Annotated in this window: 48 protein-coding genes and 2 pseudogenes; 28 read left to right on the top strand and 22 right to left on the bottom strand. The window is 65.5% G+C overall.

Features of this window, described 5'->3' with window-relative positions; translation table 11 throughout:
• Positions 1–97: 97 nt before the first annotated feature.
• Positions 98–1,753 (bottom strand): sensor histidine kinase, encoded by a 1,656-nt coding sequence (locus NG696_RS01725; protein WP_252573690.1) that lies wholly within the window; start codon positions 1,751–1,753, stop codon positions 98–100.
• A 100-nt stretch (positions 1,754–1,853) separates the two neighbouring features.
• Here NG696_RS01725 and NG696_RS01720 point away from each other — a divergent pair, with 100 nt between their 5' ends.
• Entirely contained in the window at positions 1,854–2,624 is a 771-nt protein-coding gene (locus NG696_RS01720; protein WP_252573688.1) for a response regulator transcription factor, read from the top strand.
• Here the strand turns inward: NG696_RS01720 and NG696_RS01715 are convergent.
• From NG696_RS01715 to NG696_RS01705, 3 genes are all read right to left on the bottom strand, one after another.
• Positions 2,597–3,007: an Hpt domain-containing protein gene (locus NG696_RS01715; RefSeq protein ID WP_252563873.1), complete on the bottom strand. Its 411-nt coding sequence runs from the start codon at positions 3,005–3,007 to the stop codon at positions 2,597–2,599. The genes NG696_RS01720 and NG696_RS01715 overlap by 28 nt on opposite strands.
• A gap of 205 nt (positions 3,008–3,212) precedes the next feature.
• Positions 3,213–3,704, bottom strand: coding sequence for a very short patch repair endonuclease (locus NG696_RS01710; protein ID WP_252563869.1), 492 nt, complete (start codon positions 3,702–3,704; stop codon positions 3,213–3,215).
• Positions 3,705–3,723: 19 nt separating this feature from the next.
• Positions 3,724–4,158, bottom strand: coding sequence for a pyridoxamine 5'-phosphate oxidase family protein (locus tag NG696_RS01705; protein ID WP_252563866.1), 435 nt, complete (start codon positions 4,156–4,158; stop codon positions 3,724–3,726).
• A gap of 233 nt (positions 4,159–4,391) precedes the next feature.
• On the opposite strand from NG696_RS01705, the gene NG696_RS01700 reads away from it, so the two are divergent.
• From NG696_RS01700 to NG696_RS01690, 3 genes are all read left to right on the top strand, one after another.
• Complete coding sequence (locus NG696_RS01700; RefSeq protein WP_308291926.1) at positions 4,392–5,042, top strand: DUF6318 family protein; 651 nt, start codon at positions 4,392–4,394, stop codon at positions 5,040–5,042.
• A 158-nt stretch (positions 5,043–5,200) separates the two neighbouring features.
• On the top strand, positions 5,201–5,965 hold the full coding sequence (locus tag NG696_RS01695; protein ID WP_252573683.1) for a PKD domain-containing protein: 765 nt from the start codon (positions 5,201–5,203) through the stop codon (positions 5,963–5,965).
• Positions 5,966–6,129: 164 nt separating this feature from the next.
• Positions 6,130–7,200 (top strand): alkene reductase, encoded by a 1,071-nt coding sequence (locus tag NG696_RS01690; RefSeq protein WP_252563858.1) that lies wholly within the window; start codon positions 6,130–6,132, stop codon positions 7,198–7,200.
• A gap of 218 nt (positions 7,201–7,418) precedes the next feature.
• Here NG696_RS01690 and NG696_RS01685 read toward each other — a convergent pair whose 3' ends face one another.
• Complete coding sequence (locus NG696_RS01685) at positions 7,419–7,715, bottom strand: hypothetical protein (RefSeq protein ID WP_104062760.1); 297 nt, start codon at positions 7,713–7,715, stop codon at positions 7,419–7,421.
• Between the two features lie 137 nt (positions 7,716–7,852).
• Between NG696_RS01685 and NG696_RS01680 the strand changes: the two genes are divergently transcribed.
• The gene (locus NG696_RS01680) at positions 7,853–10,357 is read left to right on the top strand and encodes a Tex family protein (protein WP_252573681.1); all 2,505 of its coding nucleotides are present in this window, start codon (positions 7,853–7,855) and stop codon (positions 10,355–10,357) included.
• A gap of 354 nt (positions 10,358–10,711) precedes the next feature.
• Here NG696_RS01680 and NG696_RS01675 read toward each other — a convergent pair whose 3' ends face one another.
• Entirely contained in the window at positions 10,712–11,572 is an 861-nt protein-coding gene (locus tag NG696_RS01675; RefSeq protein WP_252573679.1) for an NAD-dependent epimerase/dehydratase family protein, read from the bottom strand.
• 4 nt (positions 11,573–11,576) lie between these two features.
• The gene (locus tag NG696_RS01670) at positions 11,577–12,491 is read right to left on the bottom strand and encodes an MSMEG_6728 family protein (RefSeq protein WP_252563849.1); all 915 of its coding nucleotides are present in this window, start codon (positions 12,489–12,491) and stop codon (positions 11,577–11,579) included.
• A gap of 189 nt (positions 12,492–12,680) precedes the next feature.
• On the opposite strand from NG696_RS01670, the gene NG696_RS01665 reads away from it, so the two are divergent.
• Complete coding sequence (locus NG696_RS01665) at positions 12,681–13,280, top strand: hypothetical protein (protein WP_252573677.1); 600 nt, start codon at positions 12,681–12,683, stop codon at positions 13,278–13,280.
• Between the two features lie 195 nt (positions 13,281–13,475).
• Here the strand turns inward: NG696_RS01665 and NG696_RS01660 are convergent, their stop codons facing one another.
• Positions 13,476–14,111 (bottom strand): transglycosylase family protein, encoded by a 636-nt coding sequence (locus NG696_RS01660; protein WP_252573675.1) that lies wholly within the window; start codon positions 14,109–14,111, stop codon positions 13,476–13,478.
• Between the two features lie 217 nt (positions 14,112–14,328).
• The gene (locus NG696_RS01655) at positions 14,329–16,968 is read right to left on the bottom strand and encodes an excinuclease ABC subunit UvrA (RefSeq protein ID WP_252573673.1); all 2,640 of its coding nucleotides are present in this window, start codon (positions 16,966–16,968) and stop codon (positions 14,329–14,331) included.
• Positions 16,969–17,016: 48 nt separating this feature from the next.
• Here NG696_RS01655 and NG696_RS01650 point away from each other — a divergent pair, with 48 nt between their 5' ends.
• From NG696_RS01650 to NG696_RS01635, 4 genes are all read left to right on the top strand, one after another.
• Positions 17,017–18,126, top strand: coding sequence for an adenosine deaminase (locus NG696_RS01650; protein ID WP_252563834.1), 1,110 nt, complete (start codon positions 17,017–17,019; stop codon positions 18,124–18,126).
• Between the two features lie 240 nt (positions 18,127–18,366).
• A complete protein-coding gene (locus tag NG696_RS01645) occupies positions 18,367–19,242 on the top strand; it encodes a pullulanase X25 domain-containing protein (RefSeq protein WP_252563832.1) in 876 nt (291 codons plus the stop codon).
• Between the two features lie 158 nt (positions 19,243–19,400).
• On the top strand, positions 19,401–19,946 hold the full coding sequence (locus tag NG696_RS01640) for a YceI family protein (protein ID WP_252573671.1): 546 nt from the start codon (positions 19,401–19,403) through the stop codon (positions 19,944–19,946).
• 5 nt (positions 19,947–19,951) lie between these two features.
• Positions 19,952–20,266 (top strand): acylphosphatase, encoded by a 315-nt coding sequence (locus NG696_RS01635; protein ID WP_252573669.1) that lies wholly within the window; start codon positions 19,952–19,954, stop codon positions 20,264–20,266.
• Between the two features lie 85 nt (positions 20,267–20,351).
• Here NG696_RS01635 and NG696_RS01630 read toward each other — a convergent pair whose 3' ends face one another.
• The 3 genes from NG696_RS01630 to NG696_RS01620 form a co-directional block, all read right to left on the bottom strand.
• Positions 20,352–21,560, bottom strand: coding sequence for an MFS transporter (locus tag NG696_RS01630; RefSeq protein WP_252573667.1), 1,209 nt, complete (start codon positions 21,558–21,560; stop codon positions 20,352–20,354).
• A gap of 9 nt (positions 21,561–21,569) precedes the next feature.
• Positions 21,570–25,322, bottom strand: a complete 3,753-nt coding sequence (locus NG696_RS01625; RefSeq protein ID WP_374208640.1) for a TM0106 family RecB-like putative nuclease — start codon at positions 25,320–25,322, stop codon at positions 21,570–21,572.
• Positions 25,323–25,412: 90 nt separating this feature from the next.
• Positions 25,413–26,609: a TerC family protein gene (locus tag NG696_RS01620; RefSeq protein WP_252563822.1), complete on the bottom strand. Its 1,197-nt coding sequence runs from the start codon at positions 26,607–26,609 to the stop codon at positions 25,413–25,415.
• Between the two features lie 138 nt (positions 26,610–26,747).
• Between NG696_RS01620 and NG696_RS01615 the strand changes: the two genes are divergently transcribed.
• Positions 26,748–29,048: an FdhF/YdeP family oxidoreductase gene (locus NG696_RS01615; protein WP_252573665.1), complete on the top strand. Its 2,301-nt coding sequence runs from the start codon at positions 26,748–26,750 to the stop codon at positions 29,046–29,048.
• 34 nt (positions 29,049–29,082) lie between these two features.
• On the opposite strand, the gene NG696_RS01610 is transcribed toward NG696_RS01615, so the two are convergent.
• Complete coding sequence (locus NG696_RS01610; RefSeq protein WP_252563816.1) at positions 29,083–29,412, bottom strand: DUF6457 domain-containing protein; 330 nt, start codon at positions 29,410–29,412, stop codon at positions 29,083–29,085.
• Between the two features lie 212 nt (positions 29,413–29,624).
• On the opposite strand from NG696_RS01610, the gene NG696_RS01605 reads away from it, so the two are divergent.
• Entirely contained in the window at positions 29,625–30,815 is a 1,191-nt protein-coding gene (locus NG696_RS01605) for a serine hydrolase domain-containing protein (RefSeq protein WP_252573663.1), read from the top strand.
• 225 nt (positions 30,816–31,040) lie between these two features.
• On the opposite strand, the gene NG696_RS01600 is transcribed toward NG696_RS01605, so the two are convergent.
• The gene (locus tag NG696_RS01600) at positions 31,041–31,178 is read right to left on the bottom strand and encodes a hypothetical protein (RefSeq protein WP_252573661.1); all 138 of its coding nucleotides are present in this window, start codon (positions 31,176–31,178) and stop codon (positions 31,041–31,043) included.
• A gap of 50 nt (positions 31,179–31,228) precedes the next feature.
• On the opposite strand from NG696_RS01600, the gene NG696_RS01595 reads away from it, so the two are divergent.
• Both NG696_RS01595 and NG696_RS01590 read left to right on the top strand, forming a co-directional pair.
• Positions 31,229–31,453: a hypothetical protein gene (locus NG696_RS01595; protein WP_252573659.1), complete on the top strand. Its 225-nt coding sequence runs from the start codon at positions 31,229–31,231 to the stop codon at positions 31,451–31,453.
• Positions 31,454–31,500: 47 nt separating this feature from the next.
• On the top strand, positions 31,501–31,716 hold the full coding sequence (locus NG696_RS01590; protein WP_252563787.1) for a hypothetical protein: 216 nt from the start codon (positions 31,501–31,503) through the stop codon (positions 31,714–31,716).
• A gap of 78 nt (positions 31,717–31,794) precedes the next feature.
• Here the strand turns inward: NG696_RS01590 and NG696_RS01585 are convergent, their stop codons facing one another.
• Entirely contained in the window at positions 31,795–32,979 is a 1,185-nt protein-coding gene (locus NG696_RS01585; protein WP_252573657.1) for a metallophosphoesterase family protein, read from the bottom strand.
• 144 nt (positions 32,980–33,123) lie between these two features.
• Between NG696_RS01585 and NG696_RS01580 the strand changes: the two genes are divergently transcribed.
• A complete protein-coding gene (locus NG696_RS01580; protein WP_252563782.1) occupies positions 33,124–33,591 on the top strand; it encodes an SRPBCC family protein in 468 nt (155 codons plus the stop codon).
• Between the two features lie 33 nt (positions 33,592–33,624).
• On the opposite strand, the gene NG696_RS01575 is transcribed toward NG696_RS01580, so the two are convergent.
• Positions 33,625–34,122, bottom strand: a complete 498-nt coding sequence (locus NG696_RS01575; protein WP_252573655.1) for a DinB family protein — start codon at positions 34,120–34,122, stop codon at positions 33,625–33,627.
• 112 nt (positions 34,123–34,234) lie between these two features.
• On the opposite strand from NG696_RS01575, the gene NG696_RS01570 reads away from it, so the two are divergent.
• Positions 34,235–34,558, top strand: coding sequence for a hypothetical protein (locus tag NG696_RS01570; RefSeq protein WP_252573653.1), 324 nt, complete (start codon positions 34,235–34,237; stop codon positions 34,556–34,558).
• A gap of 57 nt (positions 34,559–34,615) precedes the next feature.
• Here NG696_RS01570 and NG696_RS01565 read toward each other — a convergent pair whose 3' ends face one another.
• Positions 34,616–34,933 carry a hypothetical protein gene (locus tag NG696_RS01565; RefSeq protein WP_252563776.1) on the bottom strand — a complete coding sequence of 106 codons (318 nt, stop codon included), beginning with the start codon at positions 34,931–34,933 and terminating at the stop codon, positions 34,616–34,618.
• Between the two features lie 178 nt (positions 34,934–35,111).
• Positions 35,112–36,269: a glutamate--cysteine ligase gene (locus NG696_RS01560; RefSeq protein WP_252573651.1), complete on the bottom strand. Its 1,158-nt coding sequence runs from the start codon at positions 36,267–36,269 to the stop codon at positions 35,112–35,114.
• 339 nt (positions 36,270–36,608) lie between these two features.
• On the opposite strand from NG696_RS01560, the gene NG696_RS01555 reads away from it, so the two are divergent.
• From NG696_RS01555 to NG696_RS01525, 7 genes are all read left to right on the top strand, one after another.
• A complete protein-coding gene (locus tag NG696_RS01555) occupies positions 36,609–36,989 on the top strand; it encodes a VOC family protein (RefSeq protein WP_252573650.1) in 381 nt (126 codons plus the stop codon).
• 115 nt (positions 36,990–37,104) lie between these two features.
• The gene (locus NG696_RS01550; RefSeq protein WP_252563770.1) at positions 37,105–37,449 is read left to right on the top strand and encodes an iron chaperone; all 345 of its coding nucleotides are present in this window, start codon (positions 37,105–37,107) and stop codon (positions 37,447–37,449) included.
• A 150-nt stretch (positions 37,450–37,599) separates the two neighbouring features.
• Complete coding sequence (locus tag NG696_RS01545; RefSeq protein ID WP_252573648.1) at positions 37,600–37,944, top strand: hypothetical protein; 345 nt, start codon at positions 37,600–37,602, stop codon at positions 37,942–37,944.
• Positions 37,945–37,957: 13 nt separating this feature from the next.
• Complete coding sequence (locus tag NG696_RS01540) at positions 37,958–38,491, top strand: GNAT family N-acetyltransferase (RefSeq protein ID WP_252573647.1); 534 nt, start codon at positions 37,958–37,960, stop codon at positions 38,489–38,491.
• Complete coding sequence (locus NG696_RS01535; RefSeq protein WP_252573646.1) at positions 38,466–39,200, top strand: hypothetical protein; 735 nt, start codon at positions 38,466–38,468, stop codon at positions 39,198–39,200. The genes NG696_RS01540 and NG696_RS01535 overlap by 26 nt, the downstream gene beginning before the upstream one ends.
• Before the next feature lie 62 nt (positions 39,201–39,262).
• Positions 39,263–39,598 (top strand): cupin domain-containing protein, encoded by a 336-nt coding sequence (locus tag NG696_RS01530; RefSeq protein WP_056346835.1) that lies wholly within the window; start codon positions 39,263–39,265, stop codon positions 39,596–39,598.
• 45 nt (positions 39,599–39,643) lie between these two features.
• Positions 39,644–40,600, top strand: a complete 957-nt coding sequence (locus NG696_RS01525) for a 2-hydroxyacid dehydrogenase (RefSeq protein ID WP_252573645.1) — start codon at positions 39,644–39,646, stop codon at positions 40,598–40,600.
• Between the two features lie 111 nt (positions 40,601–40,711).
• Here the strand turns inward: NG696_RS01525 and NG696_RS01520 are convergent, their stop codons facing one another.
• The gene (locus NG696_RS01520; protein ID WP_252573644.1) at positions 40,712–41,032 is read right to left on the bottom strand and encodes a hypothetical protein; all 321 of its coding nucleotides are present in this window, start codon (positions 41,030–41,032) and stop codon (positions 40,712–40,714) included.
• A 249-nt stretch (positions 41,033–41,281) separates the two neighbouring features.
• Here NG696_RS01520 and fdhA point away from each other — a divergent pair, with 249 nt between their 5' ends.
• A complete protein-coding gene (fdhA, locus tag NG696_RS01515; protein WP_252563756.1) occupies positions 41,282–42,493 on the top strand; it encodes a formaldehyde dehydrogenase, glutathione-independent in 1,212 nt (403 codons plus the stop codon).
• 64 nt (positions 42,494–42,557) lie between these two features.
• On the opposite strand, the gene NG696_RS01510 is transcribed toward fdhA, so the two are convergent.
• Positions 42,558–43,358: an alpha/beta fold hydrolase gene (locus NG696_RS01510; protein ID WP_252573643.1), complete on the bottom strand. Its 801-nt coding sequence runs from the start codon at positions 43,356–43,358 to the stop codon at positions 42,558–42,560.
• Between the two features lie 130 nt (positions 43,359–43,488).
• On the opposite strand from NG696_RS01510, the pseudogene NG696_RS21045 reads away from it, so the two are divergent.
• The 3 genes and pseudogenes from NG696_RS21045 to NG696_RS01500 all read left to right on the top strand — a co-directional run.
• A pseudogene (locus NG696_RS21045) lies at positions 43,489–43,626 on the top strand (LacI family DNA-binding transcriptional regulator); the annotation flags it as partial.
• Positions 43,627–43,677: 51 nt separating this feature from the next.
• The gene (locus tag NG696_RS01505) at positions 43,678–44,565 is read left to right on the top strand and encodes a LacI family DNA-binding transcriptional regulator (protein ID WP_252573642.1); all 888 of its coding nucleotides are present in this window, start codon (positions 43,678–43,680) and stop codon (positions 44,563–44,565) included.
• An 11-nt stretch (positions 44,566–44,576) separates the two neighbouring features.
• Positions 44,577–45,572, top strand: coding sequence for an aldo/keto reductase family protein (locus tag NG696_RS01500; protein WP_252573641.1), 996 nt, complete (start codon positions 44,577–44,579; stop codon positions 45,570–45,572).
• 89 nt (positions 45,573–45,661) lie between these two features.
• On the opposite strand, the pseudogene NG696_RS01495 reads toward NG696_RS01500, so the two are convergent.
• A pseudogene (locus NG696_RS01495) lies at positions 45,662–45,829 on the bottom strand (dihydrofolate reductase family protein); the annotation flags it as partial.
• A gap of 4 nt (positions 45,830–45,833) precedes the next feature.
• On the opposite strand from NG696_RS01495, the gene NG696_RS01490 reads away from it, so the two are divergent.
• The gene (locus NG696_RS01490; protein ID WP_252573640.1) at positions 45,834–46,340 is read left to right on the top strand and encodes a GNAT family N-acetyltransferase; all 507 of its coding nucleotides are present in this window, start codon (positions 45,834–45,836) and stop codon (positions 46,338–46,340) included.
• Between the two features lie 31 nt (positions 46,341–46,371).
• Here the strand turns inward: NG696_RS01490 and NG696_RS01485 are convergent, their stop codons facing one another.
• Positions 46,372–46,575 carry a GNAT family N-acetyltransferase gene (locus NG696_RS01485; protein WP_374211166.1) on the bottom strand — a complete coding sequence of 68 codons (204 nt, stop codon included), beginning with the start codon at positions 46,573–46,575 and terminating at the stop codon, positions 46,372–46,374.
• Positions 46,576–46,656: the final 81 nt, after the last annotated feature.

The following is a 46,656-nucleotide window of genomic DNA, read 5'->3' as shown; positions in this document are numbered from 1 at the left end:
GTCAATGGGTTCTAGACAAGCTCCATTTTCCTTGAAAAGACGGGCATTCTCGGTTTAAACCGCCGTCGGCGCCCCGAGCAACATCGGTGGATCAAGGCTAAACCGGCACCCGGAACGTGAAGGTGGTGCCCTGGCCCAGTTTGCTTTCCACCTGGATGGTTCCGCCGTGGGCCTCCACGATTGCCTTGCTGATGGGCAGGCCCAGGCCCACGCCGGGAATGGCTGTCCGGCGGACGTTGCTGGTCCGGAAGAACTTGGCGAACACGTGGGCCTGGTCGTCGGCGCTCATGCCCATGCCGGTATCGCTGACGCGGCAGGCGACGTGGCCGTCGTCGTGCTCCAACGACACCACTACGTGGCCGCCGTCGGGCGAGTATTTGATCGCGTTGGAGACCAGATTGTCCAGCACCTGGGAGATGCGGGGGCCGTCCACGTGGGCCTCCAGCTTGGCTGGTGTTTCGGCGATCAACGCCACGCGGGAGGCGTCAGCCCGGGGCATCGCGGCGGACACGCTGGCGCGCACCAGTTCAGCGATGTCCACGGCGTGCGGGGTCACGATCAGCTGCCCGTTCCTGGTGGCGAGGAGATCGGACACCAAGGTGAGAAGCCGTTCTGAATTGCGCTTGATAATGTTCAGTGGTTCCAGTTGGTCGTGGCCGGGATCGTCCTCCAGGAGAAGTTCCACGTAGCCCAGGATGGAGGTCAGGGGTGTCCTGAATTCGTGGGAGACACTGGCGACGAAATCATCTTTGGCGGCCAGGGCGTCCACCAGGTCTGTCACATCACTGAACACGATCACCGAGCCGGCGAACGTTCCGTCCGGGTCCTTCATGGCCCGGGCGCTGGTGGTGATGGCCCGCTGCTTCTTGCCTTCGCCCAGCCAGACCATGTAGTCCGTGAACGTCTCGCCGAGGATGGCCCTGCGCACGGGGCGCTCCGCCATCGGGACAAGGGTGGTACGGTCTGCGGCGAAGACCAGCAGTTGGGACTCGTTCGGATCGTCGATGTCCTTCGGGCGGGCAAGTTCGTGGTTGGCGCGCTGCTTCCGGTTCATCAGGATGTCGTTTCCGTCGGCATCGACGGCGAGGACGCCCAGATGCACGGTATCAAGAACGGAGTTGAGCAAGGCCTCCTGCCGCTTTGTGCTGAGCAGGCCGGCTTGGAGTTGCTTGTCCTTCTCTTCGAGAATCCGCTGCTGCCGTCTCAGGCTCAGCGTCAGCATGGTGACAGATACTCCGATCCCCAGCATCATTACAGGAAGCAGCAGCGAACGGGCCAGGTTCGGTCCGGAGACGTCCCCGCGCATAAAAAGGGGCGTCCAGATGATCGCCAACGGCATGATGAAGGACAGCCACAGTGACACGCGGAGGTAGTATCCGGAGGCGCAGAGCCAGATCACGGGGAAGACCGCGAGCAGGCTGATTCCTGTGAGGCTTTCCTGGCTTCCTTCGCGGCCCACCGCAATGGAGATGAAGTCCAGCAGCGGGATCACCAGGAACGCGGTGTGCGGCAGGCGGTCCCATGGAACCACGTAGCACAGCACCATAATGGCAAGTTGGGAAAAGAGGAACACCACGAACAGCGGGTTATCCATGCTTCCGGGAAAAAACGTCGAAACGAGGACCACGGCCAGCAGTGTGGTTATGAAAAGGGGCATCTGGCTCAGGGCCACCCTGTCCGTCAGCCGGTATTCGTGGAAGGGCCGCCGGAAAAACCTGAGGCGACCCGTGGCCCACGCTACGGGTTCATTCATGAACGGCGGCCTGAAGTGGGAGTATAGGGGAATGCATACCAGCAGGATATCGGCAGCAGGCTATACTTCTCACGTTATCAAGCTGGCGGAGGGGGCTGGTATGAGCGAAGCGCGAGTGGGTCTGGTCATCGAGGACGATCAGGATATCCGCGAGCTGGTACGCGCGGTGCTGACCCAAGCGGGGTTTGATGTCACCGTCGCGGGCAGCGGATCCGAAGGGGTTAAGGCTGCGAGAATCTTGAATCCTGACGTCATAACGCTTGATTTGGGGCTGCCGGACATCGACGGGTTCGAGGTCTCCCGCCAGATCCGCGAGTTTTCGGATGCTTACATCGTGATGCTCACGGCACGGGCTGAAGAACTGGATACTTTGATCGGTCTCGAGTCCGGTGCAGACGACTACCTCACCAAACCCTTCCGCCCCCGCGAACTCCGCGCGCGGATAGCGGCGATGATGCGCCGGCCCCGGTCGCTTCCGGACGCGGGGGAGAGCGCTCCCGTTTCTGATCGCCCGGCGGACGCCGTTGGTGGCAGCGGAAACGGACATTACAGCCACAACGGACTGGATCTGAGTTACGCCTCACGGTCGGTCAGCGTGGACGGCCAGGAGCTCAACCTGACCCGGACCGAGTTCGAACTCCTGTTTGCCCTGCTCGAGGCGGGACGGACTGTCCGGACCAAATCGGATTTGGTGCGCCGACTCCGGGACGAGGATTACGACGTCGGAAGTTACATCAGCGAGGCGGACGAACGTTCCGTGGAGGTGCACATGGGCAACCTCCGGAAAAAGCTTGGTGATTCACCGCAGCAACCGCGCTGGCTGCAGACGGTCCGCGGCGTGGGCTACCGGTTGGCGCCTGGCGAGCGGTGAGCCTGGAGCCTGTGCAGGGTCTGGCGGCTGCACTGGTTGATCGGCCGGAGGTAGTTGACGGCAAGCTGCGGCAGTGCAAGGGAAGGTTCCGCACTCGGTGACTCTTCCCGGATGGAACGTTCAAGGTCCATGGCCAGGCCCGCCAGCCGTTCCGCGCCCACCATCTGGCTCGATGTCTTGAGGCTAAGGATCGCGTCCACGGCCCCGTCCAGGTCTCCGGTGGTCAAGGCCAGGCGCAGCTTGCCGATCCGGAACGGCAGGCAGTCGATGAAGTTCCCTACGAAGACGCCGCAATACCCCTCGTCCTCGTCTAGTTCGACTCGCAGCCGGTCAAGTACGGAGGGATCTACCAAGGGGCGCCCTGCGTCATCGGATGGTGCCATCTCCGTCCCTTCCGCTCGCGCCTGCCGCCCCGATGGGCGGCTGTGACTTGGTTTTGTGTCCACTTTCAGAGTAAATCTGTTCCCTGGGGATGCAGCCGTTCGGGACAAGGACTGCGGGATTCCTGAGGAGAATGCGGGTTTTTCATAGGAGTTCATCTTTGCGGGCGCCGATCAATTCGGGAGGCGGCAAAGGCTCAAGTTTGACTCAAATTCCCGCTGGCGTTTCTTGCCTGCCGTGGATTCGCCTGCCGCCTGTTTGCCGGGCGCCTATCCGCCGGCCGCCGAGGAACTCCACCAGGTGGGCTTCGAGGGCGGAGCCGTCCTTCAACTCGCACTCCCACACGGTGAGCACCTCCCAGCCGGCGGCCATCAACTGTTGGCGCTGGTCGGCGTCGCGGTTTTTGGTGCGGGTGCGCTTGGCCTCCCAGAAGGCGGCATTCGCCTTGGGCGCGTGCTGGCCTACCCGGCAGTCGTGGAAGTGCCAGAAGCAGCCGTTGATGAAGATGACCTTGTGCCGGCCTGCGAATACCAGGTCCGGGCGGCCGGGCAGGCGGCTTTGGCCGGCCCTGCCGTGCAAGCGGTAGCGGTAACCCTTGGCATGAAGGAGGCGGCGCACCAGCAGTTCCGGCTTGGTATTCTTGCCCCTGATGCGGGACATATTCCAGCTGCGTTGCTCGGGAGTGAGCCTATCCGCCATGATTCCAGCCTAGGGGCTCCTAAATTTCGCGCTCCGGCTGGTCACCCAGCTCGAAATGGCGGCCGCTGACGGACGTGGGCACGACCTCCACGTAGAAATCCTTCAGCGTCGGCACCCAGGATTTCAGGCCGAGCTCTTCGACGGCGGCGAGCTCCGTTGACTTGGTCAGGACACGCGCCGTGCCCCGGAGGACCACCGACCAGGCTTCGTCCGAGAGGATACCGTCCGTTTCAAGCAGCACCCGGGAGTTGATGGTGAGCTGCGCCAGCTTGTTGCCTGGCGCGGTGCGGAGGTAGATCTTCCGGTCCGAGCTCAGGTAGTTGACGGGAAAAATGTCGGGTTCACCGGCCACAGAGACCACCAGCCGGCCGTGCTTTGTTGCTTCCAGGAGTTTCCAGGACTGCTCGTCGTCGAGCTCAAGAACGGGGTTGCCATCTGCGTGGGTAAACATCATGCAGCCCATTCTTCTACGTTCGGTAGAAGAATTCTAGGGGTTGTGCGTGGGAATCCGGTGCGCAAGGGGCTGGGAGGACGATTATCCGTGTGACTTTTTATTGGTTCTTCGCGGTGGTAGAACCGATGGCGGGTGGCTGTGGATAACTTTTATCGCTCAAATGTGTCCTGGGCTACCCTTAAGGTCATTGTTCGGAGCGAGGCGTCTTGAAACTATCGGGGGATTAGCTGCCCATGACATCGCACATCACTTCCACGTCCAGGCGTTTGCGCATGCACCTTGTTGCTGCTGTTGCCGCGTCTGCATTGCTCTTGACCGGTTGCAACTCGGGTAGCGATCCTGGGGGCACCTCGTCCGCGTCTCCGACTTCGACGGCAAGCCCAAGCGCAACCCCAACCCCGACGGCGACTCCCGCCTACGTGCCCGCTTCGGCTAGCGGCCGTGCTCAGAACGTGCCGGTGCCGGTGTTGCCGGAGGTCGCCAAGACGGAGACGAAGGAGGGGCTCGAGGCGTTCGCGGCGTACTGGTTTGAGCAGCTCAATTATGCCTATCAGACCGGAGACATCGCAGGAATCCAGGCGGTCACATCCCCGGCTTGTCAATTCTGTTCGAACATAACGGGCTCGCTGACCACCAATTATCAAGGCGGGCGCTGGCTTGCAGGTGGCAAGATCGTCATTCCGTCGTCAGCGTCAACTTTTGAGCGCGGGTCTGGCGGGGCCTACCAAGTCATCGTTCAGGTGCAGCAGTCGACCATTAGCTATTACGATCCCAGCGGGTCGGAATTTAGAACGCCCACTGAGCCTTCCGATGGTGGAAACGTCCTGCTGGTTGCTTTCCAGGACGCCGCGTGGCGCGTTACCGGTCTCCATTCCCTCCGCTAATGAATATGGGTTGGGTCTTTCAGCGACTGTCTACGGTGATGCTCGTAGTCGGGCTGGGTATCGCCAGTCCGACGCCACCGGGGACCAGTGCAGACTCCGGTTTCCATAATTCCGGTATCGGCGTGATTGTTTATGTCGTCGATCCTTCGACCGGGAATATGAGGCCGGAAGAACCTGGGGACACCAAGAAGGATCCAAACGTCTACAAGTATGAGCTCCAGTGCCACCTCGGCGGAGGCGACTTTGACACGGTGTGCCTTGGATACCAGCTCAAGTGTGTCAATGGGCCCGAAGGCGTCGATGGAATTCCGGTTATTTGGCTCAAGGCGCCGGTCGGCGTTCCTAACCCCGCCTGGACCCATCACTCCGGACCCACGTGTCTTTACGACGCCCACCCTGAGGACCTGCTGGCTCGCATTGCGGCCCAGATCCAGCGGCAGTTCGAGAGCCTGCCCGTCAGTGCTGGAACGGTGGTCGCGCAGCCCAGCCCCAACACGCTCCGGGGTGCTGAGACCAACTTCTACGCCGACGCGTCCGAGCAACAGTTCGACGTCACGATGCTCGGACAGAAGGTTCACGTAGTCGCCACGCCGGTTCAGTACACCTGGAATTACGGCGACGGAACCGTCTTCGGTCCGCAGCCTTCCATGGGTGGGCCGCTGCCACAGGACCGCTGGGGTGAGAAGACCCGAACAAGCCACGTCTACGCGGACACTGGCGACTTCCAAGTTGTCCTCACGACGTCCTTCCAAGGCACGTATTCCGTGAACAACGGACCACCGCTGCCTATACCGGGCCAAGGCCAGTTCAGCGCACCGCCGCAGACCATCAGCGTCTGGCGGTCCATCACAAGGAACTACGCCGACGACTGCAACCAGAACCCGCAGGGACAAGGTTGCCCGGGAGTGGCATCGTCCCGATAGGAAGCATCAGGCGACGCGTCTTAGGCGGCAGGCGGCCGGGACCTAGCAACTCAAAAACCAGCCACGCCACCCCTGCAGAGAGTGATCCCCGCCTCCATCGGAATACTTGCACGCGCCGCGCAGTTGCGCACAGCAGTACCAATTCACCTCGAAAGGAACTGCGCATGCTGTTTTCCCCCTTGACTCTTGGCGAGCTTGAACTGCCCAACCGCCTGGTAATGGCACCCCTGACCCGTCTCCGCTCAGGCGAGGACGGTGTTCCGGGTCCCTTGGTCGTGGAGCACTACCGGCAGCGCGCATCCTTGGGACTCATCGTCAGCGAAGGCATCTACCCGAGCCCCGCCGGACGCTCCTACCCGGGTCAGCCCGGTCTCGTCACCGCGGAGCAGATTGCCGCCTGGAAGAAGGTCACCGACGCGGTGCACGCTGAAGGCGGCCGGATCTTCGCCCAGATCATGCACGGCGGACGGGTTTCCCATGCGGACATCACCGGCGGCCATACCATCGTGGGTCCGAGCGCCATCGCCATCGAGGGCGAGGTCCGCACCCCGTCCGGCAAGCAGCCGTATCCTGTCCCGCACGCGCTGACCATCGGTGAGCTGCCCGTCGTGATGCAGGAAATCGTCACCGGCTCGACCAATGCCATTGAAGCGGGATTCGACGGCGTGGAGCTGCACTCGGCCAACGGCTACCTTCTCCACGAATTCCTTGCCCCGAACTCCAATGTCCGCGACGACAGCTACGGCGGCTCGCCGGAGAACCGGGCCCGCTTTGTGATCGAAACGGTCAACGCCGCGGTGGCCGCGGTGGGTTCGAGCCGCGTGGGCATCCGCATCTCGCCGGAGCACAGCGTCCAGGGCATCGCCGAAACGGATGCGGCCGATGTCCGCGACACCTACGAGGTGCTGGTGGACAGCATTGCCCCGCTCAACCTCGCCTACGTCAGCATCCTGCACCACGAGCCTACGAGTGAGCTGGTCCAGGATCTCCGGGCGCGTTTCAACGGCACGTTCCTGGTGAACTCCGGCTTCGGCACCATCACCACGCTGGAGGAAGCAACCGCATTGGTGGCCGACGGTCATGCAGACGCTGTGGTGGTGGGACGCCCCGCCATTGCCAACCCGGACCTCGCGCGGCGCTGGAAGGAAAGTCTCCCCCTGAACGAACCGGACGCGTCCACGTTCTACGCAGAAGGCTCCGTAGGCTACACGGATTACCCCGCGTATTCGGCTTAGCGGTCAATGCTCGCCTTGGCCAGAGATTAACGACGACGGCGGCACCCGGCTTGGGTGCCGCCGTCGTTGGCTGCTCGGTGTGCTGTCCCGGCAGCGCGCGCCAATTAGCCATCCGACGGCCTTTTTGGCTCATTTTCAAGATTGGCCCGCCCAGGTTCACAAGAACTGAGCGGTATCGCCAGAATACTCCAGTGAATGGATTATTGCTAGAGAAATAACTACAGGTATGCCTCCCGGCCCGTCCCTTCGCGCATCACCAGCTTGTCGTCCTGAATGGAGACGAGCAGGCTTTTGGGCTTTCCGCTGACTTTGGTAATGGCCTTCAGGCCCCGGTTGGTGACTTCCACGCCCACCTGCGCCCCTTTCGCCGGCAGCTCCACGGACGCTTCGTAGGCTTCTCCCAGCAGCGGGTTGGTGGACACCCCCATATCGCGGCGGACCTCCTTGCCGTTGACCATAACGGTAATGTTGGCCTCGTCGAATCCTTCCTGAAAGACGATGAGCAGTTCCCGCATGGTGGCCTCTTCCTCGAAGTGATTACCTGTGACGGCATATCAACTACAGCACTTCGCGGCCCGGAGCGGAATACCCCGGCCGGCTGCCCGGCAGTGCGTCGCTGGAGACCATCAGGCCCGTAGGGCAAAATGTTCAGGTGACCCAACTCCCGCACGTCCCGTCTGCCCCCACGTCTGCCTCAACTCCGGACAGCGCCATCCACGCCCAGATCGCCGCCGAGCTTGGCGTGAAGACCTGGCAGGTCAAGGCTGCAGTGGACCTGCTCGACGGCGGGTCCACCGTTCCGTTCATCGCCCGGTACCGCAAGGAAGCCACCGGGACGCTGGATGACACGCAGCTGCGCGAGCTCGACGAGCGACTGCGCTACCTCCGCGAACTCGAGGACCGCCGTCGTGCTGTCCTCGAAGCGATTGCCGCGCAGGGGCAGCTGACCCCCGAGCTGCAGGCAGCGATCTTGGCCGCGGATACCAAGTCCCGGTTGGAGGACATCTACCTTCCCTTCAAATCCAAGCGCCGCACTAAGGCCCAGATCGCCCGTGAAGCTGGGCTGGAACCGCTCGCCGACTCGCTGCTGAAGCGGCCCGACCTGGATCCGGAACGCGAGGCCGCCAAGTACCTGAACGCCGAACACTCTATTGATGACGCGGCCGCCGCGCTCGCCGGCGCCCGTTCCATCCTGGTCGAGCGGGTTTCGCAGGATCCGGACCTCGCCGCAACCCTGCGTGAGCGGCTGTGGACGCAGGGGCGGATGGTGTCGCGGGTCAAGAAGGGCAAGGAGGCCGACGGGCAGAAGTTCGCCGATTACTTTGAGTTCGCCCAGGCGCCCACCGGAATGCCCTCGCACCGCGTGCTTGCGCTGTTGCGCGGTGAGAAGGACGGCGTCCTGGAGCTGGATCTCGCCGAGGCGGATCCGAACGACGACGACGCCCTGGCCGCCGCGCGTTCCCGTTACGAATCCGCCGTGGCCAGGTGCCTCGGGGTTGCCGACCGTGGCCGGCCTGCCGACGGGTGGTTGATCCAGACCGCGCAGCTTGCCTGGCGCTCGCGCGTGCTGGCGCGGCTGACTGCAGACCTCCGGGGGCGGCTGTTCACCGACGCCGAGGACGAGGCTGTCCGGGTGTTCGCCGCCAACCTCCGCGACGTGCTCCTGGCCGCACCCGCCGGAAACCGCGCCACTCTTGGGCTGGACCCGGGTCTGCGGACCGGCGTGAAAGTGGCCGTCGTGGACGGTACGGGTAAAGTGGTGGCCACAGACACTGTGTACCCGCACGCCCCTGCGCGGAAGTGGGACGAGGCCCTGGCCACCTTGGTCCGGCTCGCCCGGAAGCACAACGTGGAGCTGGTGGCCATCGGCAACGGCACAGCGTCTCGCGAGACGGACAAGCTTGCCGCGGAACTGATCAAGCTGCTGCCGGCCGCGGATGCGAAACCGAAAAAACTGGTGGTTTCAGAGGCCGGAGCGTCGGTGTACTCCGCTTCGGCGCTGGCCTCGGCGGAGCTGCCGGGCATGGATGTATCCCTGCGCGGTGCCGTATCCATTGCGCGGCGGCTTCAGGATCCGCTGGCCGAACTCGTGAAGATCGATCCCAAGTCCATCGGCGTGGGGCAGTACCAGCACGACGTCACGGCGTCGAAGCTGGACCGCAGCCTGGATGCGGTGGTCGAGGACTGCGTGAACGCGGTGGGCGTTGACGTGAACACTGCTTCGCCCGCGCTGCTGAGTCGCGTGGCCGGCGTCGGACCCTTGCTGAGCGAAAACATTGTGGCGTACCGAAACGAACACGGGCCGTTTGCCAAGCGCAGCGAACTGAAGAAGGTGCCCCGACTGGGTGCGAAGGCGTTTGAGCAATGCGCAGGCTTCCTGCGGATCACCGGGGGAGCAGAGCCGCTGGACGCGTCGAGCGTGCACCCCGAGGCGTATCCGATTGCCCGGAAAATCCTGGTGGCCGCGGGCTCGGCGCCGGCGTCGTCCCTTGATCCCCGCGCTTTCGTCGACGGCACGTTTGGCTTGCCCACGGTCCAGGACATCCTGGCGGAGTTGGATAAACCAGGCCGCGATCCACGACCCGCTTTTGCCGCGGCGACCTTCTCCGAAGGCATCGAGAAGATCTCCGACCTCAAGCCCGGCATGGTGCTCGAGGGGACAGTCACCAATGTGGCCGCGTTCGGCGCATTTGTGGACGTGGGAGTGCACCAGGACGGCTTGGTTCATGTGTCGGCGCTGGCCAACCGCTTTGTCTCCGATCCCCGTGAGGTGGTGAAGTCCGGGCAGGTTGTCCGCGTGAAGGTTCTGGAAGCCGACCCGGAGCGGAAACGGATTTCGCTCACGCTAAGGCTCGACGACGAACCGTCGCCTTCGGGTGGGCGGGCGCAGGGCGGGCGTTCGGAAGGGGGTCGGCCTGAAAGTGGTCGGCCAGCTGGGGGACGCCCTGCCGGGGGGCGTCCGGGAGATGCACGCCGAGACTCCGGTGGGCGCGACTCGGGTGGGCAGCGCGGACGCGGGGCCTCGAGCCCGGGCGACAACGCATCGACTTCGAAGCTCGATCCGAAGTCGCCCGGCGGCCGGCCGCAGGCACCGAATCCGGTGCCTGTAAACACCGCCATGGCAGAGGCGCTCCGTAAGGCTGGCCTCGGCAAATAGACACGTGCTGACTTGATATTCGACATAGCCACTCATCCAAGCCGTTTTTGTCAGACCCTCCGGGGATGATTTGAGTATGGATAGCAGAGCAGCTGTGGAGACGGCGGAGGCCCTTTCGGGGTCCTTCGCTGAGCTGGCTGTGGTGATCGGTGGTACTGCCGATTCCTCGGGATCCTGTGGTCCAGATCCGCTGCATAACTCTGCGATTAGGAGAACGCTCACAGCTTCGATCCGTGCCTCCAGCCGCGTCGCTGCAGTTCAGGGCCTCAGGTGTCCCTTCGCGCGCAGGGGGCTTAAGTGTCCGTTCGCGCGGGATCGTCGGTGGGAAAGGCCGCAACCGTTCGCGCCGGGAGGCTACGGGTGGCGGACTGCGGTGCGCGCCAGAACTGCCCGGTAACCTTCCCGGAACGTCGGGTAGGTGAACTCGAGCCCGGTCCCGCGGAGCAGCGTATTGCTGCAGCGTTTGTTGCCACCACGGGCCTCGCCGGCCGGTCCGACGGGCGGTTCCGGATAGCCCATCTCGGCGGCCAGGAACCGCAGTACATCCCCAAGTTCAGCGGGAGAGTTGTCCACGCCGACATATACGGGCGCAGGCATAGCTTCCATCGTGGCCAACTGGACGATCGCCGCAGCGGCGTCGTCCCGGTGGATCCGGTTGGTAAAGCGTGGTTCGTCGGGAACCACGGCATTCCCACTGCGGACCTGGTCAATCAACCGCGTCCGGCCCGGACCGTAGATCCCGCCCAGCCGCAGCACAACGGGAGAAGTACCAGTGCCGCGCAGCCGCGAAACCAGGAGTTCCTCCGCCTCAAGAAGGATACGTCCGGAGAAGCCGCCAGGTGCTGCCGTCGTACTCTCATCAACCCAGCCACCGGCGGCGTCCCCATATACAGCGGTGGAGGACACAAAAAGCACGCGGCGCGGCGTCACGCGGTCGCGCTCCAGGGCGTCCAGGACATGCGCCAGCCCGTCCACATAGGCGGCGCGGTAGGCCGGTTCCGTGGGTGAGTCGGCGGCCACGGCCACGACGACGGCGGTGGTGTCCGTCGGGACCGCAGGCAGGTCCGTGGAACCCAGGTCCGCCGCCACACCTACGATCGCAGAGGGCAGTTTTTCGGGCGAACGGCGCCAGCCCACCACCCGATGCCCTGCCGCGGCGAAGCGCAAGCCTGCTTCAGTGCCAAGATCGCCGCAGCCGGCCAGGAGGATGGTCACGGACTCAGGGAGCGGGAACCGGGAAGAACACCCGGGGGTCCTGCAGGAGCGCGGGGTAATCGAACGCGGACCGGTCGATCACTTCGGTGACGCTGAAGGTGCGGCCGAACCGGCCGTCGTCGAGCGTGATGGGACGGCCCAGCACTTGCCCGACGGCGAACTTGTTGCCGTCCTCAAACGAAACCGCGACGGTGGTCTTGCCGGGGAGGGTGGCGAATGCTTCCTCCTGCGCCTGGCGCTTCCGGGTGGGCTTCTTCACGAGCTGCTTGCGCGGTAGCTTGCGGGGCTGCTTGGACGGGCGGCGGGAGCCGTCGTCGACGTAAACGGGGGAGTAGCCGTCCTCGGGAGCGCCGGCTGCAACAGCACCGCCGCGGCGGATCGGCGGCAGGGCCACGGTATCCAGCGTCTGCGGATCGATTTCGGCGTGCGGGTCGCGGAGGATCCAGAGGATGTCGCCCTCGGATTCTGCCGGATAGAACTCGTGCTTGGGCTCAGGCCAAATGAAGTCCAGGTCCAAGTCGGCGTCCGGGAACACCGTCTTGTAGAACTTCGGTTCCTTGCGGAGCAGCTTCGCGCGGTGGCTCAGGTGGAAATCAGGGTTGCCGAGCCACTCCGGCAGCGGGATCTTGGCCGCGTAGTCCGGGTGTGCAGCCTGGGGCGCGAACTCGGTGATGTTGGCGCGCGTGTTGTCTGCATGGCCGCGGGTGGTCCATTCGTCCACCATCGCCAGGCCGTACATGGTGAGCGCCGGGACATGGCCCATCCACATGCGGACGGCGGGGTGGTCCAGCCAGCCGTACTCGGGAATCACCAGAGCCCGGAGGGTTTGCAGCGCCTCGACACGCTGCTTGCCAAGCCTGGCGGTGTCCAGTGCTGCGGCGCTCTGCCGGAAATCGGGATACGGAAGGAAGGTTTGCATCCCTTCAGTCTGACGGCATGCGGCGGATGTGCCAATTGCAGTGCCCGGCGCCACACGCGCGGGACCCCTGGCAGCGCCCCCCAACCGCGACAGGGCCATGGAATAGTTCACATAGTGGACCGATACATACAGCGGGTGCCGCTAACCACTAAGATCACCGAAACGCCCCACCGTCCCGGAAGCCCCCTCATGACAATTTCACCTGAAGTGACCGCCGGTTCAACGCAGCTGTTTGTGCCCAAGTTTGGGCAGATGCTTGATCCGGAGGCCAAGGGCATCCTGGTCCTTGATGAATTTACCCTTGACCCGGCCGCGGCGCGGACCGAGCAGCACGGCTTTCGTGCGGCCATGGCCTCCGTGGCCCTGACCCTTCGCCGGATCGTGGCGCTGCGGATCGTGATCGCACTCGTGGCCATCGGCAACCTGCCCCTGTTCCTGATGTCCAGCGGCTGGTGGATCTACGCCGTTTCCCTCGCCCTGGTGGTTGGTGTGCACCTTGCCGTCTCCTGGCTCAACAAGCACGAGCCCAAAGTGCGCCAGCGCCAGATGCTGGAACTTCACCTGCACCGTGAGAAGAGCGCCAACTACCGCAAGGTCCGCGATGCCGTGAAGTACATGATCGACACCCCCAGCCGCATGAACGAGCACCTCTACCTCGAACTCCTTGCGGCCAAGCGTGTGGCACTGAACCTCGCCCACGGCACGGTGGCCCTGCTGGACACCACCGACGACGCCGCGTGGAAGGTTCGCATCATCCGCGAGATTCCGGCCGCCAAGGCAGCAGCCTAAGCGAGCAAAACCGCGGGCGGGCAGGAAGATCAGGCGCCTGCCAGCCATTCAGAACACAACGGACGACGCCGGAGTTCCCCAGTGAGGGGCGCTCCGGCGTCGTTGTTTCCCGGGGTTGTTGCTGCAGGGTTTTTGTTGTTTTCGCGGGCCGTCGTTCTTGGGGAAAGGGGCGGTTCCCGCGGAAAGTGCTGAGGCTTAGGCGGGAAGCTGGAGGACCTGCCCGGAGAACACGAGGTCCGGGTTGGCAATCGTGTCCAGGTTGGCGTCCGCCAGGCCCTGCCAGCCGCCCTCAATGCCAAGCTTGTCGGCGACGGTGCTCAGGGTGTCGCCGGGCTCAAGCGTGTAGGTCTCGCCACTCAGCTCCACGGGCGCGGCGTGCTGCGGAGCCGTCACGGCATCCGTGGGGACCGGCACGGCAGGAGCCTGCTCCACCGGCACGCTCTGGACCGGAGCACTCTGGGGAGTCACCGCCGTCGTGCCCCCTCCGCCGCTCAGGCCAAGCTCCGCGGCGCAGGACGGCCACGCTCCCCAGCCCTGCGACGCCTGGACCTGTTCGGCCACGGCGATCTGCTGCTCGCGGCTGGCGTCGGCCGCGGAACCGGTGCCGCCGTAAGCAGCCCACGTGCTGGCGCTGAACTGAAGGCCGCCCGAGTAGCCATTGCCCGTATTTGTGGCCCAGTTTCCGCCGCTTTCACACTGCGCCAGTGAATCCCAGGTTGCGCCGTCGGTGGCCGCGTTTGCTGCGGTGACGGAGAGTGCAAGGCCAGCTGCGGAAATGGCGGCGACGGCCACTCCACGGCGTGCGGCAGTACGAATGGTGTTGTTGTTCATGGTGTGATGCTCCTGAAGGCCACCAGCGCTCGGTCCGTCCCCGGAGGTTATTGCGCCACTGCCCGCCCCTGACGATATAGAGGTCAATTTTCGGTGTCTGCCGGCCGGGCAGTTCTGGTGGAGGCAGCACCGGGCATTCATGTCGCCCGAAGAACGGGCTTGCATTTCACGCTAGGACATAGCCGGCCCGTTATCAAACCGAGATGATTTCTGGTGGTCAGCTGGTGACCAGCTGGGGAAGCGCAGCCGCCAGGTAGGGCGCGGTGCGGCTGGCAGTGGAACTCGCGACGTCGGCGGCAGTTCCGGCGGCGATGATGCGGCCGCCTTCGTCCCCACCCGAGGGGCCAAGGTCAATGACCCAGTCGGCTGCGGCCACGACGGCCATCTCGTGCTCTACCACCACCACGGTGTTGCCGCTGTCCACCAGGCCGTGGAGCTGGGCCATCAGCAGTTCGACGTCGGCGGGATGGAGCCCCGTGGTGGGCTCGTCCAGGAGGTAGAGGGTATGTCCCCGCTGGGCACGCTGGAGCTCGGTGGCCAGCTTGATGCGCTGGGCCTCGCCGCCGGAAAGCTCCGTGGCGGGCTGGCCCAGCCGGAGGTAGCCGAGACCCACGTCCCGGAGGCTCTTCAGGCTGCGGGCCGCGGCCGGAATGTCGGCCAGGAACCCTGCAGCGGCGTCCACCGTCAGGCGCAGCACTTCCGCCACGTTCTTGCCCCGGTACGTCACCTCCAAGGTCTCGGGGTTGTAGCGGGAACCGTCGCACTCCGGGCACGGCCCGTAGCTGCCCGGGAGGAAGAGCAGTTCAACCGCCACAAAGCCTTCGCCTTGGCAGGTTTCGCAGCGGCCTCCGGCCACGTTGAAGGAGAACCGCCCGGCGCCGAACCCGCGTGCCCTGGCTGGCTCTGTGGCCGCGAATTCCTTGCGCACCGCGTCGAACAGGCCGGTGTAGGTGGCGAGGTTGGAGCGAGGGGTTCGCCCGATGGGTTTCTGGTCCACCGTGACCAGCCTGTCGATCCGTTCCGCGCCGCTGACCGGTCCCACAGACAACGCCGTGGCCGGGCCCGCATCATCAGGTTCTGCCAGCTGCGGAGCCTGGTGATTCTTCAGGCCGGATCCCACAACTTCGCCGAGGACATGCGTTACCAGGGTGGACTTGCCGGAGCCGGACACCCCTGTAACTGCCGTCAGAACGCCCAGCGGGAACCGCGCATCCAGGTCCTTGAGGTTGTGCCGGCTAATCCCCGCGAGCTCCAGCCAGCCGTCGGGCTCCCGGGACTGGCCTGCGCGAGGTGCCGTGCCGCCGTCGGAATTCTCTCCGTCGGAAGTCCTGCCGCCGGGCCCGCGGGACCCTCCGCCGCCGCGCGCCCCGCCGCCGCGCGCCCCGCCGCCGCGCGCCCCACCGTCGTCGAACAGGAAGGGCCGGGTGACCGACTCCTCGATGGCCGCGAGCCCGGCAACCGGCCCGCTGTAGAGCACCTCGCCACCGCCTTCCCCGGCGCGGGGACCCACGTCCACCAGCCAGTCGGCCCGGCGGACCACGTCCATGTTGTGTTCCACCACGAACACCGAGTTACCGGAGGCCTTGAGCTGGTCCAGGACCGCCAGGAGCGGTTCGGCGTCGGCCGGATGGAGGCCGGCGGACGGTTCGTCGAGCACATAGATCACGCCGAACAGTCCCGACCGGAGCTGGGTGGCGATCCGGAGCCGCTGCATCTCACCGGGGGAAAGGGTGGGGGTGGCGCGGCCCAGCGCCAAGTATCCGAGGCCCAGATCCAGGAGAACGGTGATGCGCTGCAGGAGATCGGCCGTGATGGCCACTGCCACCTCGTTTTCCTCGCCGGAGGACTGCCGGCGTGACGCGGTTCCGGCTTCCTTCAGCCCGGCGGTGGGGCGGATGATTTCGGCCAGTTCGGCCATCGGTGCGGCGTTGAGGTCGGCGATGTTGCGGGCGGCAAAGGACACCGCAAGCGCTTCAGGCCGGAGCCCGGTGCCGCTGCAGCGCGGGCAGGGGCCGGATTCCATGAACGCCAGGACGCGCTCACGCATGGCGGCGCTCTGCGAGTCCGCCAGGGTGTGCAGGACGTAGCTTTTAGCGCTCCAGAAGCGACCCTTGTACGGCTTGGCCACGCGGTCGCGCTCGGGCGTGACTTCCACGACGGGCTGCTCGTCCGTGAACAGGATCCAGTCGCGCTGCTTCCTGGGCAGCTTCCGCCAGGGCACATCCACGTCGTAGCCCAGGTGGCTGAGGATGTCGCGGAGGTTCTTGCCCTGCCAGGCGCCGGGCCACGCTGCGACGGCACCTTCCCGGATGGTCAACGCGGGGTCCGGGACTAGGGATTCCTCGCTGACGGTGTGCGCGACTCCCAGCCCGTGGCATTCAAGGCATGCGCCGGCCGCTGTATTCGGCGAAAACGCGTCGGAGTCCAGCTGATCGGCGCCGGCCGGGTAAGTGCCCGCCCGCGAAAACAGCATGCGGAGCGAGTTGGAGAGCGTGGTCACTGTGCCCACGGTGGAGCGGCTGCTGGGCGCGCCGCGGCGCTGTTGAAGCGCGACGGCGGGCGGCAGCCCGGAGATCATCTCCACCCTGGGATTATGGCCCTGCTGGATGAGGCGGCGTGCGTACGGGGCCACGGATTCGAAGTAGCGGCGCTGGGCTTCGGCGTAGATGGTGCCGAACGCCAGTGATGACTTTCCCGAGCCGGAGACCCCTGTGAAAGCCACGATGGAATCGCGCGGCACATCCACGTCCACGTTCCGCAGATTGTTCTCCCGCGCGCCCCGGACGCGGACGAAGCCGTCCGCCAGATGGCCGTGAGTGGGAAGGGAAGGATCGTCAGCCTGTTTAGGGTTGCGCATTGATCCGACTCTAGCCGCGAACCGGCCGGCGGGCGATATCCTGACCCGATGGACAACAACCGGGACACTGCCGCCGATCCGCTGCCACAGACGGGACTACCAGGTACGGAAGTGCCCGGGACGGAACTTCCAGGGACTGAACCTTCGGAGACGGATCTGCCCGAGACCGACGCCGGGGCGCAGCTTCTGCCCGTGGCGGAACTGCACCTGCACATTGAGGGCACGCTGCAGCCGGAACTGATCCTCGCACTGGCCAAACGCAACGGCATCACCCTCCCGTACTCCGGCCTGGAGGAGCTCCGGGGACTGTACGAGTTCACGGACCTGCAGTCCTTCCTGGACCTCTACTACGCCAACATGGCGGTGCTGCAGACCGAACAGGACTTCGCCGACATGACCCGCGCCTACCTCGCCCGCGCCGCCGCCGCGGGGGTCCGGCACGCGGAGATCATGATGGACCCGCAGGCCCACCTGTCCCGCGGCGTCAGCCTGGAAACCTGCGTCAACGGGGTGGCGTCGGCGCTGGCCACCTCCCAGGAGGACTTCGGCATGTCCACCCTGCTGATTGCCGCATTCCTGCGGGACCAGTCCGAGGAATCCGCGCTGGAGGTCCTGGACGGACTGCTGGCCATGAATGCCCCCATCGCGGCCATCGGCTTGGATTCGGCCGAGGTGGGCAACCCGCCGGCCAAGTTTGAGCGGCTGTTCGCCAAAGGCCGCGAAGCGGGCCTGCGGCTGACCGCGCACGCAGGCGAGGAGGGGCCGCCGTCGTACATTATCGAAGCGCTGGACATCCTGGGAGCGGAACGGATCGACCACGGCATCCGCTGCATGGAGGACCCGGACCTGGTGGAGCGGCTGGTTGCGGACCGGATTCCGCTGACGGTCTGCCCCCTCTCGAACGTCCGGCTGCGCGCCGTGGACACCCTGGCGGACCATCCCTTGCCGGCCATGCTCGCCGCCGGGCTAAACGTCTCCGTGAACTCGGATGATCCGGCCTACTTCGGTGGGTACGTGGACGACAACTTTTCCCAGCTGAAGGGCGTTTTTGACCTTTCAGACTTCGACAGGTCACGGCTCGCGGCCAATTCCATCCATTCGTCGTTCGCCTCCGAGGAGCGAAAAGCAGAGCTTCTGGACGAACTGAACCGCGGGTAGCTCCGCGCGTTCCCACTCGCTACACTCGTGCCCGAGCGCGTCCGGGGAAGAGTCCGGCGATACCAGGGATTTGCGCTCCAGGGTTGAGTAAACAGCCCCTTAGCCGAGACTCCTGCCTCACTTGTGCTGTAATCCGCGTCATAGTCGGTCATGACACGCAGAGTTAACCAATTCAAGTCGCGCGATTAACAGGGTCTTGGCAGGATGCCTAGTGACAGATCGCATTATGCAAGGGGAATCATGGCAAAGTCCATCGCAGATAACACCGACCTCCGACTCAAGACTGTGCTGCACGTCCTGACCGAAGGCGTATGGTCCGGCGGTTCACTCAATGCCGGCGAGGTTCTGGCGGAAGCCACCGCGCGCGTGCCTTTCAGTGATCACGAGGCCACGCTGCTCAGCGGCGGCATTCCGCGTGGACACAAGACGCTCACGTCCGCCACGGCCAAGCTGGTCAAGGCCGGCTGGCTGGTCAAGGGCCGTTCCGGCTGGACCATCACCGATGACGGCATGCGCGCCACGGTGGCCTTCCCCGATGCGGATTCCTTCGCCACAGCGCTCGACGCCGGCACTCCGGTTCCTGCCGACGTGGCCATTCCGCCGGCGCCTGCACCCGCACCGGCAGTCAAGGCGGCTCCCGCCAAGAAAGCGCCGGCGAAGCGGACTCCCGCTAAGAAGGCCGCCGACGCCGTCGGGAAGGCCGCCAAGGCCATCGAGGACGCCGTAGAGCCCGTGGTCAAGGCCGTCCGCTCGCGCAAGGCAGCCCCTAAAACTGCGACTAAAGCAACGGCAGAAGCGCATGCCGTTGAGACTTTCCCGCAGCCCGAGGCCGTGGCGGTTGCCGGCGACTTCAACACCATCCTGGGTGCGCCGGAAAACTGGGCCCCGCAGTATGACGAGGCCCAGCTGACGCTCGATGCCCTGGACCAGCTGTGGAAGATCAGTGCCGACCTGCCCGCCGGCTCATACACCTTCAAGATCGCCCTGAACCGCTCGTGGGACGAGAACTACGGCGCGTTCGGCACGTTCGATGGCCCCAACCACGAACTGCACCACGACGGCGGCACGGTCATTATCCGCTACGACCACCGCACGCGGGACATCACCATCAACTGACCAGGCCCGCCCAGCCCGCTGAGTTTTCGTCCAGATAACGGCATCTGGGGGCGGATTTGGGGTCAGTATCTGGACAAAAACTCCGGAGTGAAGCAGTGTGGAAACCGGTCGTCCTGGCCGGTTTCCACAGCACTGTTTCCCACAAAGGAGATGCAAAAGTGACCCTACCTTCAGGCCTTACATCGGGCGTCTGGGCCCTGGACATGTCGCACAGCGAGATTGGCTTCACTGTCCGGCACGCGGGAATCAGCAAGGTCCGCGGACGTTTCACGGACGCCTCGGCCGAAGCCCGCGTTGGTGCATCCCTGGCTGACGCTTCGCTTCACGCCACGGTCCAAACGGCTAGCTTCGATTCCGGCGACGCCAACCGCGACGGGCACGTGAAGGGGGCGGACTTCTTCGATGTGGAGGAGTACCCCGAGATGACGTTCCGGGCCACCTCGGTGGAGGGCGACGGCGAGGATTACACGCTCACGGGCGATCTCACCATCCGCGGAATCACCAAGCCGGTGGAGCTGGAGGTCGAGTTCACCGGGGTAGCGGTGGACCCCTTTGGTGCCACCCGAGCAGGATTCTCCGCGGAGTGCGACATCAGCCGCAAGGAGTTCGGCCTGACCTGGAATGCCGCACTGGAAGCCGGCGGCCTGCTGGTCAGTGACAAGGTGAAGATCAACGTCGAAGCTGCGCTGGTTAAGCAGTCCTGACTGCCATGAGTTTTTCCGGGCGCCTGGAGGACTCCGGCCGGGATAACGGCGATATCCGGCTCTCTGCCCGCGTCTTTGGCGTGGTGCAGGGGGTCGGATTCCGTTTCTGGACGATGGGCAAGGCCGACGAACTGGCCCTCAAGGGCGTGGTGAGGAATCTCGACGACGGCTCGGTGTCCATCGTGGCCGAGGGGCCTGAGCAGCAGATCCAAAAGCTCCTGGACTGGCTGAGGTCGGAGAAAGTCCCCGGCCGGGTGGAACGGGTGGAGGAGTCAATCTCCGCGGCCGACGGATCGTTCCGGGACTTCCGGGCCCGCTGACAGGCTCCCCGCCAGCCCCGCGCGGGAGGGGGCCACGTGGACGTTGGGGACGTTTTCGGCCCCGCGCTGAAGGCTGGGGACGTTGTTAGGCCAAACTGGATTGGCGCTCTTTCGGCCCCGGCGGGTAGGCGTGCCGCCGTCCCGCCAGGATCAGCACAAACGCGACGGCGGCGGGGATGGCGGCGGCGATCGGGATCAGGAGCGGCCCCGCGATGGTGAGGGCGGCGGCGCCGAACATCGCCCCGATCATGATCCCGATCTGGATGGTCAGCACCGTCAGCCCGTTGGCGGCGTCCCTGTACTCGCCGCCGGCGCGGAGGATGGCGGACTGGTTGTAGATCCCCATCGCGCCGATGCCTGTGCCCCAGACCAGCATCAGGACCAGCGTGACCGGGAGCGCCAAGGCCGGCAGGACGCTTCCCACCAGCGGGAGAAAGGCCAAGGACAATACGACGCCGGCGACGGTGATCAGGAGCCAGCGCCGCGGCCGGGAATCCACGGTGATGCCGGCGATCCAGATACCCACCAGCCCGGCAACTCCGAGGACACTGATGGACAGCGGGATGCTGAAGTCAGGCAGCCGGACCTCGCGCAGGAACGGCGCAATGTAGGTGAACAAGGCGAAATGGGCCATAAGCATCAGCGGCCAGGCGACGGCGACAGTCTTCACTCCCGGCTGGCCGATCGCTTTGCGCAGGGCCGGGTGCGGGGCGTCGGGGATGCGCCGCACCGGGGGAAGCAGCCACACGGCCAGGAGCGCCAGCACCACCCCGGAAGCGGCCAGGACCAGGAACGCCGCGCGCCAGCCGACAATGTTGCCCAGGGCGGTGCCCACCGGGGCGCCGATAGCCAGTCCCAGGCTGTTGCCGCTGAACACGATGGCCAGTGCCTTGCCCACTTTGTGAGCGGGGACGATCCGCGCCACAAACGGGGCCATGGCGGACCACAGCAGGCCGTGCGCGATGCCGCCCACCACGCGCGAACCCATGGCCGCGCCGAAATCGGAGACGATGGCCACCAAGGCGTTGCTGGCCGCGAAGAACAGGATCAACGCGATGAGCAGGTAGTGGCGCGGGACCCGCGACAGCAGCAGGGACAAGGGGATCACGGTGACCACGATGATGGCTGCATAGCCGGCCGTCAGGTACCCGGCGGTCGCCTCGGAGACCCGGAAGTCGGCGCTGATCTGGGGCAGCAGGCCGGAGGGCAGGAGTTCGGTGGTGATGGCGGTGAAGCCGATGGCGGCAAGGACTATCAGGGCGCCGACAGGCAACCTGTTGCTCTGGGATGTCACCCCTTGAACTTACCTTGAGTCAGCGGTGAGAACACGGTTTCTCAGGGTGTTGCGCGGGCCATGGATGCCAGTGCTGAGGCCGATGAAGGCGCCAAGTTCCTCGAGCACCGCCGGTTTGGCCGGCATGTAATTCGTGAGCTCGGGGGAGCGGATGATCACGGCTCGCCACTGGCCCCGTGACACAGCCACGTTGATCCGGTTCCGGTTCAGCAGGAATTCGGCCCCGCGGGGAGCTTCGGCAACCGCAGAACAGGCCATGGACACCAGGACAACCGGCGCCTCCTGGCCCTGGAACTTGTCCACCGTGCCCACCCGGACACCCGGCAGGCCGGCGTCGTGCAGGGCCTGCCGGATCAGCTGGACCTGCGCGTTGTAGGCGGCCACCACCAGGATGTCTTCCGGGTTCAGCGGCCTGGCCGGCTTGTCGTCGCCGGGAAGCCATTTCAGCCCGATGTGCCGCTGGGCCTGACGGACCACCTCGGTAGCTTCCTCTGCGGAGGACTTGGTGTTCCCGCTGTGGTCCACAAAGACTGTTTCCACCCCGGCCGGCAGTTCCGCGAGGCTGCGGAGGGATGCCGCAGGCGCAGCTTCCAGTTTTCCGTCGTAGCTGAGGACGGACACGGCCCGGCACAGGTCCGGGTGCATGCGCCAACTGTCCGCCAGGAAGTAGCCCAGTTCGCCGGGGAGGGTGGCGTGCCCGGCAGCGAGCCAGCCCAGGGCCGACTCGTCCACGGGCTCCGGGTGCGAGCCCTGCGTGACCTGCGGCAGCTGCTGCGGGTCACCGAGGAGCAGGAGCCGCTTGGCGGCGCGGGCCACGGCCAGGGTGTTGGCCAGAGAGAACTGGCCGGCTTCGTCAATGACCAACAGGTCCAAGGATCCGGCGGGGACGGACCTGCCCGTCATGGTCCAGGCGGTGCCGCCCACCAGGCAGCCGCCGGGGGAGACGAGCAGCGCGGCGACGTCGTCGTCGGACGTGCGGTGCCACAGCACGGGATGCGGGGCCGCCAGCTTCTTCGCCACCCGCGCCGGATCCACACCGGCGGTTTCGATCGCGGTGCACAGCATGTTCTCCACCACCGCGTGGGACTGCCCCACCACCCCGATCTTCCAGCCCTGCTTCACCAGCCGGGCAATGACATGCGAGCCGACGTAGGTCTTGCCCGTCCCGGGAGGGCCCTGCACGGCAAGGTACGAATGATCGAGATCCAGCAGCGTGGCGGTGATCGCCGTGACGTAGTCCGCCGCACCGGCGACGTCCTTGCCGACGGCGGCGGGACCCGGCATCGAATGGAAGCGCGGCGGCACCTTGCGCAGGATGTCGACGCCGGGGTGTTCCGGAAGGACGGGGACCGAGGCGCCGACACTCTGGGCCAGCTCGGCCAGGGCGGCTTCGATGCTGGCGGTGCGGATCGGCTGGTCCTCGGTGAGCGCCACCGGAATATGCGGATAGGCGGGGACCTTCCCTGTTTCCCGCTCCTCGATGGTGATCATGGTCTGGCCGGCAACCCGCGGGTGGTCCTCCACAGCGGTCACCAGCGTGCCAAAGGTGAACCCGCGGCCCGTGGTGGCTCCCAGCGGATCGTCCAGGCCGTCAGGGACCGGGGAATCGTAGAGCCGGCACCAGGTGCTCCCGGGTTTGAACTCCGACCCTTCGCTCATAACTCCGGTCAGCCTCAGCGTGCGGGTGCGCATCCGGGCCGTGGGCTTTGCGAGCTCCCAGTCCGTCAGTATTTCCGCGGTATCCACCACAAACACGTTGCGGTGCTCGGACCAGTGGTCGATCTCGGACTCGGTGCGGTCGAAGTGTTCCCACCAGAACTGCTTGCGCTCGCGGCGGTGGTATCCGGTGGCCGCGGCCACCATGGCTACGGCCCGTTCGTCGCTGGTCCACGGCCGGTTGTCGGGGAGGCCGGCCAGGTAATCCTGCAGGCGGCGCTCCTCCGGTGTTGGTTCGGGTTCCGGAATTGGTGGCGGGGCAGCAACGGCGGACGACGACGGCGCCGGCTGCCCGCCGTCGTCGGCTGTTCCGTGCCTGTCCGCCGCGCGTGAGGCAGACGTCCCGCGCAGACCCAGCAGCCAGTCACGGAGGCGGAGGGTGGAGAGGCAGTCGTACTCGTTGTAGTCGGAGATGGAGGCCAGGATGTGGGCGGCCGCGGCGTCGTCGCCGTCGTCCCGGGCGGCGCAGTAACCGGCATACGCCACCACGGACGCTCCGGCGTCCTTCACGTCCCCGGAGCGGAGGTTGCTGCCCATGTACAGGGGCTCAAGCTTCTTGATGGAGTAGGAGGGCTCGGAGATCCGCAGCGAATGCCGGGCGGTGGCGTAGAGGTCCACGAGGAGGCCGTCGCGGAGCCAGTTGTCCACGATGTCCTCGCCGGCGAGGTGCGTGACGGACAGGTTCCGCAGCGCCGATTTCTCGTAGGCGGCGTAGTGGTAGACGTGCATGTCCGGGAACCTGGCGCGGCGCTCTTCGACATAGGCGAGGAAGTCCAGGAAGGCCTGCCGCTCCTCGTTGCGCGAATGCGCCCAGAAGGGCCGGAATAAGGGCTTGTCGGCGGCGTGGACGTCAGCAGCGTCACCGTCAAACACAGGTGCCTCGATGACGCCGAACAGGTACTCCAGCCCCCACTTGCTGGTGGCGGGGTCCTGCCAGAGGGGATCGCCCTCGAAGTCGAAGAAGATGTCGCCGGGGCTGGGCCGGGGAATCTCTGCCAGGGCGTTCTCCGGCAGCACCTTGAACGTGACGGTGTGCTCCTCGCCGTCCTTGGCGAAGGTGCGGGAACCGTCCGGAACGTCCCGGCCCAGCTGCATCCTGGCCTGGTCGCCGAGCCGGGCCACCGAGCCGGTGGCCTTGCTGAGCGGGAGATCCGCCAGTGCGTCGATGGTGGTGATGTGATCGGCGATGAGTTTCTTCCGCCGGAGGGTGGTCATGCCGCCCACCATCAGGAGGTCGCGGTGGGACTGGACCTGCTCGGCGCAGTAGTTGCACCGCCCGCAGAACGCGACGCCGGGCTGTTGCCACTGCACCGCCGAACCGGCCTCCCGGTGGGCGGCGGTCAGGGCACGGAAGCGGTCGCGGCGCTCGCGGAAGACCGGCAGCAGGTCCGGCAGGGAGTGGTGGCTGCGGACGTAATCGCCGTCCACCACGGCGCCCAGCACCAGCGTGACCCGGGGCGACGGGTCCAGGCCCATGCCGATGAGCTGGTCGCCGTAGGCGGCGAGTTGGAGGAGCGCGCCCACCTTGGCGTGCCGTGCCAGCTTGGTGTCCCACACCTCGTAGCGTCCAGGATTGCCGGTGCCGGCAGCCTCGTTGACGATGAAGTCGGCGTAGCCCAGGAATTCGCCGTCGAAGAAAGTTGCCTGGAAGACGACATCGGCCCCGGCGCGGAGCGCGAGTTCCGTTTCAGCGTGCTTGGCCAGCAGCTCGCCGCGCGTGTTCTCCCCGCGCTCGATCGAGTACACCCCGGCCCCGCGGCTGGCGTCCCAAGCGCCGTACTGGGCGATCAGGCCGGCCAGGACCTTGGCCTCGTGCTTGTCACCGAGCGCCCCGGCACGGCGCTGCATTTCGTCGTCGGGAAACTGCGCCTTGGGGGACCGGCCCAGTTTCTCGTCCAGGATGCGGAGCGTGCGGTACTCACATTCGCTGGCGGCCACCAGATCGCTGGCGGAAAACACTAAGTCCTGCGGCGCGCTGGGGCGGGGATCAGCGAGGCGCGGATCAACAGTACCGGGATCAGCGCTGGCTGGATCGAGCAGAAACACGGGGCCTCCCCATTGACGTGCCTGGCCGGAGGGCAGTTCCCCTGGCGCTGGTTTGAATCTAGCAAGAGGGGCTGACAATAAGGCCCCCGGCTACTCCTGTGCTGCCCGCACCTGCGCGTCGTCGTGCTCGGTGTGGGCTTTGCGGAGGAGGTCCATGAATTCGGTTTCGTTGCGGATAAGCCGTTTGTACTTCTCCGGCAGGCTGCGGATCTGGTCTTCCTCCCGGACCATCCGGGCGAAGAGCTTGTCCCGCTCCGCCATGTCCGTTTCGTAGTTGAGGTCCAGGTATTCGGTGGCGTGCCGTTTGGCGCCGGAAACCGCGTTCTTGGCCTTGCCCTTGGGGCTGAAGATCGAGGCCAGGACGGTGACCGCCAGGACGCCCAGGATCACGGTCAGGGACACGCCGGTGCTGACTTCGATGACGTTGACGTGCTCGCCGTCGTTGATGAACGGCAGGTTGTTCTCGTGCAGGGCATGCAGGATGAGCTTGACGCCGATGAAGCCGAGGATGGCGGCGAGACCGTAGGCAAGGAAGATCAGCCGGTCCAGCAGTCCGTCGATCAGGAAGAAGAGCTGACGCAGGCCCATGAGCGAGAACGCGGTGGCTGTGAAGACGATGAAGACGTTCTGCGTGAGGCCGAAGATGGCGGGGATGGAGTCCAGTGCAAACAGGATGTCGGTGCCGCCAATGGCAACCATCACCAGGAGCATCGGGGTGAGGACGCGCTTGCCGTTCTCATGGGTGAAGAGTTTGTCGCCATCGTAATGGGCCGACGCCGGGAGGTACTTTTTGGCGAGCCTGACCACCAAACCTTCGGAGTCGTCGTCGTGATTGTCCGGCTTAAGCAGGTTCCCAGCGGTGATCAGCAGGATCAGGCCAAAGATGTAGAACACCCACGCGAAGGTGTTGATCAAAGCGGCGCCAAGGAAAATGAACGCCGTCCGGGCGATCAGCGAAAACACGATGCCGAAGAGCAGCACTTTCTGCTGGTCCGCACGGGGGACCTTGAAGCTGGCCATGATGATCAGGAACACAAAGAGGTTGTCCACGGACAGGGCCTTCTCCGTGATGTACCCGGCGAAGTACTCAGTGCCCATGGTGGTGCCGCCGAACAACAGCACCCCCAGGCCAAAGAGGAGGGCGATCCCCACATAGATGGAGGACCAGATGGCCGATTCCTTGAGCGTGGGGGTGTGGGCCTTACGGACATGGAAGAAGAAATCGAAAGCCAGCAGGCCCACGATTCCCGCGATGGTCAGGGTCCAGACAAAGGGAGGGACGTCCATCAGTCCACCCTACCTAGGCGTTTGCCGTTAGTCCTGCTTGACTTGGATGACCCCCTCAGTAAGGGTGGACTGGGACCGTCACACCGCGCTGAAAACCAGTGCGCTGCCGGTGTGAGCTTGAACCAAGGAGAGTGCAACGTGGCACGCAAGAACCCGCACGTGGAAGAGGTCAACGAGGCTGACATCGAGGTCAGCGGCCACCCCAAGACGTGGGCCGCCGGCGTCCCGGGTGTCTACCACTCGTTGGAGCCGGCCGTGCAGCACATGGGTGTGGTCAGGACCGGGAAAACCCTGCTGGCGCTGAACCAGAAGGACGGTTTCGACTGCATGAGCTGCGCGTGGCCGGACCCCGGGCACCGCAAGACGTTCGAGTTCTGCGAAAACGGCGCCAAGGCTGTCACCTGGGAGGCCACCCCGGTGGTGATCGGCTCCGAATTCTGGGCCGAGAACCCGGTCGGCGACCTGCGGCAGCGGTCCGAGTACTGGCTGGGGATGCAGGGGCGACTCACCGAGCCTGTCCACAAGCCAGCGGGGCAGGACCACTACCGGCCGGTCAGCTGGGAGCAGGCTTTCACCATCGTCGCCGACAAGCTCAAAGGGCTGCCGAGCCCTGACCAGACCGCGTTCTACACCAGCGGCCGGACCTCCAACGAGGCCGCGTTCCTCTATCAGCTGTTTGTCCGGGCCTATGGGACCAACAACCTGCCGGACTGCTCCAACATGTGCCACGAGTCCTCTGGCTGGGCCATGGGCCAGACCATCGGCATTGGCAAGGCCACCATCTCCTACGATGACTTCGCCAAGGCGGACCTGATCATCGTGATGGGCCAGAACCCGGGCACCAACCACCCGCGGATGCTGACCGCCCTGGAGGAAGCCAAGGAGGCGGGAGCCAGCATTGTGGCCGTGAATCCGCTGCCGGAAGCGGGCCTGATGCGCTACAAGAACCCGCAGAAGGTCAACGGGATCCTTGGCCGCGGCACGGAGATCGCCGACCAGTTCCTGCAGGTCCGCATCGGCGGGGACATGGCCCTGCTTCAGGCCGTCTCCAAGCGGGTTCTCGACGCCGAAGCTGCGAATCCGGGCACGGTGCTTGACCACGCGTTCCTCGCCGAACACTGCCAAGGTCTGGAGGAGCTTCGCGAGCATCTGGCCCAGCTGGACGAGGCTGCCGTGCTGGCGGCCACCGGCCTGCGGACCGAGGAGATCGACGAGCTCGCGGACCGTTATCTCAGGGCGGAGAAGGTGATCATCACCTGGGCCATGGGCATCACCCAGCACAAGAAGGGTGTGGCCACCATCAAGGAGATCATCAACCTCCTGCTGCTCCGGGGCAATATCGGCAAGCCCGGCGCCGGTGCCTCTCCCATCCGCGGTCACAGCAACGTCCAGGGCGACCGCACCATGGGCATCTGGGAGCAGATGCCACCGGCATTCTTGGACGCCCTCGGCAAGGAATTCAGCTTTGAACCGCCGCGCGCACACGGCGTCGACGCCGTCGAAACCATCAGGCAAATGCGCGACGGCGGCATCAAGGTTTTCGTGGCCATGGGCGGTAACTTCGTGGGAGCCATTTCGGACACCCACGCGGCGTTCGCGGCAATGGAGAACACTGAGCTGTCAGTCCAGATTTCCACCAAGCTCAACCGCTCGCACACCGTCACCGGGGCAGAGGCCCTGATTCTGCCCACGATGGGCCGCACGGAGATTGACATGCAGGAATCCGGTCCGCAGTTTGTCTCCGTGGAGGACACGGTCTGCGCGGTTCATGCCTCACGCGGGACGGTGGAGCCGGTGGCCCCGGGCCTGCTGTCCGAAGTGGCCATCGTCAGCAGGCTGGCCGAAAAAGTGGTGGGTAACTCCGTGCAGGCGGACTGGGCCGGGTTCGAGAAGGACTACGACCTCATCCGGGACCACATCTCGCACGTGGTCAGCGGCTGCGAGGACTACAACCGGAAGATCCGGCAGGACGGCGGCTTTGTGCTGCCGAACGGGCCGCGGGATTCGCGGACGTTCACCACCCCGACGGGCAAGGCCATGCTCACGGTCAACGAGCTCGAACATGTGGAGCGGCCGGCCGGAACGCTGATCCTGCAGAGCATGCGCTCGCACGACCAGTTCAACACCACCATCTACGGCAACAACGACCGCTACCGGGGTATCAAGAAGGGCCGCGAAGTGGTGTTTGTTAGCCCCGGGGACCTCGCCGAACTGGGGCTCAGCGACGGTCAGCACGTGGATATCCGCGGCGTGTACAAGGACAACGTGGAGCGCGTGCTGCGGAACTTCCGGGTGGTCTCGTACCCGACGGCGGCCGGTTGCGCGGCAGCCTACTACCCTGAGGCCAACGTGCTGGTGCCGCTGGACAGCGTGGCCGAGGGCAGCCAGACGCCGGCGTCGAAGGCAGTGATCGTCCGGCTGGAGCCGGCAGCCGGTTAGACGGTTAGGAGCGAGACCCGGCGGCCGGGGCTCCCTACTGACCGGTGTCCGCCCAGCCCCCAGCCGCCGGGCCGCCGTCGTGCCCGTCCTCGCACAGCCGGAAGGCGACGTCGGCCGCTTGGGTGACTGCCGCCGTCGACTTTTCCTTGGATCCGGCGCTGCCGTTGCCGGCGGCGAGCCCTGCGGCGTAACCCACCAGGAAAGTGGTGACCGGTGCGGCCGCATGGATCACCGAGCCGGCAGACTTCCTGGCCAGATCAAGGAGGAGTTCCTGATCCACCTCCAGGTCCAGGATCTGCAGCGCCTGGGCCAGCCGGCGGGTCCACTGGTCCAGGACCTGGGCTTCGTTCTCGTCAACAGTCATGTTCGCTCCTAGGTTGCCGGTTCGCTGCTAGTGGGCGGCAGGGGGAGTCCTTGCCCATTGCCCACGACACTACAAGGCCTGGGCGGCTGAGTCACCGGGCTGCCGCAGCGTCCTTGACACTCCCCTTAGCCCTGAGGAACATCGAAGATGCCGGTGCAGCTGGCGGTCTCTTGGGTGTTCAGTTGCTGACCGGCCCCGTGAAGGGACGTGGGATGCAGGCAGCCGTTCATGGTTTCAGTTCCTTCGGCCTTGCGGCCGGCGTGGCAGCGGCCGTGCTGGTGGCCTCGCTCGCAGGCTGCACCAGCGCCCCGGATCCGCCAGATCAGCAGTCCCCGACCCTTCAATCCTCTCCGGCGACGGCGACGGCGACGGCCCCGAAGACGCGGGCCTTTGTTGCCGCGCTGGAAAGGTACAGCGCGGAAATGCGCGCGGCAGGAGCGACGGCCGTCATCATCCAGCTGAAGTCAAGGCTGGGCGAATGGTCCTCGGCCGAAGGCGTCCGCAGCCTCGAAAACCAGGAGCCCGTGCAGCTGACCGACCAGACCCATATCGGCGACATCACCATGACCATGGTGGCGGTGTCGGTCATGAAGCTGGTGGAGGAAGGGAAAGTCCAGTTGGATGACCCCATCCAGAAGTACCTGCCGGACTTCGAGAGCATCATCAAGCCGCCTGGACCCATCACCATCCGCAGCCTGCTCAGCCACCGGTCCGGGATGCCCCACTACTGGGATAGTCCCATCGACATAGGGAACAGGCGCTTTACCCATGAGGAGCGTCTGTCCTTCGTTGCGGCCATGTCGTGGACCGGCGGATCGGGCAGTCGTTACTACTACTCGAACACCAATTATTCAGCGCTCGCGCTCCTCGTCGAGAAGCTGCGGGGCAAGGACATCGGAGCGGTCATTCACGACGACAACGTGGTGCCGTTGGCGCTGCAGGACACCCTGATGACGGGGGAGGAGCCGGGCCCGCAGCGGATGGTCCACGGCTACACCAGGGAAAATGGCGAGCTGTTTGACAACACGCTGGCTCCGTTCCACGCAGGTTCCCCCGATACGGGGATGATTTCCACGGTCCCCGAACTCAACACCTATTTCGCCGCCCTGCAGAAAGGGACCCTGCTGACGCTCCAAAGCGTGCAGGAGATGCATCATCCAAAGTACGAAACATTCGGCCTTGGTCTCGTCAGACGGTATGACGAGTGCTCCAACAATGACTACTTCGGCCATGTCGGGGTGGTGCGGGGATACGCGGCGCTGGCGCTGATCAGCGCGGACGGGTCCCGTCAGGTGGCCATGGCGGTGTCCCGTGCACCCGCCCCTGACCTGATTGGTTTCGATGACGAGCGGTCGCTCGAGATGGCCGGCGTGGCGCTGGAAGCGCTCAACCTGGCCTGTTAGCCGGCGGAAAGCCGGCGACGAAATAAGACGGGGGTACCGAGGTTAGGCTGTACCGGAAGCCGAACCGAGGAGTTCCTGTGCACGATGTCACCATCCGCCACAACCCGGAGCGCCAGCGCTTCGAAGTGCTGACCGGCAGGCCACCGCGCCGGCGCACCTGGAATTCCTGAAGGCGGTCCTGGCTTCAGGCGCCGCCCAGGCGTAGCGGTCAGTTGCCGGCTGCGCTCAGCCGAGCCGGGCGTTGACCGCGGAAGCAGAGAATACTTGGTTCACCAACAGGGAAGACATCCCGCGGATTCCAGCGTCCTCGCCCAGGGCTGCAAGCCGGACGTCAAGGTGACGCGTGGCCCGGGAAAGCGACATGGGGTACAGCGTTTCGCGGATGCCGCCGATGCATGCTGGCCGCGGAGGGAATGGCAGCCTACGGGCTGACCGACCAGGCACGGACCGTGGCAGCGGGGATCCGGGAGGCTGCCGCGCACTTCGGCAACAGCCTGCCGGAACTGTTCGGCGGTTTCTCGCGGGCGGATTTCCCTGTGCCGGTTAGGTACCATCACGCAGGTTCGCCGCAGGCCTGGGCTGCGGCCGCGGGCCTGGCCGCTGTCCGCCTGACCAGTAGCTCCGAACGGGCGGACTAAGAAAAGCACACGGGTTGCAATGCCGCCGCCGGGCTTATCGTGGAGGTATGGACTCGCCAAAGGTGCAGCTGTACTTGGATATCACCGCTAAAGGCCTGTGCCTGCTGGGCGTCGCGCTGATGATCTTCGGCCAGGGTGGATGGTTCTACGTGGGCGTCGCCACCGTGGTCCTGGGCGTGCTGTTCATCGGCGCCACGCTGATGGCCACCCGCAACCTGCGGCACAGGGGATGGGACAGCAGGAACCGGCCAACAGCCGGATAGCCCGCCCCACCCCCTCGCCCGCCAGTCCCGCCGGAGCCACACGGAGCGGCAACCTAGTCTTGGCCGATGGTAGCGTCCCTAGACCTGGGCCGGATCCAGCGGCTGCGGAACGATCGGCTGGTCGTTGGCCGTTAGGTCTATGCCCATGTCCTTGGCGAAGACCAGCCGGGTGTCCTTGTAGATTCCGGGGTGGTTCTCATCCAGCTCAAAGACCCGGGCGCCGCGCAGGCGGTTCCGTTCAGCGCCGGGGAGCCCATAGGCGCCGAATCCGGTTCCGGGGGCGTAGCCGAGCTGCACCCCGTAGTAGTTGCCCACGTAGGTATTGACGTGATCGTGGCCCACAAAGTAGCCGAGCACATCCCCGCGCTCCAGGAAGGCGCTGAACAGGCCGGAGTTGATGGGGCCCGGGCACTCGTCCTCGTTCCGCTCGCCGACGATGTTGTGCTTCGTGAGGGCCCGGGTGTGATCGGCGTCCGTCCGCGAGTCGAGGCTGGCGAACCACATGTTGCGGTGCTCGTGGAGCGCAATGTGGCCCCACATCAGGGAGGGGACCTTCTTGCCGTACTTCTGCTCGGTGGCGATGGACAGGTTGCGGTACCAGGTGACCTGGTCCATGCGTACCCAGTCCCAGTCGGGGTAGCCTTCGAAGTCCTGTCCATTGATGGCGTCCGGGGCATATCGGCCGGTGTCGATGAGCCACAGGCCGAAGGCCGGCTCCTTGGACTTGGCCGACTGCACGAGCAGCATCGAGTTCGACGTCCCGGTGAGCCCCGGCGTGGAGTCGCCGTTCATGTTGAATTCGTAGGTCTGCAGGAACTGCAGCATTTTGGCCTCGGTCATGCCCGTCCGTGCCACGGAATCCTCGTCGTGGTTGCCGAACGTGACGGCCCACGGGATCTGCCGGCGCTCCATGGGCTGGACCACGTGGTTGAGTGCCTGCTTGACCTCCAGCTCAGAGTCGCAGCCGCCATTGATCACATCGCCGTTGATCACCACGAAGTCCGGCTTCTCCGCGTCCAGGGTCTTGTCCATGAGCTCGATCGTGCGGCGGTCCGTTTGCTCGTCGTCCTGGGTGTCGTTGAACTGGATCACTTTGAAGCCGCCGTCTGGGCGGAAGGCAAGTGCGGGCTTGGGTGCCTTCGCCCCCGGCGCCGCGTAGCTGCCGGTTGCTGCGGCCACTGTCAGTCCCAGCGCGCCAAGCGTCCCAGCGGCAGCCAGCGCTGCCCGTCGGCTGATGTTGGGCTGGTGGATTCCGGTGGTCATCGTTGCCTCTTTCGCTGATGCGGCCGTACTTCCGGCCGTCGATCCTGCGACTGTAGGCGAGCCAAGTTTCGGGTTCCGGAACACTTGGTGAACGCCGCGTGCAAGACCCGCTGAATCTCGGCTCCATCCGCCTATGATTGCGGCATGTCATCTTACGAAGTCACTCGCAGCGCCGTTATTCCCGCCCCCGCAGAAGACGTCTTTCCGCTGGTCAACGGCTTCCTTGAGTGGACCAAATGGTCGCCTTGGGAGAACGTGGACCCGAAATTGAACCGCTCGTATTCGGGCAACGACGCCGGTGTGGGGGCCAAGTATGCATGGAGTGGCAACCGCAAAGCAGGCAGCGGAACCATGGAAATTGTCGAGTCCGACTTTCCCCGGAGTATCAAGGTCCGGCTTGAGTTCACCAAGCCGTTCAAGGCTGTGAACCCCACCACTTTCACGTTTACCCCGGCCGACGGCGGAACCCAGGTCACGTGGCGGATGACCGGCGAGAACAAGGGGCTCGCGAAGATTTTTGCCATGATCGTGAACATGGACAAGATGGTCGGCGGCGACTTCGAGCGCGGGCTGGCTGCGCTCTCGGCCGCCGCGACGGCCAACAAGGCCTGACCCGGCGCTGCTGACGCCGGCGCTTGCCCGGCGTCAGCCGTTGAGGATCTGCTCGCGCAGAATATCGGCGTGCCCGCAATGCTGGGCGAACTCCCGCAGCACGTGCAGGTATACCCAGTGCAGCGGGAGCGGGCCGCGGCGGTTGCCGGGGAGCACGTCGTCGAACTCCAACAACGACGTCGCCTGGCGCGATGCCTCGCAAGCCTCCCGGTGCGCCCGCCGGACGCTGGCGATGGTGTCCTGGGCCGTGAGGATGAACGACTCGTCGGGTGTTGCCGGAATGCCGATCTCGGTGCGCCGCCGGCACGTGATGGCCTCGTCGAACCAGACCTTCTCCACGAACGCCGCGTGCTTCACCAGGCCCAGCAGTGTGGTGCGGGATGCCACCAGCGACCGGCGCGCCTGCTCCTCGGTGAGGCCGTTCAGGCAGGCGCTGAGCATGTTCCGGTGGTCATCGATGAAGGCCTCGAACTGGGCGCGCGCGGGCTGGCAGATGGCGTTCTCGGCGAACGCGGCTGAAGGAGCAGACATCCCCGAAGTATTGCAGGCAGGGGTCGCGGGGCTATGCTCGGCTCGCTGGGGAAGGCCCGGCGTCGGCCGCTCACCCGTGGTGATCGCCGCGCCGCGCGCCTATGGTGAAGTCATGTCTGATTCCTTTTCGTCCTTTGTGGACACCTTCAAAAACATTGGCGCCACGAAGGCTTATGGCCCGGCCGTCCAGGTGGGCGGGGAAGAGATCATCCCGGTCGCCCTGGTGTCGTTCGGGTTCGGGGGAGGCGGCGAAGCCGGTGACGGTGCCTCCGGCGGGGGTGGCGGCGGGATGGTGCTGCCGCTGGGGGTATACCGGACCGTCGGCGGCCGCGCGGCGTTCCGTCCCAACACCGTGGTCACCCTGATGTGCCTGGTCCCGGTGATCCTGGCTGCCGGCGCCGCTGCGGGCCGGGCCATCCGCGCCTCGCGGTCCTAGCCGTACTGCCCGGCCAGAGGCCCGCCTGGCCAGAAGCCCGCCTGGCCTGTGTGGCAACTAGCCGGAGACGCGGCGGTTGCGCGCCTGGCGTGCCAGCCGGATGAATCCATAGACAAAGACGGCCTCGATCAGGACCATCAGCCCGAGCAGCAGCCACTGCCCCTGGGCCATGAAGACCACTGCGCCGGTCAGGACCAGGGTGGTGCCGAGCGCCAGCGCGTACACGGCGAAGCCGAGGGCCACTTTGGCGCTGCGCACACCCGTCCGGAAGCCAAAGCCCACCGGTTCGCCGCCGGGATAGCCGGCCACACGGTCCGGGACTGCGGGCTTGAGCCTGTCGAATTCCGCCCAGGGATCCGGGTCCTGATTGCTCATGCTTCCATTATCCCGCGGTTCCCGGCCCACTTGCGGCCGACGGATTCTGCTCAATCGTTCGACGGCGGCATGCGGGCCGCCCCGGAAATCCAGCCCTCCCGGCAGGGTGGAAGTTGATGATTGAGCAGAATCCGACGCGAGACCAAAGCGCGCGGGTTTGCTCTATCAGGTTTGGTGGCTAAACCACTGGGTTGGGGACCAAAAGTGATAGGTCATCCGAGGTGCTCGGCTCGTAGAAAGCCGGCTCCTGGTGGGTAATGACGACGGCGTCGCTCACCACGTCAGCCAGCCTGCCGTGGCGCGCGTAGGCCTGGCGCTGCAGCCTGGCACCGGTTCCGTTGCTGAAGATCCGGTGCAGGGATGCCTCGACGTAGGTAGCGTCGCCCGCTTCGACCAGGGCGTCGCGGACATGGTTATGGAGCGCGGCGATGACATTGCGCGCGGATTCCGGCTTGTGGGTCAGCGGGTGGAGCAGCTCGCCCTGGATTCCCCACCGGCTGGCCAGCCAGGCCCCCTGGCGCAGGATGATGGCCGGAACCATGTCCGGGTCCTGGCCGGATTTCCATTCCCGGGCAGCGGTCTCCACCAGGCCCCGCACTAGGGCGGCGATCAGGACGGTGTCGCGGGGATCGAGGCAAACGTCGGATACCCGGATCTCCACGGTGGGGTGGCGGGCGGAGAGGCGGGCATCGAAATCAGGGTTGTTGACTACGCCAGTGCCGGCCAGGTCCGCCACCCGCTGGTGGTAGGCCTGCGCCGAGCCGAAGATTTCCGTCGGCCCGGCAGAGGACCACCGGTTCCAGGCCTGTGTGCGGAAGCTCGCATAGCCGCTGTCAGCGCCGTCCCAGAACGGGGAATTGGAACTCAACGCCATCAGCGGCGGCAGCCAGGACCGGATCCGGTCCAGGATTGCGACGCCTTCCTCATCGGAGTCGACGGAGACATGGATGTGGCATCCGCAGGTCAGCTGCTCACGGGCTGTCAGGGCGAACTTTTCCAGCAGCGCGTCATAGCGGGGATTGCTGGTGGAATGGGGTGTCACCGCCAGAGGGGACGTGGCAAGCGCGGCGATCCTGGCGCCCGCTTTTCGGGCAAGCGAGTCTGCGTAGGCGCGGCCTGACAGGATTTCGGCGGAGAGTCCGCTCAGGGTGCTGTGCGGGTGGGTGATCACTTCGAGCTGTTCCTGGTGAAGCTCGACGGCGAGCACCGGGTGCGTGGAAAGGTCCGCCGGTTCGCCCGGGTCCTGGAGGCGCAGCAGGTCTGCTGCCAGAGGCAGGGGACTGCCGTTGGAGGGATCAACGATCAGGAATTCTTCTTCAACACCAAAAGTACGCACTAGCTAAGTGTGCGCCAACAAAAGCGGCCCCAGATCCACAGTTGTTCCCGGCATCCGTGGGGGCATCCGCGAAGGCACCGTGGGGGCCTCTTTGAGGGCCGCCTGGAGCGGTTGAAAATCCCCTATATCCTCGGGTGCCCTTTCAGTTCCATAATGGCCACATAGGCTTCGGGGACCCTCGCGCCGATGATGGCTGGCGCGGCGCAGGAGAGTCCCAGGTGGCCGCTCCGGCACTTGGCGCAACGGGCGGCCACGCGGCACCGGACGACGGGGTTCCGGATCCGCCACCGGGGGAGAGCATCGCCACCAACGCGAAAGCAAGGCACAAAGGAAATCATCATGCTCAAGGATCGAACCATCATGGCTGTTCTCGCGGCGAAGGACATCAACAGGGCGAAGGATTTCTATCGGGACAAGCTGGGCCTGGAACCGTCGGATTCCATGGAGGACGACAGCTTGTTTTACAGCGGCGGCAACGGAACGGGTTTCCTGATTTACCCGACAGAGAATGCCGGGACGGCCAAGAACACCCAGATGGGCTGGGAAACGGACAACCTCGAAGCTGAGATGGAGGAACTGCGGGGCCGCGGGGTCGTCTTTGAAGACTACGATTTCCCCGGCCTGAAGACGGAGAACGGCGTTGCTGATAACGACTGGGGGAAGTCCGCCTGGTTCCTGGACAGCGAAGGGAACATTCTCAACATCTCCCAGCGCAAGTAGCCACCCGCAGGCTGATTGGCGCACGAAGGGGCCGCACTTGCCGCGAAGGCAGGTGCGGCCTCTCGCGCGCCACACTCAGGAATAGCGCGCCACACCCAGGAATAGAATGGGCGCCATGGGCTCCGTTGACGATTCCTTGGCCGATCTCCCTGAGCCGGACGGCGGCTGCCTGCAACATGTGATCGACATTGCAAGGGCCGTTGTGCCGGAGGCCGAGCAGGGGATGAGCTATGGGATGCCGGCCCTGAAATTTGAGGGAAAGCCACTCGTGGGCGTCGTTCGGGCAGCCAAGCACCTCTCCGTCTTCCCGTTTTCCCCGGCGGTGATTGACGCCGTCGCCGGCCGGCTTGAAGGGCACTCCCTGTCCAAAGGGACCATCCGGTTCACGGCGGCGCATCCCCTCCCCAACGACGTGCTGGAGGACATCGTCCGGCTGCGCCGTGCCGAGATCCTCAAGTAGGCCCGGCGTCGGTCAGCCTGGCGCTGCACACGACGGCCGAAGCGGAGACGCTGCGCCAGTGGGGCGGGGACCCGGACCTGGGACCAAACCTCATCAACGGGCTGGCACCAACCAACCGGGGTCATAGTCGCGGACTACGAAGCGCACCGCATGGACTGGGATTCGGTGTCGGTCCAGACCACCGAGGCGCAGACGCAGCAGTTCGTCTCCCTGTACGAAGCGCTGCAGGACTTTGACGATTCCGCCGCAGTGCTCCGGGGGGACCTGCCCAAACTCGCGTTCGCCGACGCCGAGGACCAGATCGACTACAAGCCGGTTTGGCGCGGTGTCCGGGTGTCCACCGGGGAGCCCCTGGCGAGGCATCAAGCGGCCCTGACCGAGGCCGGGTGGGACGTCCGCGTCCTGCCGGGCCTAAATCATCCGGGTGCAATGGACAGTGCCGTGGCGCTGCCCATTCTGGCAGGCTGGCTGCAGAATGCGGGCTGGGTGAAGTAGCTAGGCTGGGGCCATGGACTTTCTCATCAGGCAGGCCACTCCCGAGGACGCTGAAGCCGTGGTGCACATGCACACCCTGGCCCACGAGGAGACCTATGGGGACCGGCTGTCAGCGGAGTTCTTCCGCACACGGAGGGCCAGCATTCCCGAACGGGTGGAACGCCGTCGACCATTCCTGGCCGGCAGCGACCCGCGGATCATTGCCGTGGACGCCAACCATGAAGTTGTGGGTCTCGCCGACTCGGGTCCCGCACGGGATGAGGACGGCCCGGAGGTGCTGGAACTGTATTCGCTGTACACACTCCGGCGGACGCACGGCAGCGGGCTGGGGGCCGCGTTGCTGAGCGCGGCCATAGGTGAGAGCCCGGCGTATCTCTGGGTGCTGGAGAACAATCTCCGGGCGTTCGCCTTCTACCGCAAACACGGCTTTCGCCCTGACGGCACCCGCGGCCAGCTGCCACCCGAGTGGGAAGAGCTGCCGGAATTACGGATGGTCCGTCCGGCGCGGGCGGGTCGTGATCATGCGGACAGGGTCATTGCCGGATAAGGGGTCACTACCGCGCTGGGCCAGGATCGTCGTCGCCGTTTATCTGGCAGTGACGGTGGCCGCTGTCGGAGCTTCGCTCGTTACCGGTTCCTTCGAAACGGGTCTGGATGCCGTGTTCCGGGAGCGGCTGTGGCTGGCCGTGGTGGTCCTGACGCTTCCCGTTTCGGCGGCGTATTTCGCCGTGGCCTTCCTCCTTGACACCTCGAGTCCGCCATCGCCGGGTGTGTTGAGTCCGACGACGGTTATCCACTACCTGGGATTCCTCGCCCTTGCGGTGGTCAACGCAGCGCTCTTCCGGTGGATGATCCTGAGCATCCGAAGGCCCGTTCCAGCCGCTGCCACGCCCACCGCCACGGCTGTGGCTGTGCCTGCCGCGGTGCCTCAGGTTCCGGTGGTGACAATTCACGGGGTCACCCGGAACGTCCGCAACCTCTGGTGGACCGTGCCCCTCGCTGTCCTGCTGAGCTTCCCGCAGTGGCTCGTAGCGGGTCTTGCCTGGTGCGGGATCAGCGGCTGCAGCGGTGGAGGCTTCGGGGTGTCCACCGGGACCGAATGGTTAGCGGTCACCATGAGCGTGGTGAACGGGTTGATTCTCGCGGTGGCTGTGTTCGCAGTGCGCTGGCTGTATCCCACGCGGAGGCGCGCCCTCATTGCCCTGGCGGCCGGAACGCTGTTCGGGCTTCTGGGGGCTGCCGTCACGCACGGGTAGCACCGCAGGACGGTGAGTGAACGGCCCTCGGCAACGCACGCAATCGTAGGTACGGTTGCGTCATGCAAAAGATATCGATTGAGGCTTTGGCCCGTCAGCAGATCGCTGCCGCTGTTGCGGCACCCAGCGGGCGGGCAGCCGATACAGCGTTCGGCGGGCATGAGAAGAAACTGCGCCAGACCGTCATGGCTTTCCGTGCCGGCACGCAGCTCAGCGAGCACCAGAACCCCGGCGAGGCAACGGTCTACGTGCTGAAGGGATCGGTCTGGCTGAGGGCTGGCGGGGAGTCATGGCAGGGCAAGGCAGGGGATCTCCTGATCGTGCCGGACGGGCTGCACAGTCTGGAAGCGGAAGAGGACTCGGCGGTGCTGTTCACGGTGGTCAAGACCGACCGGTAGCGCTGGGCTGGTTAACTGGCAGGTGAGTCGAAAGAAGGAGCACCCATGTCCGGTTTGCCCGCATCACCGAAACTACGGGTGAGTCTGCCCAGCCAGAACCTGGTGGACGCACTTGAGCCGTCCGTCGGCGTCGAACTCTTCCTGTGGGACCTGACCGGCCCGGCGCCGGCGGAGCAGTTCGACATTGTGGTGCCGCCCTATATGGGCGGCGTAGGGGCGCTGGCTGCGCTGGACTCAGTGGACGTCGGCCTGGTGCAGAGCCAGCTGATCGGGTACGACGGCGTCGAGGCGGTTCTGCCCGCGGGGTGCCTGTTCGCCAACGCGGCCGGAGTGCATGAGACGTCGACGGCGGAACTTGCGTTGGGCATGATCATCGCCAGCCAGCGGGGGATCCCGGACTTTGTGCGGAATTCGGCGACGGGGACCTGGGACCACCGCGAGCGCCCCAGCCTGGCCGACAGGCGAGTTTTGCTGGTGGGCTACGGGGGAGTGGGGAAGGCGGTTGAGGCCCGGCTGCTGCCGTTCGAGACCGAGGTGACGCGGCTGGCCAGCCGCGGCCGCGACGATGAGCGCGGCAGGATCCACGGGATTGATTCCCTGTATGAGCAACTGCCGCTGCACGACATTGTGGTGGTCAGCGTTCCCCTGAGCGAGCAGACCCGGCACCTGGTTGACACCCGCTTCCTGGCGGCGATGCCGGACGGCGCGCTCCTCGTGAACGTGGCCCGCGGGCCGGTGGCGGATACCGAGGCCCTGCTGTTGGAGACATCGTCCGGCAGGCTCCGGGCGGCCCTGGACGTGACGGACCCGGAACCGCTGCCGCGCGATCATCCTCTCTGGACCGCGCCTGGAGTACTGATCACCCCGCACGTGGGCGGGGCGAGCTCGGCCATGCTGCCGCGGGTAGCGCGGCTGATCCGGAAGCAGATCGGGTTGCTGCAGGCCGGGCAGGAACCGGTGAACGTGGTGCTGGGCGGGCTTGTCGGGCGTTCATCCGGTTGAGACTCAGGCAGGGACTTACGGGAACGTCAGCCCCGTTGAACCTGTAAGGGCGTTTCCGGGGGTGCCTGTTCCCCCCGGTGCGGGAAATCTCGCAGTACCTCCTGGTATCGCTCAGGTTCCTCGAGCCGCGGACGCGTACTCCCAGTGCCAGTGAAGCTGCAGTGTGGCGGAATTATGGGTGGCGGTCAGGACCAGCTCCGGCGGCAGGATCTGCGGAAGTTCCACGGAGGCATCGCTGGAGATGACATCGGTGTCCTGGGCCAGTTGCGGGAAGCTGGCTCCCAGGAAGGCGTCGCGGGCTTCCGCCGGGACCCGCAGTTCGGTTCGGTGCCTGATCAGGGGCCGGGGGGCTTCCGAAACAGGCCCCGCGCTCGGGGCGAGGTGGAAGCCCGGGGTGCCGTGGACGTGCCCGGACCGGTGGCGGAATCCCACCAGAACTCTCCGTGGCCGGGCTGGCCGATCGTGCCCAGTCAACCGTCCCCCTCATCAGGGGAGCAAGTAGGGGGTTCGGGCTATGGACCCTTCGGACCGGCATGCCTAGACTGGCCGGACCTCCAACTCCAGGAAAACATCCAGCTGCTCAAGCCATGGGCAGGCCCTGTATCTGGGGGATCCATCGCAACACTTCACAACTCACGGCAGCCCCACGACGGCGTGCCGTGCCGAGAGAGGAGAGCACTGATGACTGCAAACAAAGCCGTTGCTTATAAGGAACCGGGCAAGGTCGAACTGATCGACATCGATTACCCCACCTTTGAACTCAAGGACGGACCGGGCGTGAACCCGGCGAACGTGGGGCGCACAGTACCCCACGGGGTCATCCTGAAAACTGTGGCCACCAACATCTGCGGTTCTGACCAGCACATGGTCCGCGGGCGCACCACGGCCCCTTCCGACCTGGTGTTGGGGCATGAGATCACCGGCGAAGTGGTGGAGGTGGGGCCCGGCGTCGAGTTCATCAAAGTCGGGGACATCTGTTCTGTGCCCTTCAACATCGCCTGCGGTCGCTGCCGGAACTGCAAGGAACGCAAAACCGGGATCTGCCTGAACGTCAATCCGGACCGCCCCGGCAGCGCCTACGGATACGTGGACATGGGCGGCTGGGTGGGCGGCCAGGCCAACTACGTGCTGGTCCCGTACGCGGACTGGAACCTGCTGAAGTTCCCGGACAAGGACCAGGCCATGGCGAAGATCATGGACCTGGCCATGCTGTCGGATATCTTCCCCACGGGCTTCCACGGCGCGGTGTCGGCCGGGGTGGGCGTCGGCTCCACCGTGTATGTGGCCGGCGCCGGGCCTGTTGGCCTCGCAGCGGCCACCAGCGCTCATTTGCTGGGTGCCGCCGTCGTGATTGTGGGGGATCTGAACGAGGACAGGCTGAAGCAGGCGCGCAGCTTTGGGTGCGAAACGATTGACTTGAGCAAGGGCGGCCCCGCGGAGCAGATCGAGCAGATCCTGGGCGTCCCGGAAGTGGACTGCGGCGTGGACGCGGTGGGCTTCGAAGCGCGCGGCCACGGCCATGACGCCAAGGAGGCACCCGCCACGGTGCTGAACTCGCTGATGGAAATCACCGCGGCCGGCGGTGCGCTGGGCATTCCCGGGCTGTACGTTACCGGCGATCCGGGCGGTGTGGACGAAGCTGCCAAGAAGGGTGCGCTGAGCCTGAGCCTGGGCACCGGCTGGGCCAAGTCGCTCAGCTTCACCACCGGACAATGCCCGGTGATGAAGTACAACCGGCAGCTGATGATGGCCATCCTGCATGACAAGGTGAGCATCGCAAAGAACGTGAACGCGAAGGCGATCAGCCTGGAGGATGCGCCCAAGGGCTATGCCGAGTTCGACGCCGGCGCGGCCACCAAATACGTCCTCAACCCGAACGGATACCTCAACTAAGCCCCTCACCTGGCCAGCGGCCGCCGTCGGGAATCACGACGGCGGCCGCTGGCTTGGTGCCTGGCTAGCCCAGGGAGGCGAGGAACGCCGTCGTATCTTCTGCCACCCGATCCGGGCACTCCCACAGCACCATATGTCCCACATCGGGATAGATCTTCAGCACGGAGCCGGGGATCCGGGCTGCCAGGATTTCCTGGTCGCCGCGTGGCAGCAGGCCGTCCTGGCCGCCCCACAGGATCAGCGTGGGCGCCTGGATGGTTCCCGATTCCGTGGGTGGCGTGGCCTCGCACAGTCCGTTCAGGATGGCTGACCAGGCGCGGGCGGGCATCCTGAGACCGTCGCGCACACGGTCCTCGATGTACCAGGCGGGGACCTCGTGCAGCAGGGGAAACCAGGACAGGGAATCCCGTACCCAGTCCTCGTCGAGGGGGTCGGTCAGGCTGTCCACTTCGTCGGCGAAGGCGGTCTGCCCGTGGAGGCTCAGGGGAGCGCCCACCAGCACCAGCGCCGCGACCTTTTCGGGATGGGAAATGGCCAGTTGCTGGGCAACGTAGCCGCCGCTGGATGAGCCGACGACGACGGCCCGCGGCACGTTGAGGGCGTCCAGGATCGCTGCAGCGTCCTCGGCCTGTTCCGCCAGGGAGTAGCCGCCCTCCGGTTTGTCCGCTTCGCCTTGCCCGCGCAGGTCCGGCGCGTAGACCCGGAAACCGGTCAACAGGGGAATCAGGCGGTCAAAGCTCCCGCGGGATTCGCCCCACGCGTGCAGCAGAAGCACCAGTTTTGCGTCGCCGTCGCCGTCGCCTTGGACGAGGCACGGCACTGAGATGCCCGTGCGGAGCGTGAGATCGCGGACTTCGGAGTCCATAGATTCAGGCTACGCGGGGTGAGGTGGGCGTGGGGAGGGTCGAGCCGAGCGTCCCCGGCGTCGGCATTGGAGTCACTGACGCACTGAACGAATTGCAAGCGCTTGCGTCAATGTGGAATGCTTGTCTAGCATGGGTTGTATGGTAGCTAGCGTTGAATTAGTGGCGGAACGTGCTGGGGTCTCTGTATCAACAGTTTCCCGTGCATTGCGTTCCGTTCCTGGCGTTTCGGTGGCAACTCGCAAGCGCGTGCAGAAAGCGGCCGATGAGCTAGGCTATTCGGCATCCCCGGCTGCGTCGCGTCTTGCGACAGGCCGGACGATGACCGTGGGCATCGTGGTACCGGTGCTGGCCAAGTGGTTTTTCGGAAAGGTCATTGGCGAGGCCACACACAGGCTCCGGGAGGCCGGATTCGATGTGCTCCTCTACGAGCTCGCCACTGCCGGACAGCGTCAGAGGTTCTTCGGCACCCTGCATTTGCATGGCCGTACGGACGGGGTCATCATCATGGCCCTGCAGCCGAGCAGGGAGGAGTTGGAATCGCTCGCCTCCCAGGGGCAGGCGGTAGCTTTGCTTGGGGCTCAAGCGCAGGGTGCCGGATCGGTGTCTGTGGACAACGTCGGGGCCGGGCGGGCTGCTGTGAGGCACCTGTTGAACCTTGGCCATGAGCAGATAGCGTTCATCGGCATCCGTGATGAGGAGGGCAGCAATTTGGGCGGTGTCCCGCCCTTGGAGCGGCTGGTGGGATACCGGGAGGCTCTGGCCGAGGCCGGACTGACCCTGGACGACGCCCTTGAACAATTCGATGAGAACAGTGTCGTTGGGGGCGCGGCGGCCATGTCCCGGCTGCTTGTCGCTGAACGCGCTCCGACCGCGGCTTTTGTAGCCTCCGACGAGATGGCCTTCGGGGTCCTCAAGGTCCTCCGCCAGGCAGGCCTGGAAGTTCCCCGGGATTTCTCTGTGGTCGGATTCGACAACCACGAGCTCTGCGACGTCCTGGGCCTGACAACGATGGACCACGAGGTGGCCGAACAAGGACAGGACGTCGCCCGGATCCTCCTGGAGGTCATGCATGGAGGGCAAGCGGCCAACCTTGCCCGCCCGGCACGCCTGGTGGTACGGGAGACCACCGCGCCGCCCCGCGCCCTGCGCACAACACCTACCTCCCCGGATTCTCAGTATTCCGCCGGACACCCCGGCAAACTCTGAAAGGAAACTTTATGCAGTATCGCAAACTCGGCAACAGCGGCATGTACGTCAGCTCGATCGCGCTGGGCAACTGGGCCACCCACGGCGAAACCGTGGACCAGGATGTTGCCACGGCATGCGTGCGCAAGGCCCTGGACCTTGGCATCACCACTTTCGACACCGCCGACGCCTATGCAGGCACCAAGGCCGAAACCATGCTCGGCGAAGCACTCAAGGGTGTGCGCCGCGAGGGCATCGAGGTCATGACCAAGGCGTTCTTCCCGACCGGCACCGGGAAGAACGACCGTGGCCTGTCCCGCAAGCACGTAATGGAATCCATCAACGGTTCGCTGCGCCGCTTGCAGACGGACTACGTGGACGTCTATCAGGCGCACCGCTATGACTACGAGACCCCGCTCGAGGAGACGATGGGTGCCTTTGCGGATATCGTCCGTGCCGGGAAGGCCCACTACATCGGCGTCTCGGAATGGACCGTGGCGGAGATCCGCGCGGGCGCCGCGTTGGCGGCCGAACTGGGCATCCAGTTCGTCTCCAGCCAGCCGCAGTACAACATGCTGTGGCGCGTGATCGAACCTGAAGTGGTGCCGGTCTGCGAAGAGCTCGGGATCACCCAGGTGTGCTGGTCGCCGCTGGCCCAAGGCGTGCTGAGCGGCAAGTACGGTGCCTCCACCGTACCGGCCGGCAGCCGTTTCACCGCCGACGACGGCGGGCTGAAGACTGAGCACAAGTTCATGCAACCCGAGGTGCTGGAGCGCGTGGAGAAGCTCAAGCCGATTGCCGCGGATCTCGGTGTACCGCTGGCTACCCTGGCCGTGGCTTGGGTGTTGGCGAACCCCAACGTTTCCGCGGCGATTGTCGGTGCCAGCCGCCCTGAGCAGCTCGACGACACTGTCAAGGCCGCCGACCTGGCGCTGGGCCAGGAGACTCTGGACCGGATTGACGGCGTGCTGGGCGACGTCGTCGAGAGAGATCCAGCCAAGGTGGAGTCCTTCCTAACGCGCGTCTAGCGGCAGCCCGCATACGGGCACCGTTACGTCCGCTGAGTGTCGTCCGACGATTGAGCGTCAGCGTGTCAGCGTGTCAGCGTGTCAGCCTTTCAGCGGATCACCCGGTAGCGCACGTGGGTGACGAGGCTGGTACCGCTCACTTCCGTCGGCTCAAGCTTGAGGTTCGCGACGCCGTCGAGCAGTCGTTCGCCTGCTCCCAGGATCATGGGCGCAGTGTGGAGCCGCAGCTCATCGATCAGTCCTGCCGAGAGGTATTGCCCGGTGAGGGTTCGTTATGCGCGCGTCGACGACGCTGCCGAGATGGCGCGCGTGAATGTGCGGGCGTGGCGTGAGACGTACCGCGGGGTGATGGCGGACCGCGTCTTCGACGACCCCGGGTTGCCCGCCGCCCGGGAACGGTTCTGGACTGCCATGCTCAGCGATGAGCGCTACCGCGCGAACAACGTGGCGGTGGCCGAGCGCGGCGGCGAAGTGATCGGGATCGCGATGGCGGGGCCCCTGCGGAGCTCCGAGTCGCAGTGGAGCACGCACCTCTACGTGTTGTACGTCGTGGCGGCCGAGCATGGGACGAGTACCGGGGCCGCCCTCCTGGATACCGTCGTCGGACCTGACGATTCGGCAGCGCTCTGGGTGGCCGATCCGAATCCCCGGGCGAAGGCGTTCTATCGCAAGCACGGGTTCGTGGCGGACGGGACCGTGAACGTGGAGGACGGTGTGCGCGAGATCCGCATGGTGCGGATCTCCTCCGGGCGTGGCTCGCGCTCGTAATCGCGCAGGTGTGCAGGCTGCCGTCAACCGGTCAGACGGTGTTGATCCAGTAGCGTCGTTTGCCGTTGCGTGTGTCCTCGCAGACGCCGCCGTTCCTTTCGATAGTCGCCCGGGAGCCGGCGTTATTCTCATCGCAGGTGAGAAGAACCCGGGCGATCCCCAGTTTCCGAGCCATCGGCAGGGCGTCGGCCAAAGCGGCAGCGGCGTGTCCGCGGCGCCTAGGTGCGTGGGTCAGAAATGACAGGCCCTAATTCTTAAAACGCCGACAGAATAACCATGTCCTGGTAGGGGCGGCTGGGAGAATCGTGGGCATGGT

It is taken from the genome of Pseudarthrobacter cellobiosi (genome assembly GCF_023913755.1).
Lineage (GTDB): Bacteria > Actinomycetota > Actinomycetes > Actinomycetales > Micrococcaceae > Arthrobacter > Arthrobacter cellobiosi.
This window is presented reverse-complemented; position numbering and strand designations above follow the sequence as displayed.

What these genes read in the sequence shown, in the direction of transcription:
- NG696_RS01620 (WP_252563822.1), bottom strand. Translation starts at nt 26,609, where the DNA reads ATGGACGTCCCTCCCTTTGTCTGGACCCTGACCATCGCGGGAATCGTG.
- NG696_RS01510 (WP_252573643.1), bottom strand. Translation starts at nt 43,358, where the DNA reads ATGGACTCCGAAGTCCGCGATCTCACGCTCCGCACGGGCATCTCAGTG.
- fdhA (WP_252563756.1), top strand. Translation starts at nt 41,282, where the DNA reads ATGACTGCAAACAAAGCCGTTGCTTATAAGGAACCGGGCAAGGTCGAA.
- NG696_RS01570 (WP_252573653.1), top strand. Translation starts at nt 34,235, where the DNA reads ATGTCTGATTCCTTTTCGTCCTTTGTGGACACCTTCAAAAACATTGGC.
- NG696_RS01650 (WP_252563834.1), top strand. Translation starts at nt 17,017, where the DNA reads ATGGACAACAACCGGGACACTGCCGCCGATCCGCTGCCACAGACGGGA.
- NG696_RS01665 (WP_252573677.1), top strand. Translation starts at nt 12,681, where the DNA reads ATGACAATTTCACCTGAAGTGACCGCCGGTTCAACGCAGCTGTTTGTG.
- NG696_RS01655 (WP_252573673.1), bottom strand. Translation starts at nt 16,968, where the DNA reads ATGCGCAACCCTAAACAGGCTGACGATCCTTCCCTTCCCACTCACGGC.
- NG696_RS01550 (WP_252563770.1), top strand. Translation starts at nt 37,105, where the DNA reads ATGGGCTCCGTTGACGATTCCTTGGCCGATCTCCCTGAGCCGGACGGC.
- NG696_RS01725 (WP_252573690.1), bottom strand. Translation starts at nt 1,753, where the DNA reads ATGAATGAACCCGTAGCGTGGGCCACGGGTCGCCTCAGGTTTTTCCGG.
- NG696_RS01645 (WP_252563832.1), top strand. Translation starts at nt 18,367, where the DNA reads ATGGCAAAGTCCATCGCAGATAACACCGACCTCCGACTCAAGACTGTG.
- NG696_RS01540 (WP_252573647.1), top strand. Translation starts at nt 37,958, where the DNA reads ATGGACTTTCTCATCAGGCAGGCCACTCCCGAGGACGCTGAAGCCGTG.
- NG696_RS01660 (WP_252573675.1), bottom strand. Translation starts at nt 14,111, where the DNA reads ATGAACAACAACACCATTCGTACTGCCGCACGCCGTGGAGTGGCCGTC.
- NG696_RS01500 (WP_252573641.1), top strand. Translation starts at nt 44,577, where the DNA reads ATGCAGTATCGCAAACTCGGCAACAGCGGCATGTACGTCAGCTCGATC.
- NG696_RS01565 (WP_252563776.1), bottom strand. Translation starts at nt 34,933, where the DNA reads ATGAGCAATCAGGACCCGGATCCCTGGGCGGAATTCGACAGGCTCAAG.
- NG696_RS01545 (WP_252573648.1), top strand. Translation starts at nt 37,600, where the DNA reads ATGGACTGGGATTCGGTGTCGGTCCAGACCACCGAGGCGCAGACGCAG.
- NG696_RS01530 (WP_056346835.1), top strand. Translation starts at nt 39,263, where the DNA reads ATGCAAAAGATATCGATTGAGGCTTTGGCCCGTCAGCAGATCGCTGCC.
- NG696_RS01605 (WP_252573663.1), top strand. Translation starts at nt 29,625, where the DNA reads ATGCAGGCAGCCGTTCATGGTTTCAGTTCCTTCGGCCTTGCGGCCGGC.
- NG696_RS01505 (WP_252573642.1), top strand. Translation starts at nt 43,678, where the DNA reads ATGACCGTGGGCATCGTGGTACCGGTGCTGGCCAAGTGGTTTTTCGGA.
- NG696_RS01595 (WP_252573659.1), top strand. Translation starts at nt 31,229, where the DNA reads ATGGCAGCCTACGGGCTGACCGACCAGGCACGGACCGTGGCAGCGGGG.
- NG696_RS01525 (WP_252573645.1), top strand. Translation starts at nt 39,644, where the DNA reads ATGTCCGGTTTGCCCGCATCACCGAAACTACGGGTGAGTCTGCCCAGC.
- NG696_RS01705 (WP_252563866.1), bottom strand. Translation starts at nt 4,158, where the DNA reads ATGATGTTTACCCACGCAGATGGCAACCCCGTTCTTGAGCTCGACGAC.
- NG696_RS01585 (WP_252573657.1), bottom strand. Translation starts at nt 32,979, where the DNA reads ATGACCACCGGAATCCACCAGCCCAACATCAGCCGACGGGCAGCGCTG.
- NG696_RS01700 (WP_308291926.1), top strand. Translation starts at nt 4,392, where the DNA reads ATGACATCGCACATCACTTCCACGTCCAGGCGTTTGCGCATGCACCTT.
- NG696_RS01575 (WP_252573655.1), bottom strand. Translation starts at nt 34,122, where the DNA reads ATGTCTGCTCCTTCAGCCGCGTTCGCCGAGAACGCCATCTGCCAGCCC.
- NG696_RS01555 (WP_252573650.1), top strand. Translation starts at nt 36,609, where the DNA reads ATGCTCAAGGATCGAACCATCATGGCTGTTCTCGCGGCGAAGGACATC.
- NG696_RS01670 (WP_252563849.1), bottom strand. Translation starts at nt 12,491, where the DNA reads ATGCAAACCTTCCTTCCGTATCCCGATTTCCGGCAGAGCGCCGCAGCA.
- NG696_RS01600 (WP_252573661.1), bottom strand. Translation starts at nt 31,178, where the DNA reads ATGTCGCTTTCCCGGGCCACGCGTCACCTTGACGTCCGGCTTGCAGCC.
- NG696_RS01690 (WP_252563858.1), top strand. Translation starts at nt 6,130, where the DNA reads ATGCTGTTTTCCCCCTTGACTCTTGGCGAGCTTGAACTGCCCAACCGC.
- NG696_RS01720 (WP_252573688.1), top strand. Translation starts at nt 1,854, where the DNA reads ATGAGCGAAGCGCGAGTGGGTCTGGTCATCGAGGACGATCAGGATATC.
- NG696_RS01710 (WP_252563869.1), bottom strand. Translation starts at nt 3,704, where the DNA reads ATGGCGGATAGGCTCACTCCCGAGCAACGCAGCTGGAATATGTCCCGC.
- NG696_RS01685 (WP_104062760.1), bottom strand. Translation starts at nt 7,715, where the DNA reads ATGCGGGAACTGCTCATCGTCTTTCAGGAAGGATTCGACGAGGCCAAC.
- NG696_RS01535 (WP_252573646.1), top strand. Translation starts at nt 38,466, where the DNA reads ATGCGGACAGGGTCATTGCCGGATAAGGGGTCACTACCGCGCTGGGCC.
- NG696_RS01590 (WP_252563787.1), top strand. Translation starts at nt 31,501, where the DNA reads ATGGACTCGCCAAAGGTGCAGCTGTACTTGGATATCACCGCTAAAGGC.
- NG696_RS01580 (WP_252563782.1), top strand. Translation starts at nt 33,124, where the DNA reads ATGTCATCTTACGAAGTCACTCGCAGCGCCGTTATTCCCGCCCCCGCA.
- NG696_RS01695 (WP_252573683.1), top strand. Translation starts at nt 5,201, where the DNA reads ATGAGGCCGGAAGAACCTGGGGACACCAAGAAGGATCCAAACGTCTAC.
- NG696_RS01635 (WP_252573669.1), top strand. Translation starts at nt 19,952, where the DNA reads ATGAGTTTTTCCGGGCGCCTGGAGGACTCCGGCCGGGATAACGGCGAT.
- NG696_RS01715 (WP_252563873.1), bottom strand. Translation starts at nt 3,007, where the DNA reads ATGGCACCATCCGATGACGCAGGGCGCCCCTTGGTAGATCCCTCCGTA.
- NG696_RS01610 (WP_252563816.1), bottom strand. Translation starts at nt 29,412, where the DNA reads ATGACTGTTGACGAGAACGAAGCCCAGGTCCTGGACCAGTGGACCCGC.